A 57,671-nucleotide genomic window follows, 5' to 3' on the forward strand; every position below is an offset into this window, starting at 1 on the left:
GCCTTTTAAAACCCTTAATCCTTTTTGCAGAACAGCTGTATCATCACTGTCTGAAAGGTTTTCAATAGAAATATTTGGAAATTCTGCTTGCAGAATAAGCAATCGGTTCGATTCACTTTTAGAGCCGCAAATATTGATTTTTATATTTTCTGAAGGGAGCTCTCCTTTTTTTAGATTGGCGATCATTGTCCAGAATCATTTTGTTTGAGCTTTGCCCTAAACTTTCCGAAAGTGACAAAAAAACCATAAACAAAACCTGCCAAAAAAAGTGTGAGTATAAACATTACAGGATCTCTTTCAGTAAAATACGCAATTTCAAAACCTTCAATTGCCCATTTAATCAACGTGAACAATAGCGCGAAAGCCACCGCAAGCGAAAACACCGATTTCCAAAAACCTTTTGTATTTATAACTTTTTTGAACATTTATTTAAGTTTTTCATTACTATGGTGCCTATCGTGATCGCGTTTGGTTTTTAGTTCCAATTTTTTTTCAAAAGCCTTTTCAAGATCAACGCCGGTTTGGTTTGCAAGGCAGAGCACTACAAAAACAACGTCCGCTAGCTCTTCCCCCAAATCTTTATGTTTATCACTTTCCTTTTCGCTCTGTTCGCCATAACGGCGGGCAATAATACGCGCCACCTCACCCACTTCTTCGGTGAGTTGTGCCATGTTTGTGAGCTCGTTAAAATAGCGTACACCGTGCTGTTTTATCCACTCATCAACTGCCTCTTGTGCGTTTTTAATATCCATTATGCTTTTGAAAGTACGACTTTTTCGTTTTCTTTTGCGATTAAAAGTTCATAGAACTTTTTCAAATTTCCGTATTCTTCGGCAGCAATGAAAGATTTATTGATAGAAAGTTCAACCGAAAGTTGCAGTTTGTTTCCTATCTGCGAGATCAAGTAACGGAAACTGCCCATATCCTCCCCAAGATTAAACACGGCATTTTCGGGCAGGGATTCTACTTTATATCCTTCAGGCAAATCTATATTTACTATGTAACGATCTTTCATAGGATAGCCAAAATCCACAGGATATAAACGGGTTTCAGGCTTAAAAGGACTTTCTTTGGCCGCCAAGAAAACCAAAGGTGAAAAATATAGTTTTCCAGCAACGTCCTCAACTGCATCAACCACTTCAAAGTCATAGTCTAAAGAAACAGGTTTTCCTAAACTATTGAGGTTTTCAAAACTCAAGTTGGAAAGTTCTGCTTGGTTAGCTTCTTTTTCTACTGCTTTGCGCTGTGCATCTTCATTCAAACTTTTATACTCATTTCTATATTGAAAAGCATAATTACCGGTAAACCTGTTTTGGGCTTTACCTACAACTTTAAGATCTGGCTTTATTTCAGCATTAACCATTGCACTTTTGACAGCTGGAATTTGCGGATTTAATGAGATCCAACTTGAAGATCCATCTTTAGTAATTAAACGACCTTTCCAGTTCATTATACTGGTTCTTAAAAATCCAATTTCCGCATCTTTATTGGTTGCGTCAAGAAGCACGATGCCTTGTGGAAGCTCTACGGCGGCAATTACATAGTTAAATCCGTTACGTGTAGGGAATAGCGGCATACCATGGTTTTTGGTACTCACTAAAACTGGATTGGCATTAAGATTAGCCTTTCGCAACATGGCAATGAGCATTAAATTGATATCGGCCACATTACCAGAACCTTTTTTATAGGCTTCCCTTACACCTTCATTGGTATAATAACCTAAGTAGTTATTCCAAGTCATTTTGTTCAATACAAACGAAAAGATCCTAACTACTTTTTCTTCGGGATTGCTTATCCCACTTAATAGATTGTTCAAATCATCTTCGAAATAATTATCTTTTGACAATTCATTTCCGAATGAATCTACTTCGTATATTCCCTTTGAAACATCTTCCCAGGTAGTTGAAAAAGTCTTTTGGGGAGAGCCCGGAAAATCTACATAACTTAATTCAAACTTGAGCCCGGTAGAATAATTATCTATATTTCCTGCGTATGCTTCTTCTTTTAAAGCCGGAACGTTGCTTAAATTTATAATGTATATATCTTCTTTAAACTTGAAATCTCTTGCACCACCTTTGCTTGTCAGATTACCATACCTATCATACTCAGTACGGGCATTTGCCAAGGCTACAGTCCTATCCCTACCATCTGTTTTAACCTTATAGGGCACCCACCCTTTTTGGTGGGTTTTAAAAACGAAATATTCCGGTGAAGCAAAATGAACATCTACATTCTCAACAGGGATGGTTTCCTGAAAGCGGAATTCGTCAATATTACTTATGAAGGGAGATTTAATACTATACTTATATTCAATCACGCAGCCTTCGCGTATGTCTGGCATAGTAAACTTTAATTTGTGAACATATTTGGTTGTTTTTTCTTCAAAAATACCTTCATTTCTAAGTTTTATCTCCTCAATTTTATCGCTGCCATCCAGATAGTAGGTATATGCTCTTAGGCCTGAAATTTCATCATTTGAACCCGAGTTGCTTTGATATAGGTCAATTTCTTTTGAAGCCCAATCAAAACCTTCCTTAGTATAAATTTTGATGCGCTCAAAAACATCAGTAACCATATAAAACCCTGAATTTGTTGAATATTCAAAATTTGTATGGACTTCCCTGTATAATATTGCAGCCTCTGCCGTTGGGTCATTAGGATGTTCTCTTTGAATTAATTCTTCTTTGGAAACTTTTCCAAATTTATACTCTTGGGCCAATGATGAGTTAAAAAAACACACAACAGCTATTACGGTTAGTAAGATCGATTTCATGTGGGTTAAGGATTTATTGTACATTTTGCTTTAATAGAATTTTAGTTTTGTCCAATCGGGCAATGGATCGCAAAAAATCACGGAAATTTTCATATTCCGAAGGTGGATATTCGCCTTTATTTAGGATCATTTTACGATTATAGACCAAATTGTTATCTGAGGTTATATTGAAATTAATTTGATATTTTCCGAATTTGGTTTCCAAAATTGTTTCATCGGGTAGTCCATCAATGTCAAAATTTTCAGGCACTTCAACAGTAACCGTATCTATGTGAACATATCCATTCCCTATGTAAAGGTTTTGTTTGCGGGTGTCTATTCGCGGCGGAATGTATTGGTTCTGACTAAAAATATTGGCGCAAAAAAGATAATCGTTACTAACAGGGTTTGCGTAATTTGGGATATTGAGGGTCAATTCTTCAGTAAATATTACTTCCTCCCTGTTATTATCCAGTTTTATATCTGTTAGCGAAAAACCATTTATATAATTCCACTTCTTCTTGTAATGTTGATCTATGTCTTCTTGTTTTTCTTTTGGAAGCAGGTATTTATCATCATATTGAAGACCCTTAGAAATACTTTTTAAAGTTGCTGTTACATTTCCACTGGCATCTACCTTAACCTTGGCTATATTTTCTTGGGTGTTTTCTTCAGTTTCATAAACTTTGGTATGTGCTATTTTGCCTCCCTCGGGTGTTATTATCAATACATCCCTATCGTTGGTAAATTTACCAATGTATCCATAAGGCGTATCTTGGCTGGTACATTCCAACCAAGTTATCTCATCATTATCTGGTATTCCTAAAATTACATGGTTACCTTGCAAGGAAGAAAAATCTTCCATAATATCCCACTTCATTTTATCACCATATACAACGGTATAGTAAGAAGGCACGCCAACAGCATCAAGCAGCGTTTTAGTGTAATTCGTCAATGCCTTACAGTCACCATAACTAAGTTTATCCACATCGGAAGCCAGCATAGGTTTCCACCCGCCGATCCCTATTTGAATACTAATGTAACGTACTTTGTCTTGCACAAACTGATATATTTTTCGAGCTTTACCTTCATTTGTTGTTTCATTGGCAACAAGACTTTTTATACGCGCTAAAGTACCCTCAGGCAAATCACTAACACCTGAAAGTAAACTCTTGTTCATCCAACTTCCAAACTGTTGCCAATCCTTGCCTGAACCCAGAGATTCTTTATATTTAAAATTATTGAGAGCCACATAAACATTTGGAAATATCTTACTCATTAAGGGACCATGCTCTTCATACCTTATGGCTTTTAAGTTTGAAGCCGAAAAGATAAGTTCTTCCGGAGTATCAGATATTGTAATATCAAAACCATTTAGATTTTGAGGTTTATACTTGGGTTTATTTGCGGGATTATATTTAATCTTTAATACGCTTTTTTGAGCGCTTTCAGCATGTCCATTTAAAGGAAACCAAGGACTTAAAAATGCAGTATCACCCGTTTCAGTTTCACTATCAAAAACAACAATGTATGGATATGATGTAGGTGTATAATTTAAATAAAAAACACGTGAATCTGCATACATACTACTGCCCGTTCGACTCACATCCATGAAATCCTTCTTTTTAAAGTGTTCAATTTCCTTTCCAAAAGCATTGTAAATTCTAACCTCCACATTCTTGACACGTGAATTTGAATCATAATATTCATAAAGCCGTGCATCGCCATCACCAAGTTTGTTCAATATTGCAATAACACGGTGCGTTTTTTCCTTCATTTTATTGATGTCGGTCACGTCAATTTCAACCAATTCATCAATTAATACACTATTGGAATATTCAGTTAGTTCTTTTGGAATAGATGCTATGGAATAATCCTTTTGTGAATAAATATGGGCCGTGCATATAAGAAATACAAAGCATAAAATCTTTTTCATCTGAATAGAATAATTTGCAAAAAGAAAGACGGGATACCCAATTTTTTCATTTTCAATGACTTAAAAGACATTGCTGGATATTACCTGAATTCAAATTTTTTTTTCGGCAATATATAAAAATTCTGAAAGGTTAAAAAAAAGTTAAAGAGTTTATTCTCTTTTTTTTGAGTCTATCAAAATTGTCACCGGGCCGTCATTGATTAAAGCCACCTCCATCATGGCTCCAAAACTGCCTGTTAGCACTTTTTTATTTGTTTCATTTTCAAGCTGAAACACGAATTTTTCGTAAAGCGGGATAGCTGTTTCAGGCTTTGCTGCATTTATGAATGAAGGTCGGTTCCCTTTTTTTGTATTTGCGTGAAGTGTGAATTGGCTTACAACCAAACAATCGCCGTTAATGTCTTGTACAGATAAATTCATCGCATCGTTTTCATCTGAAAAAATCCGTAAACGAGCAATTTTACCTGCCAACCAGTTAATGTCTTCTTGGGCATCTTCCGCTTCAATTCCCAACAAAATGAGCAATCCTTGGTTTATTTCAGAAAAAATTTCCCCTTCAATAGTTACGGATGCTTTTTTTACTCTTTGGATTAAAACGCGCATTTTGGATTGTTGGAATTTTAGCTTGTTGGACAGTTAGATTATTTGAATTTTGGTATTTGGTGCTTGAGGTTTGGAATTTTACTTCTCATAAATATCTTTTCTGAAATGATCTTCTTCGCCTTCCAAAATCTGAAGATAACTTTTATAGCGGGACCATGCTATTTCTTCGTTTTCCAAAGCTTCTTTCACAGCGCAGTTTGGCTCCTCCAGGTGCAGGCAGTTGTTGAACTTGCAGTTTTCCTTCAGTTCAAAAAACTCCGGAAAGTAATCGCCCAGTTCTTCTTTATCAATTTCAACTACTCCAAAACCTTTAATGCCCGGAGTGTCTATTATTTGTCCGCCAAAGGAAAGATCAAACATTTCAGCGAAAGTTGTGGTGTGTTGCCCTTGCAAATGTTGCTCAGAAATTTCTGAAGTTTTTAGGGCCAACCCTGGTTCTATTGCATTGATCAAAGTAGATTTTCCAACCCCGCTATGACCAGAAAACATGGTCACTTTATCCTGCATCAAGGTTTTAACTTTATCGATATTTTTTCTTGTGATTGCTGAAATCCCAATACATTCATACCCTATTTTTCGGTAAAGCGCAGCAAGAAATTTTATCTCAAGCAACTCATCTTCATTGTAAGTGTCAATTTTATTGAAAAGCAATACAGCCTTGATGTGATAAGCTTCCGCAGTTACCAAAAAACGATCGATGAAAGTAGTAAATGTTGGCGGATTGTTTAAGGTAATCAACAAAAAAGCAACATCAATATTTGCAGCAATAATGTGGGTTTGCTTGGAAAGGTTTACAGATTTTCGAATGATATAGTTTTCGCGCTCATCAATATGTGAGATTACGCCGACAGTTTCATCACCCTTTTTTTCAATTTCAAAATCTACGTGATCGCCCACAGCCACAGGATTGGTACTTTTAATACCGCCAATCCTGAATTTACCTTTTATACGGCAATCGTAAAATGTACCGTTCTCGGCTTTTACGCTGTACCAGCTTCCAGTAGATTTATAAACAAGGCCTTTCATTGCACAAAGTTGCAAAACTTTTCAATCATTAATAACCTTTTTTTGATGATTGATTGATTCTTGGTGAATTGCTTTAAAAATTTTCAGAATAAATTCCTCACTTAACTGGTTCTCTTCGCCTTCCAAAATCATTTTACCCAAAATTTCATTCCATCTTTTTGTTTGAAGAATGGCCACATTATTTTTCTTTTTTAAAGCTCCAATATTATCGGCAATCTTCATACGTTTTCCCAAAGACTCTATTAGCTGATGGTCCAAAACGTCAATCTTTGTTCGCAATGTATTCAGTTTATTTTTAAACTCAACTGCGTCGCCTTCCTGCTTTCGAATTCGCAGATCAATTGTCATTTGTTTTAAGTTTGCGGGGGTAATTTGTTGTGAAGCATCGCTCCACGCGTTGTCTGGATCAAAATGCGTTTCCACCATCAATCCGTCGTAATTCAGATCTAAAGCGGTTTGACAGAGATCAAAAATAATATCGCGACGCCCCGCAATATGCGAAGGATCCAAAATCAGAGGCAAATCCGGAAATTTATTTTGGAGGTCAATCGGTATTTGCCATTCGGGATTATTTCGATAGCGCGTCTTTTCGTATGTTGAAAATCCGCGGTGAATTACGCCCAGGTTTTTCACATCACTTTCATAAAAACGTTCCACAGCTCCGAGCCAAAGCGCCAAATCTGGATTCACTGGATTTTTAATCAACACGATTTTATCCGTTCCCTTTAAAGCATCAGCTATTTCCTGAACAATAAACGGCGAAACAGTCGTACGCGCGCCAACCCAAAGTATATCAACATCGTGTTTCAACGCCAAATCTACGTGGTTTGCGTTTGCAACTTCGGTTGCGGTCATCAAACCCGTTTCCTCTTTCGCTTTTTGAAGCCATTTCAACCCCAAGGCACCAACGCCCTCAAAATTTCCCGGACGGGTTCTGGGTTTCCAGATTCCGGCTCGCAATACTGTTGTATCAGTTTCTTTTAATTGGTGGGCGATTTTCAGTACCTGTTCTTCCGTTTCGGCACTGCACGGACCAGCAATTACAATTGGGTGCGCCAGTTCCATTTTGTTTAACCAATTGCGAAGATTTTTATTATTTTCCATTTAAGATTGCATTTGAAAATTGAGCATGGGCGTGTGTTTCATCTTGTTTGTAAACTCCCAATATTTTTAATTCTTTCACTGTTTTTTTAAGCATTTCCATCACTTCAAAAAAGAAACTTTCATCCATAAAAACCACATCAACAAAAAAAGCATACTGCCAAGGTTTCCCAACTATTGGAAGTGATTGTATCTTGGTCAAATTTATGTTGAAAGTCGTTAAAAGGCTCAGCACATTTCCTAAACTTCCCACATTGTGCTGCAGTACAAATTTAATTGAAGCTTTGTCGGCTTGCTGATTCCTTTGCTTTTCTTTTTTGCCCAAAAGTACGAAGCGCGTATGGTTTTCCTTTATATCTTGAATATTACTATCCAAAATTTTAAGTCCGAATTTTTCAGCAACCTGTTTTCCTGCAATTGCAGCAACGCCCGTTAAGTTTTGATCTTTGATTCCTTTTGCTTCGGAGGCAGTATCTTTTCCTTCAATTACTTTGAATTGCGGCGGAAATTTCTGCAAATAATCCCTGCACTGAAGCAACGCCACGGGATGTGAATGTATTTCCTTTATGTCGTGAATAGATTCACTTTCCAGCGCCATAACGAACATTTGAATGTTTAAAACAGTTTCGTCCAAAATTTCAAAATCGCCTTTGTCAATCAATCCATAATTCGGTAAAATCGAGCCAACGATAGTGTTTTCAATGGCAATCACACCAAAATCGGCATTGCTATTATTTACCGCGCTTGTTACCTTTTCAAAAGAATCACAGCTTAAAAGTGTAACTTCCTCGTTGGGGAAAAGTTTTTGGACGGCTTGGTGGTGGAATGAACTTTCAATTCCCTGCATTGCTACTTTTAGGCTCATAATTTTAAATTTAGGTTAAAAAAAAAGTCCCGGAAAATATTTCCGGGACTTTAAATGTTTTATGGTTCAATTACCTATACAACAATCCCGGTTCTATCGTTAAAATAGAAAAACCAAAAATTGTTGAAAGTAAAAAGTGTGCTCATTGTGTTTTAATAGATTGCTAATGTAGCTAATTCTTAAAAACGAAAAAGGCTTTTTTCATTTTTTTATTTGCTTAACTTTGTTCAACTTCTGAAAATATGTCGATACAAGTAGAAAATATTACCAAAACCTACGGCGAACAAAAAGCGCTGAACAAGGTTTCATTCACTATTGAAAAAGGCGAAATCGTTGGTTTTCTCGGGCCAAACGGCGCGGGAAAATCTACGATGATGAAGATTTTGACTACTTTCCTTCCAGCTTCGGAAGGCGTGGCAATTGTGAATGGCTTTGAAGTAACCAAGGATGATATTTCCGTGAAAAAAAGCGTGGGCTATCTGCCGGAACACAACCCGCTTTATTTGGATATGTACGTTCGCGAATATCTTCTTTTCAATGCTGGGATTTATAATATTTCAAAAACAGAAGTTGAAAATGTTATTGAAAAGACTGGCTTAACGCCCGAAGCGAACAAGAAAATTGGGCAGCTTTCAAAAGGATATCGCCAGCGCGTTGGGCTTGCAAATGCACTTTTGCACAATCCTGAAGTTTTGATTCTTGATGAGCCAACTACCGGTTTGGATCCAAATCAATTAATTGAAATAAGACAACTTATAAAAAGCGTTGGAAAAGAAAAAACGGTTTTGCTTTCCACCCACATTATGCAGGAAGTGGAAGCCATTTGCGACCGTGTAATAATTATAAACAAAGGCGAAATAGTGCTCGATAAAAAACTTTCAGATTTAAAAAACAATCAGCAACAGATTATTGAAGTGGAATTTGATTATCGCGTGGAAGAAGTCGCATTACAACAGCTTCCGAAGATTCAAAAAGTTGAAAATTCCATCGGCTTTGTTTATCAGCTTTACTTTGAAACCGAGCAGGATATGCGCGGAAAGGTTTTTGATTTTGCGCACGACAATGGGTTAAAAATACTTCAGCTACATCAAAAAAACACCACACTTGAAAAATTGTTTTCTGAATTGACTATTCAAAAATAAGCTTGCCTCGATAGAATTCTTCAACCTCAACGATTGAAGGTCTGTTTTTGGAAATAACATTGCCCAAACTCACAATTTTTCCACGAATGGCCAATTGTGGATTCACTACCATTTCGCCTGTACTTCGGTGATAAACATAGAGGTTCTGTACGGTTAAATTTTCAGCAAAAATCCTGCAATCGCCTGCGTACAGACCAAAATTGGTATTTGTCGCACTTCCCTTTAAATAAAACTTGGACAGTCCATTGGCCACGACGCTTAAACTCTGAACATCCAAATTCAATTTAAAATCGCCGTCAATGTGATACTGATCCTCGTTTTGCTGATCTTCCGACAAAAGTGTTAATGACGGGTACCGAAGCACGCCGATACTTTCAATAAGGTAACCAGTGCTACTGCGGATTTCGGTTATATTTGGAGATGTAATATATATTTTGGTTATTTCGTAATCGCGGACCAAATTGCAACTGTTGTTATTGTGAATTTCAAGTCTACCATCGGTTACGGTAACTTCTACATCATTCATAAGGCTTTCTCCTGTTTCAATAACCACTTTTTGCTCTTCACCCTGTTGAATAAATACCTTGGTACGCTCCCAAACCAATATTTTAGTAAAGGGCGGCACTGTAACTTCGTTTTGTACGATAGTTCCAGCATTCTGAATACAATCCCAACTCGACTCTGAATTACAGCCCGTAAAAATCAAAACCAATATGCAGTAAAATATGTTTTTCATAATCTTTTTCTGAAATTTTCAGAATTTTTTACAATCTGTAACCTACACCAAACTCAACTGCTTCCGCTTTTGCCCAATGTGCATGAACGCTTATGGCGGCAAAAATTTTATCGTTGAAAAAATATCGTTTAAGCCCTAAACGGTTATAAATACGGTTTTCAAATTCATAAGGCCAATATACATAATAACCCAACTGCGAAATAAACGCAACTTTATTAAAACGCCATTCGTGGCCCACAAATACCCCAACGCGTTTATAATCTTCATCACCCGAAAGTCCGTCCTCTGGATAGGCAATTGAGCGATAGTTGATCAATTCTTTCAAAAAAGTAGAAAAGAAAACATCTACCCCAGCTGTAAATGTGCTTTTATAGTTAATACGTTTGTCAACAAAAGCTGAAATCACATAAAACGGCTCCTGCCCTAACCCTACTACATCGCTTTCGTTTATTCCAGTTCTAAAAGCAAGGTTGTATTTAAACCTTTCGGCGTGTGTTCTGCTAAGCGAATCCTCTTTTTTGATATACTCGGGAAATTCCTTATAATCCAATTGATAACTTACCCCTGCATTTAACAAAAATGAATTAGTACTGTTGTTCGGAGCTTTAAAATTGGCATTGCTATAGTGGATAACCGTAAAACCTGCGTGAAGGCCCAGCCCCTTCCAAATGTTTTCACGCACAAAATTTCCTTTTAAAATAGTTGTGCTCAATAAATGTGTGCCATAGGCATTGTTGATGTAATTTGTTTCCTGATTATAAGGGATTGAAGAATATGCAATTCCCTGCCCCACGCTCAGCATAAGGTGCCTTTTTAAAAAATACCAGTTCATATGACCATAGGCCCCAATTACATTTCCCAAATACTCGTTGTGCATATTTTGATATGCGAGTGTAAAACCCCAATCGGGATAATTATAACGGCGTTCCCATTCGTTAAACCCATAAGTTTTTCGATTAAAGGAAAGAATAAAACCTGTGGGATGCCCGGTAATTAAGTGCTCAATATCCGGATTGTGCTCCAGAATACTTCCGTAGAAAAAATCTGCCTCCAGTGAAATTGGTTTCAATTCTTCTTCTTGGGAAAAAAGCGAAAGACTTATAAATAGGACTGAAATTACGGAAAGAAAGTGCTTCATATTTTTTTCAACGCCCGTAAAGATAAACTAATCTTCAAATAATAGCCTGCCCGTGAATAATTCTTTTACATCTACCAGCGGAGGGCGGTTGTGGCTGATAATATCGCCCGTAGCCACGATTTTTCCGACGATACTTTGCTGCGGATTTACTATCATTTTGTTCGCACTTCTTTGAAAAACAGTGAGTTCATCAATTATAAAATTTTCTCCCTCAAACCGGGGCATTTCGTCAGCAAAACTAAGATTGGCTTTGCCAGCGGTGCCCGTAATATAAAAAACACTTTGGCCGTTTGCGCTTACGCGGAAATCTTCACAAATAAGGTTCAAATAAAAATCGCCGCTCTTTCTGATTGTTTCTGGGCCGGCCGTGGTGTTGCTAACCAAAGTGAGTTGCGGAAACTGCAAAACTCCCTCGCCAATAACGTCGTAAGCCGAGCTATTTCTGATTTCAGTAATGTTTGGCACGGTTACAAATACTTTCGTAATTCCGTAATCGCGGACCAAATTGCAATCATTATTATCTTTCACCACCAAAGTATTTCCTTCAACACCTACGGAAATATCGCTTAAAAGGTTTTCGCCCGTTTCAAGAATTATTTTTGTTGAATCGCCCTGTTTCAAATACAAAGTCACATCGTCCTCAATCCTGATTTTTGAAAAATCTGAAACTAAGTATTCTTTGGAAACTTTGCTTCCAGCAGCTTGCACACAATCCCAACCGTTTTCGGAATCGCACGAAAACAGCAAAAAAACCAAACAAACAAAAAATAATTTCTTCATAATTTATATTCTAATTCCCACGCCAAATTCCACGCCTTCCACTTTCGCACCGTGCGATTTTAAAGTGATTGCGCTGAAAAGTCTTTCGGTTAAATAATATTTCAAACCTACACGAAAATACGTTCTTCCCTCAAAATCGTAGGGATAATATACATAATAGCCAACTTGTGAAACTACTGCCAATTTATTGATATGAAGTTCGTGCCCCGCAAAAATGCCGACGCGTTTAAAATCCTCATCGCCTTTAATGCCCATATTTGGAAAAGCTATGGAAAGATATTCAATTTCCTTTTTCAGGAATGGTAAGTAGAAAAAATCTGCGCCTAACTGAAGCGTACTTTTATAACTCAGCCGCTTATCTGCAAATGCCGAAACCACAAAAAACGGATGTTGTCCAAGATTTAAATAATCACTTTCATTCAACCCGCCACGAAGCACAAAATTGTATTTGATGGGTTCTGAAATTTTCTTCGGAAGCGAATCGGAAATATATTCCGGAGTTTCATCTGCAATCGAATATTGAACGCCGACATTCAAAGTGAAAGCATTTGTGCTGGAATTTGGCGCCTTAAAATTTCCATTGGAATAATGCACCAACGCAATCCCTGCCTGCACTCCGAAGTTTTTAAAAAAGTTTTGTTTGTTGTAATTCAACATCAAATAGGTAGAACTCAACAAATGGCTACCGTAAGCATTGTTTTTGAAATCGGCTTCCAAATCAAACGGATTGGTATTGTATGCAATGCCCTGCCCTATCCGGAAGAAAAGATTTCGCTTTAAAAAGTAAAAATTGAAATGCCCGTACAGCCCGTAATTTTCACCCAAAACATCATAATTTGCATTTTGGTGCACAAATGAAAAACCCCAATCTGGATAATTATATTCTTGGTGCCAACGCTCGGCTCCGTAAGTTTTTCGGTTAAATCCAACGATGAAACCGTCGGGATGCGCTTTTACCAAATGTGAAATATCCTTATTGTGCCGAAGAATGGTTCCGTAGAAATAATTGGCGTCCACGAAAAAATCATTGTTTTTTTCCTGTGAAAAAACAAAAGAAGTTGTGAGAAAAAACACCAAAAACGCAATTCGGGACATCACCGCAAAATAAAGCAATCTTAAAATATTTGCGAAGCGATTTCCTTAATATTGCTACTTTTTCCCATTGAATAGTAGTGAAGAAATGGCACGCCCGCTTTTACAAGCTCCTTGCTCTGCTTTACGCACCAATCAATCCCAATCTGCCGAACCGCTTTGTTGTCCTTGGCTTTCACCACTTCCATCACCAGCGCATCTGGCAAATCTACTTTGAATCTATGCGGAATTAAATTGAGATGTGATTTCACTGCAATAGGTTTCAGTCCCGGAATAATTGGCACGGTAATACCGTCTGCCCTGCACTTTTCAACAAATTTGAAATACTTTTCGTTATCGAAAAACATTTGTGTTACTATATATTCCGCACCGTTTTTAATTTTCTTTTTTAGGAAATGAATATCGCTTTCACTACTCGGTGCTTCCATATGTTTTTCGGGATAACCAGCCACGCCCACGCAAAAATCTGTTGGAAAAGTATGCTGAAGTTCATCGTCCAAATAGGTTCCTTTATTCAAATCATTTATTTGTGAAACAAGGTCGCAAGCGTATTTGTGACCATTCTTTTCAGGTGTGAAATAGGTTTCACTTTTCACGGCATCGCCCCGTAAGGCCATCACATTGTCAATCCCCAAAAATTGAAGATCTATTAAAAAATTCTCGGTTTCTTCCTTCGTAAATCCACCGCAAAGTATATGGGGTACGGCATCAACGACATATTTATTTTGAATTGCCGCACAAATACCAACCGTTCCGGGACGCTTTCGGACTATTTTCTTTTCAATCAAACCATTCTTCAATTCCTTAAAAACATATTCCTCGCGGTGATAGGTTACATTGATGTAAGGCGGTTGAAACTCCATCAGCGGATCAATATTTTCAAAAATGGAATGTATGTTTTCACCCTTCAAAGGTGGTAAAATTTCGAACGAAAATTGCGTTTTTCCGTTTCCGTTTTTTATATGTTCTGTAACTTTCATAGAGTTAGCCCCCTAACCCCCAAAGGGGGAATTTGCCTCCTGCCCAAATAGAGAAATGGAGGTCGTTAAACAATATAATTCAAAATTTCTTTTCATCATTTCAATCTTTTTATGCTGTTATTAAAAGTCCCCCTTCGGGGGATTTAGGGGGCCAAATTTGTTTTTAGCCAATTTGTGGCTTCCTCCAAATCTATATTCTTCCGTTTTGCAAAATCTTCCACTTGATCCATTTTAATCTTTCCAAGGCCAAAATAACGTGCTTCGGGATTGCCAAAATAATAACCCGAAACCGAAGCTGCTGGCCACATGGCCATATGCTCCGTGAGTTCTACGCCTATATTCTCTTTCACTTTTAAAAGCTCCCAAATAGTCCTTTTCTCCAAATGGTCGGGACAGGCGGGATAACCCGGGGCGGGGCGAATGCCTTTGTATTTTTCGGAAATGAGGTCTTCATTGGAGAGATTTTCTTCGGAAGCGTAGCCCCAATAATTGGTACGCACTTCTTTGTGAAGATATTCCGCAAAAGCCTCTGCCAAGCGGTCTGCCAAAGCTTTTACTATAATCGCATTGTAATCATCGTGCTCCGCCACATATTTTGCGGCCAATTCCGCAGTTCCAAAACCGGTACTCACACAGAAACATCCAATATAATCCTGAATTCCAGTTTCCTTTGGCGCGATAAAATCTGCCAAGGCGAGGTTTGGTTTTCCTTTAGCCTTTTGGGACTGTTGGCGAAGGGTTCGGAATACGGGATTTGGGATTTTGGATTTGAGATTTGGGATTTCCAAAGAAATATCATCATCATTTATAGTATTCGCCTCAAAAATTCCAAAAACGGCTCTTGCATTCAACAATCTTTCTGAAATTATTTTTTGAAGCATTTGTTGCGCATCTTTGAATAATTCCGAAGCTTGTTCGCCCACTACCTCGTCCGTCAAAATATTTGGATATTTACCGTGCAATTCCCAACTTCTGAAAAAGGGTGTCCAATCTATATAATCCAACAACAGATTTAGATCGAAATCTTTTAAAACGTGAACTCCCAATTGTTTCGGTTTGATTATTTCTGAGGTTTTCCAATCAATTTGAAATTTATTTTTTCGCGCTTCGGAAATTGGCAAATAGGTTTTTACTTTTTGGCGTTTTAGAAAATCTTGTCGAAAAGTGTTGTATTCTTGTTTCAAATTCTCCTTATAGGAAGCCGAAGTTTCCTTTTTCAGCAAATCGCCAACAACCGTAACCGCTCGTGAAGCATCGTTTATATGCACCACGGCACATTCGTACTCAGGATCAATTTTTACGGCGGTATGCGCCCGACTCGTGGTTGCGCCGCCAATCAACAAGGGAACCTTGAAATTTTGCCGCTGCATTTCCTTCGCCAAAAAAACCATTTCGTCCAGCGATGGCGTAATCAAGCCGCTCAAACCGATGGCATCCACGTTTTCCTCTTTTGCGGTTGCAATTATTTTTTCTGGTGGAACCATCACACCCAAATCGATTATTTCATAATTATTACACGCCAAAACAACCCCGACAATATTTTTGCCGATGTCATGGACATCACCTTTTACAGTTGCCATTAAAATCCGGCCAGCATTTTTTGAATCATTTATTTGAGGATTTTTTAGTTTTTCCTCTTCGATGTATGGGAGTAAATACGCTACAGCTTTTTTCATCACTCGCGCACTTTTCACTACTTGTGGTAAAAACATTTTTCCACTTCCGAAAAGATCGCCAACCACGTTCATTCCGGTCATTAAATTCCCTTCTATTACTTCAATTGGCTTTTCAGCATTTTGCCTTGCTTCTTCAATGTCTTCTAAAATAAATTCATCAATTCCTTTTACCAACGCTCTGGTAATGCGGTTTTGCAGCGGTTCTTCACGCCACGAAAGATCTATTTTACTTTCCTTTGCGGTTCCTTTAACTGTTTCGGCAAAATCCAATAAACGTTCCGTGGCATCTTCGCGCCGGTCGAGCATTACGTCTTCAACGCGTTCCAAAAGATCTTTTGGAATATCGTCGTAAACTTCCAACATTGCAGGGTTTACAATACCGATGTTCATTCCCGCTTGAATTGCGTGGTACAAAAACACGGAATGCATCGCCTCGCGAACGGGATCATTTCCTCGGAAACTAAAGGAAACATTGCTCACACCACCGCTCACACTCACGTGCGGCAGATTTTCACGAACCCAGCGAGTAGCTTCAATAAAATCGATGGCGTTTTTTCTGTGTTCATCCATTCCCGTTGCAACGGGGAAAATATTTAAGTCGAAAATAATGTCTTCGGGTGCGAACTTTACTTGATTCACCAAAATATCATAAGATCTGCTGGCGATTTCAATTCTTCGATCGTAATTATCGGCTTGGCCAGTTTCGTCAAAAGCCATCACGATTACTGCGGCTCCGTAGCGTTTTATGAGTTTTGCGTGGTGAATAAATTCTACCTCGCCTTCCTTTAAACTAATAGAATTTACAACACATTTTCCTTGCACAACCTGCAAACCGGCTTCAATAATTTCCCATTTGCTGCTATCAATCATAATAGGAACCCGAGAAATATCGGGTTCGGCAATCACAAGATTTAGGAATTTCACCATCGCTTCTTTGCCATCAATCAAACCATCGTCCATATTTATGTCGATGATTTGCGCACCATTTTCAACTTGTTCACGCGCAACGGAAAGGGCTTCCTCAAAATTTCGTTCTTTAATTAATCGAAGAAATTTCTTTGAACCTGCTACATTGGTGCGTTCACCAACGTTTATAAAATTGCTTTCGGGGGTGATTATTAGTGGTTCGAGACCGCTAAGTTTTAAATATTTCTTGTTTTCTGTACTCATTATTTTAATCCTATCTTCAATTGCGCTTCGACTGCGCTCAGCGTGACATCTTGTTAAAAAGGAAGTTTTGAAAGATCCACATTTCCGCCGGAAATAATAATTCCCACTTTTTTATTTTTAAATCTATCATTTTCACGAAGCAAGGCTGCAAGAGCAACCGCACTGCTGGGTTCTATAATTATTTTCATCCGCTCCCAAATCTGTTTCATTGCTGAAATGATTTCGGGTTCCTCAACTCGAATTATTTCTGAAACCAATTCTTTTATTATTGGGAAATTGACATCGCCAAGGAAAGTTTTAAGTCCGTCGGCGATTGTATTTGTAGTTTCGTTGAATTCTATTTTTCCATTTTTTAGGCTTCGGAAAGCGTCGTCAACCTCAAAAGGTTCTCCTCCGATTGTTTTGCAATTAGTTCCAAAATATTTCACCGAAAGTGAAGTGCCGGCAATCAATCCGCCGCCACCAACTGGTGCGAAAACATAGTCTAAATCGGGATGTGCTTTCAACAATTCAGCTGCGGAAGTTGCATTGCCGAGAATTACATTTTTATCGTTTGAGGGATGGATAAACGTTGCGCCAGTTTCTTTTTGGATTCGCTCTGCTTCGGTTTCTCTCGCAATGGGTGTTGATTCCGATTCTGTGATAATTCCGCCGTAACCTTTTACTGCTTCCTTTTTAACTTGCGGCGCATTTTCGGGCATTACGATATATGCTTTTACTCCAAGGTTTTTCGCTGCCAAAGAAAGCGCTTGCGCAAAGTTTCCGGAAGAATGTGTTACAACTCCTGCTTTTTTTTGTGCTTCGGAAAGTTGCAAAATAGCATTTATCGCACCCCTCATTTTGAATGCGCCCATTTTTTGAAAATTCTCACATTTGAAGAAAACCTCAGCACCGGAAAGTTCATTTAAGTATGCAGATTTCAGAACGGGCGAGTTATGAACATACGGTTTTACGCGACTACACGCCTCTTCAACTTCTTGTTTTGTGGGAATCATACAGCAAGGTTTTCATTTGAAAAAACAGGTCGCGGTTTGTATTGCGAAGCGATTTCTGCAATTGCTTTAATATGCTCCGGCGTGGTGCCGCAACAGCCGCCGATGATATTCACCAACTGTTTGTCCAAATATTCCTTTACCTGAGAAGCCATTTGCACTGGACTTTCATCGTAATCGCCGAACGCGTTTGGCAATCCGGCATTTGGATAGGCGCTCACGGCAAGATTGGTGCGGCTGGCAATCACTTCAAGATGGGGCGTGAGTTGTTTGGCACCCAAAGCACAATTGAAACCTACGCTCAAAAGTGGAATATGGGATATTGAAATCAGAAATGCCTCTGCCGTTTGGCCGGAAAGCGTTCTTCCCGAAGCATCGGTAATTGTTCCGCTTATCATTATTGGGATGTCAAGATTCCGTTCTTCTTTTATTTCATCTATTGCGAAAAGTGCTGCTTTTGCGTTCAGCGTATCAAATATGGTTTCTACCAAAAGTAAATCCACGCCGCCGTCAATCAAAGCTTCGCATTGTTGTTTGTAGGCAACGCGCAATTCTTCAAAAGAAATTGCTCGAAACCCGGGATCGTTTACGTCCGGACTCATACTTGCGGTTTTGTTTGTCGGACCAATAGCTCCGGCTACAAAACGTGGTTTGTGCGGTTCTTTTGCGGTGAATTCCTCAGCTACTTTTTTTGCGATTTTTGCGGATTCGTGATTCAATTCATAAACCAAATCCTGCATATCGTAATCTGCCATTGCGATTGTGGTGCTGGAAAAGGTGTTGGTTTCCACAATATCTGCGCCTGCTGCGAAGTATTTGGAATGGATTTCTGCAATTGCTTTTGGCTGCGTAATGGAAAGCAAATCGTTATTTCCCTGTACCGATTTATGAAAATCCTTAAACCGTTCGCCACGGAAATCTTCCTCGGAAAATTTATAGCGTTGAAGCATAGTGCCCATTGCGCCGTCGAGGATCAATATTCTATTTTGGAGTGCTTGTTGTATTTTATTCATTTCTTGATTTTTGATTTAAGTTCAAATTTGCGTGAGGGATTGCAGCGGAAATCCTTTTTTGAGGCACGAAAAAAAGATTGCAGCGGAAAGCCCGACCCGAAGGGGCACGCCATAAAAAAAATTATATCAAGAAAAGGTGAAGGAAAAACCTATTTGTTGTTATCTATTCCGAATCCCGAAGTCTCGGGACGGATAGAATGTAGCACCTTCCCCGAAAGTTCGGGAGGTTGCTAAGGCGTCAAAGGGTCTATTCCCTCGGCCTTTCTTGATAACTTTTAACTATGAATATGAACTGATGCAAAGTAACGTGATAAAAATGTAATACACAAGCCCCCTAACCCCCAAAGGGGGAATTATTCCAATTTCTTTCCATTTAGAATTATGCTGTATGTAATTTTTACCGAAGCCTCCAGCGTGATGGAAACGGAACAGTATTTTTTAAAACTAAGTTGCGCTGCACGAATTGCTTTTGCTTCGTCAATTTTTCCTTCCAAATAAAGGGTAACGTGAATTGCTTCAAACGGTTTGGCGTCGCGCACTTCCTTTCGCTGGCCTTCCACTTCCATTTTATAGGAAGTAATTTCCTGCCGCTGTTTTTTCAGAATCATAACAACATCTATCGCGCTGCAACCGCCAACTCCCATCAACAAAAGTTCCATCGGGCTTGCGCCTTTTGAAGGTTCGTCGGTTTTGTTGTCTATTAAAACGGGAACGCCGGAAGCGCCTTTTGCTTCAAAAAGATAATTGTCGTTTATTCTTTTCAGTGAAACTTTCATTGTTTTATATTTAGTTTTCTTTATCGCTTATCCGCAAAATATCTCCGAAAACACCTCGCGCAGTAACCGCTGCTCCCGCACCAGCGCCTTGGATGACGATTGGATTATCACCGTAATTTTCGGTATAAATTTCAAAAATTGAATCGCTGCCTTTTAGTGCTCCCAACATACTATTTTTGGGAACCGAAACCAAACTTACGTCCAAAAGTGCACCCGTTTCCTTTGACAAATCGCCGTGCAAATCTGCTACGTAACGAAAAACAGAATTTTTCGATTGGTTCTTCTTTTTGATTTGAAACGGAACGTCCAATTCCTGCACTCTCGTCAAAAATTCCTCTTTTGAAACGCTTCGCAAATCCTTTGGAATTAGGTTTTGAATGGAAATATCGGCAAACTCGTTGTGCAAATCCAATTCACGAGCCAAAATAAGCAATTTCCGTCCAACGTCATTACCACAAAGGTCTTCGCGCGGGTCCGGTTCCGTAAATCCTTTGTCGATTGCAGATTTTAAAACCGAACTGAACGATCTGTCCTCTTCAGAAAAAGTATTGAAAATATAACTCAACGAACCTGAAAATACACCTCGAATTCGTGTGATATTTTCGCCCGAAAGATGCAAAAGTTTTATTGTATCAATCAATGGAAGTCCCGCGCCCACATTTGTTTCATATAGATATTGACGTTTTTTTGAAGTCAGTTTTTGTCGAAGTTCTTTATAAAAACCCAAATCCAACGTATTGGCGATTTTGTTTGAGGAAACCAAGTGAAAACCGTTTTCAACAAAGGCTGAATAATTTTGAACAAAGCCAGAATCCGCCGTGTTATCCACCAAAATCAGGTTTTGAAGATTGTTGCTTTTTGCGAAGGAAATCACTTCTTCAGGATTATATTCCTTTCCCGATTCTATTTTTTCTTCAATCCAATTTTTGGTCAATCCATTTTGCTGAAGCAATACGGTTTTTGAATTCGCGATTGCGAAAATATTAAGCTCCAAATCACGTCTTCGAGAGATTTCTTCTTTCGAGGAAATGATTTGATTTACCAAATGGCTACCTACATTTCCGTGGCCAAAAATGGCGATGTTTATCTTTTTCTTTTTAATCTTTTCCAGATTTATCAATTGTTCCAAAGGAATTTCTACTGTTGCTGTACTCATTTTTTTTCGGTTTAATAGTTTAAAATTTCTTTGGATTTTTCAATGATTTTAAAAGCTTCGGCAAGATCGTTTATCAAATCTTCGGCATCCTCAATTCCGCAGGAAAGTCGGATTAGCGAATCATTTATTCCAGCATTCAAACGGATTTCACGCGGAATGGAAGCGTGGGTCATTTGCGCAGGATGGCAAAGCAAACTTTTAACGCCTCCAAGACTTTCAGCCAATTTAAAATATTCTGTACTGGTCACAAATTTCACGGCAGCCTCCTGTGTATCATCTTTTAGACTAAAAGAAATTATTCCGCCAAACAAACCATTTTGCTGTTTTTTGGCGATTTCGTGATTCTTGTGGGTTTTCAAACCTGGGTAATGCACTTTTTCAACTGCATCTTGACTTTCCAAAAACAACGCTACTTTCAAAGCGTTTTCGCATTGTCTTTTATAGCGAATGTCCAAAGTTTCAATTCCGCGAATGGTGAGAAAACAATCCCACGGACCTAGAATTCCACCGGAAGCATTTTGAACAAATTTAATTTTTTCTGAAAGTTCTTGCGTGTTTGTAATTACCAATCCCGCGACCAAATCTGAATGTCCACCGATGTATTTTGTGCCGCTGTGAATTACAATATCAGCTCCCAAATCAATTGGTTTTTGGGCAATTGGCGAAGCAAAAGTATTGTCAACAACCAACAGTGCATTTACACTTTTCGCCACTTTTGAAATTGCTTGAATGTCTGAAATCTTCAACGTTGGATTGGTTGGAGATTCAATCCAAATCAGTTTTGTTTTGTTTGAAACGGCGTTTGCTACGTTTTCAACTTCTGTCGTATCAACGTAGTTTACTTTTATTCCCAGTTTTTCATAAACATGGGTAAAAAGTCTGTACGCACCGCCGTAAATATCGTCAACCGCGACTATTTCGTCTCCTACAGAAAGCAATTTCAAAACTGAATCAATCGCCGCCAAACCTGTAGCAAAAGCAAAACCGGAATGACCGTTTTCAAGTTGGGCAACTACGTCTTCCAACACTTTTCGGGTTGGGTTGTTGCTTCGGGCGTAATCAAAACCTTTGTTTACGCCCGGCGCTTCTTGGATAAAGGTTGAAGTTTGGTAAACCGGAACGGAAATGGCTCCCGTTAACGGATCACTTGGAATGGAATGGATAATTTTTGTTGCACTCATTTTTCTAATTTTTTTGAGTTAATAAATAGATTAAACCAAAAGATCAATCCCGAAGTAAATTCGGGACAATAGAAAAATGTTAAAAAGAATGAAAGCAATTTTTTCGGGAACGAAAAAATTGTCTTGTCGTTATCTATCGTCAATCCCGATTGCAATCGGGATCGTTGTAGAATGTAGCACCTTCTTTCCGGAGAAAGGGTTGCTAAGGCGTCATAGGGTCTATTCCCTCGGCCTTTCTTGATAACATTTCAATAAAGTTTTGAACTTTGTGAGCGCAAATATAGCGTCAGAAAAATTTAATAACCAAATTTTTCGCCAAAAAACTTTAAATAAAATTGCGGTTCATTTAATTTTTTTACTTTTGCCCAAGACAAATTAAGAGGAAAGATTTGACTGATTGCAACCTCATTAAAAAATGCTAAAGGCAGTGAAAACTTCCCTTCGGCGCTCTCGTCAAATCTGCTGAAAAATATAAATTTTTAAAACCATTTTATGGCCTATTTATTTACTTCGGAAAGTGTTTCTGAAGGACACCCAGACAAAGTTGCGGATCAAATTAGCGATGCGCTTTTAGATAATTTTTTGGCTTTCGACCCAGAAAGTAAGGTTGCTTGTGAAACTTTGGTAACCACCGGACAAGTTGTTTTGGCGGGCGAGGTGAAAAGCAATACGTATCTCGATGTTCAAAATATTGCACGCGAAGTGATCAATAAAATTGGTTATACGAAAGGCGCTTATAAATTCAGCGGCGATTCCTGTGGGGTAATTTCTTTGATTCACGAACAATCACAGGATATCAATCAAGGTGTTGATCGTGAAAATAAAGAAGAACAGGGCGCCGGTGACCAAGGAATGATGTTTGGTTATGCTACAAAAGAAACCGAAAATTATATGCCGTTGGCGTTGGATATTTCGCATAAAATCTTGATTGAATTGGCTGCGCTTCGTCGCGAAGAAGATGAAATAAAATACTTGCGCCCAGATGCTAAAAGCCAGGTTACTATTGAATATAGCGATGATAATATTCCCCAAAAAATCGTTGCCATTGTTGTATCTACACAACATGACGAATTTGATGAGGATGAGAAAATGCTCTCAAAAATCAAAAAGGATATTACGGAAATTTTGATTCCGAGAGTGAAAAAACAACTCCCGGAATATGTGCAAAAATTATTCAACGATGATATTGTTTATCACATAAATCCAACTGGGAAATTTGTAATTGGCGGACCTCACGGCGATACTGGTTTAACGGGAAGAAAAATTATCGTTGACACTTACGGCGGAAAAGGTGCCCACGGCGGTGGTGCTTTCAGTGGAAAAGACCCAAGTAAAGTTGACAGAAGCGCTGCATATGCATCGCGACACATTGCGAAAAACCTTGTGGCAGCTGGCGTTGCCGATGAAGTTTTGGTACAGGTTTCTTATGCAATTGGCGTTGTGGAACCTACTTCAATTTTGGTTAATACGTACAATTCTTCAAACGTAAAACTTTCTGACGGCGACATTGCAAAAAAGGTTTCTGAAATCTTCAATATGCGCCCAGCGGCCATTGAAAAAAGATTGAAATTAAGAAACCCAATCTATTCCGAAACCGCTGCTTATGGGCATATGGGACGTGTACCTGAAATGGTATCAAAAGTTTTTGAAAGCCCCTATAATGGAAGGATTGAAAAAGAAGTGGAGCTTTTCACTTGGGAAAAGTTGGATTATGTAGATGCAGTAAAAGTTGCTTTTCAATTGAAATAGGTCTCGACTTAAGTTTTTCCTGAGCGCAATCGAAGGACTCGAACTCACAAAAAGAAAATCCCAAATTCCAAAAGTTATAATTGGAGTTTGGGATTTGTTATTTGGCGCTTCAAATAATATTATGGTTCCGTGCCTTTTGAACCGCTTCAATCTTGCTGTGTACCTGCAATTTTTTGTAGATGTTTTCAATGTGTTTTCTAACGGTGCTGGGCGAAAGGAAAAGATGGTCGGCAATGACTGTATAGCTCAACCCTTTGCTCAGTTGCTCCAACACCTCAACTTCACGGGTGGAAAGTGATATTTCCTCTTGATCACGCAGGTTTTGAATATCAATTGGATTTCTTAATAATTTCAAGGTTTTCATGGCGATTGAAGGATTCATTGCCGCACCACCGTTTAAAGTTTCTAAAATACCTTCGTATAAATCCTTTGGGTTTATTTCCTTCAGCAAATAACCGTCCGCACCCGCTTTTATGGCGTTGAATATATGCTCGTCATTATCAAAGGCGGTAAGCATAATTATTTTGATGTGCGGATATTTCTGCTTTACTATTTGGGTTGTTTCAATGCCGTTGAGCACGGGCATTTCAATATCCATCAAGATGATATCGAGGTTATGGTTTTCCTGCAGTTTTGTCAGCAATTCGGTGCCGTTCATGGAAGTATGTTTCACAGAAACATCATCAAAAAAAGAGAGTTTTTCCTTAATGGCATTTATAAGAAAAGTGTTGTCGTCAACTATTGCAACTTTAAGCATCTCTGGTGGGTTAGTTGTTTTAAAGATACTAAAAATACCTTTTAAGAATAATCAAAAAAATAGGGCAATTGCCGTATTAGTTTTTTCTTAATCATTTCGGCACTTTCAGTAAAACTGATGTTCCCTTTTTTGAAGTCTTTATTTGAAGCGCGCCACCAATTTCCCCAGCACGTTTTTTCATATTGTTTAGTCCGTTGCCGAGTTCTGTATTATCTTGATCAAATCCAATTCCATCATCAGTAATTTCAATATAGTATTTGCTTTCTTTTTCAGAAATATTTACTTCAATTTCATCTGCTGATGCATATTTTAAAGCATTGTTTACAGCCTCTTGAATAATTCTATAAATATTCATTCCTGCAACGGAAGAAAAAATGTGCGACTCATCAACATTTTCTTCAATATTAAATGAAAAATCAGTTTTTTCCGAAGCGCTTTTTGCGTGTTCAATAAAGTTTGCAATACGTGATTGAAGATCTTCAAAGGTTATGTTTTCCTTGTTCATCGCCCAAATGGTATCGCGTAATTCATAAATTGTCTGTTGTGTAAAACTGCTAATGTTACTGAGTTTATTGCCCAATTTCTCACTGATGTCCGTAAATCCAAACTTTAAATTATCAATGCTGGAAATGATAAAAGTGAGCTGTGCACCAATATTATCGTGAAGATCGCGAGATATCCTTAAGCGTTGTTCCTGTAATTTATTTTGGGTTTCAATTTTTGCCAAAGCTGTTTTTAATTCACCTTCTTTTTGAAGCTGACGGTTTCTAAGTTTTTGCTGGTTGTAGAGCAAATACCCGAGCAGGCCGAGAATCAGTGCCAGTCCAAGACTCCCAAAAATAAAAGTGTTTTTTCGGCGGACCTCCAAATCCTTTTCGGCAAGTTGGGCGCGCTGTTGCAGTATTTCGTTCTGCTTTTTTTCAGTTTCAAATTCAACGTTTAAGGCAGCGATTCGTTCCTGCACTTTGAGTCCATGAACACTATCTTTTACCGCAGCATATTGTTCAAAATAATATAAGGCCGAATCTGTATTTTTTAATTTCTTATAGATATCAGAAAGCAGTTTGTAGTTATACTGGGTGAGGTTTTGATATTGTTTCTTTTTTGAAATAGGCAACGACTTATGGACTAGTGGAATGGCGCTGCTCCATTTTTCCTCTGCAACAAAAACTTCACCCAACTGCGTATAATTTTCAGCAATGCCCAACGAATCTGCCCATTGTAATCTTTGATGAAGGGATTTGTTGAAATATTCTCTCGATTTTGAATAATTTCCCTGCAGCCCATAAACACCTGCTAGATTGCTCCAACTATAAGGAACACCAATGGTATCATTTATTTTCAATTTTATTTTCAATCCTTCTTCAAAATAGAAAAGGGCGCTGTCCAACTCTTTATTTATTTCCTTTAAAACTCCGTAATTGTTATAAATATCCTTTAGTTCGTTCTCAAAATTGTTTGCTTCCGCAATTGCCTTCCCTTTCTGCATATAATAAAGGGCTTTATCCAAATCGCGATATTTCATGCTATAGCCCATTTCGGCATAATAATCAGCTACCCTGTCCAGTTGATTTAGCTTTTCATAAATTTTTATCCCATCTATAGAACTTTTGGTGCTTTCCTCATATTTTCCCTGGTAGGCATAAACCAAGCTGAGCTGTGAATGTGCGCCTGCCATTCCTAATTCATAGGAAATCTTTTCGGCATCTTTTAGGTTTTTTTGAAAAAGTGCAACAATGGAGTCTTGAGGTATGTTGAGCCCCTGTACATAAAGTGTGTTTATGGAATCAATTGTTTTCTTGCTCTGTGAATACGTGGCGGTGAAATTCATTAACACCGAAAGAAACAGTAAAATCCTAAACATATACTATAATTTAATTTCAGATTGAACCACCAGAGCCTCGTGTAAATTGTACTGCATAAATTGATAGCTGTTGAGATGCTGTTTTCTAAAGTTTACTTGCCTGTAATTGACGGCTATAACATTTTCCAAAGCAGAAACGTTCTGAGTATGAGCTCTGCCAAGCGCCTTATTTTCAGTATATGCCCAAATGAGTATTCCCAAAATTGAGAAAAGTATTACTATTGTGAAGATTAGCTGCAACATCATAAGTAACTGGTTCTAAACCTTAAATATAAATTTCTTTTTTGATTCTGCACATAGGGCATCTGCCTTATTTGCTTTGTATAAAATAAAAACCCCATAGGTTACCATGGGGTTTCATAAAACCACAAACGCTCCTCACTTCGTTTTTGGCGTGAAAAAATAACCTGGTTAGTTGGCTGTATTTTCTATTACAACAAAAATGCGGCAGATATAAGATTAAATCAATAGGGCAGTTGCCGTATTTCCGAAAGCCCATTGTCAATAAAACTTTGGGAAACAATTAATTCTCTCAACTCCTCAACTCCCAACTACTTGACTTTTCAAAAAAAACCGGAAGAAAAACTTGCGTTCTGCTCCCGGCCCACGTAAAAACCTCAACATAGAGATTTTCTTCAATAAGTTTAATTATTGAAAGTTAAGATCAAAAGATCCGTCTGTAATATTCTTTATGGACTGATCGCCATTTACGTTTTTGGCCATAAAGTTAAACGTACCCTTAATCTTGGTGTCGGTTTTTTCTGATATATTTACTTCACCTACCACTCCACTATTTTGATAAGGTGCAGACCAAGTTTGTGAATCCATAGGGTTATTTATATTTGCTTCCACATAAGTGGCGGTTACAAATACATTTGAGTCGGAAAACTCATAAGTTCCTGTTCCATCAAAATTATTGATGATAATAAAAATCCCCTTACCGTCTGCATCGGAACCCTGAAGCGTTATGGTAGTAGTGCCGCCACCAGAAGATTGACTTGCTGTTGAAGCTATTTCGAGCGATCTAAAATTGCTTCCCCCTACTTTGGCAACCACAGTCCCTGAGCCAGCCGCGCCACCGCCGCCGCCATCATCATCTTTTTTACAAGAAGTTAAACTTACGGCTACAATTGCCATTAATACTAAAATAGATTTTTTAAATGTTTTCATAATGTTTGGTTTAATATTCCGCTATAGGCGAATACGTGATTAATGTTGAAGCAAAACTGGCCTAATTGGGAAGTTTTTACAATAGGGCAATTGACGTATTCTGATATACGAATTACGATTTTAGATTGTAGTTTTCTAAAACTGAATGTGCGGAAACCGTTTTTGAATCTCCCTAATTTTTAATTGAAGTTTTTCCGAAAACCGAAGGTGTTCAGCACTATTTGGGTTGAAGGGCCTGTGGTTTAAACCAGTTTGAACAGCCGCAATTTCTTTTTGAAGCGTTCCGGTTTCAGCAGCAATCCAAACCTTTGAAAATTTCTGCCAAATAATTTCGATAGCGGTTTTATTTGGATGAAGCATATCCTCGTCATAAAAACGGTAATCGCGCAGCTCGTCCATCATTATTTCAAAAGACGGAAAATAGAAGCTTCTCGACTGCGCGCGAAGTGACAATGATTGGTGGATTGCGGAAATAAGATGCGCTTTGCTCAGCGAATTTTCCGCAAAACCATCTTTAATGTGCCGAACCGGCGAAACGGTATTTATAATTGTGGTGGTAGGGTTTATTGCTGAAATTTTATCGAAAATAGTTTGAAAGCTTTTTGAAATGGTTTCGATGGAAAGCAATTCCTTTTTAAAATTCTGCTGCGGAATTTTATGGCAGTTTGCAACTATTTCATCACTTTCCAAGTGTCTGTAAACCCACGAAGTTCCGAAGGTGAAAATAACATGCGTTGAAGAGAAAAGTGCTTCGCGAAGATTTTTTAATGTCGAATTTAGATTATTTAAAAATTCGGTTTTATCCAAAGAAGCAAGCTCGGAATGCACGTCAAAACATTTCCAAACTTCGTTGTGCTGAAAAATATCTTCTTCCGAAAATGAAACACCATCAATTGCACGAACAATCAATTTTTCAATGGAAACGGGGTTGAAGATTACCCCAAACGGATTCTGCAGATTTTGAAATTTGAAATAGTCAAACTTCGCCCCAATATTCTCCGAAAAACAGCTTCCCAATAAAAGTACTTTTGAAGAATAATCTATTTGATTTTCTTCGGGCCTTAGCGGTATTTCAATTTGAAGTTTCATATTTATTGGGAAATCTCTATGTCCGCTGTGCCTTTGCGGTAAAATTAAACCGCAGAGACGCAGAGAACGCAAAGAATTACTTTAGAAAATCTTTCGCTTTTGATAATGCTTCCTCTATTCCAGCAGGATTTTTACCACCTGCAGTTGCGAAGAAAGTCTGTCCGCCGCCACCGCCTTGGATGTATTTTCCTAGTTCGCGAATAATCTTTCCGGCATCCAGATTTTTTTCACTGGCCAATTCCTTTGAAATATAGCAAGCAAGCAACGCTTTTCCGTCGTTTTCAGCACCGAAAACCACAAATAGATTTTCAGTTTCGCCACCCATTTCAAAGGCCAAATCCTTCATTCCGCCAGCGTCCAAATCTATCTTTTTCGCAAGGAAATTGATTCCGTTTATTTGCTGTATTTCAGCTTTTAAATCACCTTTTAAATTCTTGGCTTTATCCTTCAATAATTGCTGAATCTGCTTTTGCAAATTACTGTTTTCTTCCTGCAGACTTTCCACAGCTTTTACCGGATCCTGTGCATTGTTCAACGCTTTTTGGAGTGCGGCAAACGATTCACTTCTATCAATAAAATATTGTTTGGCAGCATCGCCGGTAATCGCTTCAATCCTTCGTATTCCGGAAGCAACGGCACCTTCGGAAGTGATTATAAAATGCCAAATATCATTCGTATTCGGCACGTGGGTTCCGCCGCAAAGCTCCATCGATTTCCCAAATTTAATCGCACGAACGGCATCGCCATATTTTTCACCGAAAAGTGCAATGGCTCCTTCGTCGATGGCTTGTTGGTAGGGAATATTTCTTCGTTCTTCCAAAGCGATTCCTTCGCGGATTCTTGCATTCACAAAATCTTCAACTTGCTTCAACTCCTCATCACTCACTTTTGCAAAATGTGAAAAGTCAAAACGCAAATTTCTGCTGTGGACCATACTTCCTTTTTGCGCCACGTGCTCGCCCAAAATATTGCGCAAACCTTGGTGGAGCAAATGCGTTGCTGTGTGGTTTGAAGCAGTTCGGCTTCGTTGTTTTTCGTCAACCACCGCTTTAAAAGTAGTTTCAGGATTTCGCGGAAGTGTCTTTGTAAAATGGATTATTAAATTGTTCTCCTTTTTGGTATCAACAATATAAGTAACGCCGCCATCGGCAGCTTCCAAATAACCTTTATCGCCCACTTGGCCTCCACCTTCGGGATAAAAAGGCGTTAGGTTGAAAACCAATTGGTACATTTCGCCTTCTTTTCTACTGTCCACTTTTCGGTAACGGGTAATTTTTACTTGGGTTTCCAAAGTATCATAACCCACAAATTCCTCCACGTCATCTTTTTCCAGAACAACCCAGTCGCCAGTTTCCACTTTTGTTGCGGCGCGGGAGCGCTCTTTCTGTTGCTGAAGTTCGGCGTCAAATTCCTTTTCGTTCAACGAATAGCCGCGCTCACGAAGAATCAATGCCGTTAAATCTATCGGGAAACCGAAGGTATCGTACAATTCAAACGCTTTTTTACCGGAAATTTCCTTTGAATCTGCGGTTTCAATTACGTTTTCCAGCAACACCAAACCTTGGTCCAGCGTTCGCAGAAATGATTGTTCCTCTTCGCGAATAACATTCGTGATTAAGTTCTTTTCAGTAATTAATTCCGGAAAAGCGTCGCCCATTTGCGCGCTGAGTGTTTCTACCAATTTATAAATAAAAGGCTCTTTTTTGTCCAAGAACGTAAACCCGTAACGGATGGCCCTTCTCAAAATTCTTCGTATTACATAGCCGGCGCCCGTATTGCTCGGAAGCTGTCCATCCGAGATTGAAAATGCCACGGCGCGAACGTGGTCTGCAATTACCCGTGTCGCAATATCTTTCTTTTCGTCCTTTCCGTATTTTGAATTCGTAATTGCCTCAATCTCGCGAATTAGCGGTGTAAAAACATCGGTATCGTAATTGCTCTGTTTATTTTGCAAAACCATACACAAACGTTCAAAACCCATCCCGGTATCAACGTGCTGTGCAGGTAATTTTTCAAGGCTGCCGTTGGCTTTTCGGTTGAATTGCATAAAAACCAAGTTCCAGATTTCCACTACTTGCGGATGGTCGTTATTCACCAAATCCTTCCCCGGAATTTTAGCCTTCTCTTCCGCCGAACGAATATCTACGTGTATTTCGCTACATGGTCCGCACGGACCTTGGTCGCCCATTTCCCAAAAATTGTCCTTTTTGTTTCCATTTAAAATGCGATCTTCGGGCACGAATTGTTTCCAAAGTTCATAAGCTTCGGTATCGCGCTCCAAACCTTCACTTTCATCGCCTTCAAAAATGGTTACGTAGAGAATTTCCTTATCAATTTTATAGACTTCGGTCAAAAGCTCCCACGCCCATTCGATGGCTTCTTTCTTAAAATAGTCTCCAAAACTCCAGTTCCCCAACATTTCAAACATGGTGTGGTGGTAGGTGTCCATTCCCACTTCTTCGAGATCGTTGTGCTTTCCGCTTACGCGCAGACATTTTTGTGTATCGGCTATGCGGTTGCTTTTCGGCTTACCATTTCCGAGGAAATATTCCTTAAATGGCGCCATCCCACTGTTGATGAACATTAGCGTTGGGTCATTCTTCACCACCATTTGCGCCGAGGGCACAATTGCGTGATGTTTCGACTTGAAAAATTCTAAAAATTTGGAACGGGTTTCCTTCGAGTTCATTTCTTATAAAGTTATGCTAAAATTAAGGGTTGGGCGCAGTGGCAAACAATTTCTATATTTGTAAAAACGTTACCTTTACTTCGCGCGAACAAGCAACGCGCAAAAATAGCAATTTTTTAACGCATGTCTAAGGTTAAATATTACTACGATAGCGAAACGCTCTCGTACCGAAAAATAGAAAAGAAAAAAGGCCGAAAACTGAAGATTTTCGCTCTTAGCCTATTGGGAATGTTTTTAAGTGGCTTTCTGCTGCTTTTGGTCTATATAAATCTCCCGTCAGTACAAACCCCAAAAGAAATGTCTCTTCAGCGTGAGCTGAACCAAATGCAGCTTCAGTTTGAGCTTTTGAATAAAAAAATGGAGCAGGCACAGGCCGTACTTGCAGAGGTTGAGGAGCGGGACAACAATCTTTATCGTGTATATTTCGAGACCAACCCCATTCCCGAAGAGCAGCGGAGAGCTGGTTTTGGAGGTATTAACCGCTATAAGGACCTGGAGGGTTTTGACAATTCAAAATTGATAATAAATACCACCCGCAATCTGGATATTTTAACCAAGCAGATTGTGGTGCAGTCGAAATCGTTGGATGAAATAGCCAAACTTGCCGAGGAAAAAGAAAAACTTTTGGCCGCCATTCCAGCAATTCAACCAGTAAAAAATGAAGACCTAACGCGAATGGCATCAGGTTATGGTTACAGAACCGATCCATTTACAAAGGCTAGAAAGTTTCACTACGGAATGGATTTTACCGCACCACGAGGAACCCCGGTTTATGCAACGGGCGATGGTAAAGTAACCCGCGCCGACAATACGGCCACGGGCTATGGAAACCACGTGGTGATTGACCACGGCTATGGCTATGAAAGTCTGTATGGACATTTATACAAATACAATGTGCGCCCAGGGCAAAAAGTACAGCGCGGCGACATTATAGGTTTTGTGGGAAGCACCGGAAGAAGCGAGGCGCCTCATTGTCATTACGAAGTATTTAAAGATGGCGAACGCATTAACCCGATTAATTTTTACTATGGAAGCTTAACTGCGGAAGAATTTGCCGAAATCTTGAGAAAATCACAGGAAGAAAACCAATCTTTAGATTAAATTCCAAAAAATTGAAATTAATCACTGATAACCCTTAACCCTTAACTCTTAACAAAAACAAATGCACATAGACCTACCCGAAAAACTATATTACGGCATTGGCGAAGTAGCCGAAGCTTTCGGCGTTAATACCTCGCTGATACGTTTTTGGGAAAAGGAATTTGATGTATTGAAGCCAAAAAAAAATGCCAAAGGCAACCGAAAGTTTACCCCGCAGGACATCAAAAATCTGGAATTGATTTACCATTTGGTGAAAGAGCGCGGGTTTACGCTGGAAGGCGCAAAAATCCATTTAAAGGAAAACAAACAAAAAACACTCGACCAGTTTGAGATTATTCGAAAACTGGAATCGGTAAAAGCAGAACTTTTAAAAATCAAAGAACAACTCTAAAATCAACCTTATCATGAAAAAATGGTTACCCATTATTATTATTCTTGGCCTTATTTTAATCATTGGAGGCTATTTGGCCAGTCTTAACAACAAATTGGTCGTTTTGGATGAAAAAGCCACTGCCCAATGGGCAAATGTGGAAAGCTCATATCAACGTCGTGCAGACCTCATTCCTAATATTGTCAGTACTGCAAAAGGCTATGCCGAGTTTGAACAGGAAACATTGGTTGCTGTTACTGAAGCACGCAGTAAAGCCACTTCCATAAATATTGATCCTTCTAACATAACCCCGGAACAACTTGCCCAATATCAACAGGCACAGGCAGGCGTAACTTCCGCGCTTTCACGATTATTGGCTGTTTTTGAGAGATACCCCGATTTAAAGGCGAATGAAAATTTCAAGGAACTGATAAACGAACTGGAACGCACCGAAAACCGCATCAACGTGGAGCGCAACAGGTTCAACGAAGAAGCGCGACTGTTCAATACCGAAATAAATCAATTCCCAACAAAAATATTTGCTGGAATGTTAGGCTTCGACGAAAAAGCGTACTTCAAAGCTGATGAAGGAAGCGAGAAAGCACCCGAAGTGAATTTTGATGACTTAGGAAAAGACAAAGAGTAATGTCTAAAGTTGAAGATTTTCTTACTTCTGAAGAAGAAGCCGCAATAATTGAAGCCATTCGCACTGCCGAAAAAAACACCTCGGGCGAAATACGGGTACATTTGGAACCCTCTTCCATTTCCGCAGAAGAACCAAACGAGCACATTGACGCCTTTGATCGCGCCGCGGAAGTTTTTGATATGCTGAATATGCACAACACCGCAGAACGCAACGGCGTACTTATTTATGTTGCCGTAGATGACCGAACGCTTGTAATTATGGGCGACCAGGGCATCAATGACATTGTGGGCCAGAATTTTTGGGAAAGCACCAAAGACATTATCATCAACCATTTTAAGAATGGAGAAATGAAACAAGGTTTGGTAGAAGGAATTCTAAAAGCTGGCGAACAGTTGAAAAAACATTTCCCACACCAAAAAGATGACAAAAATGAACTGCCGGATGATATTTCCGTAGGATAACTTTAAGTATTCAGTTGGCAGTTGCAGTTAGCAGTAAAAAAATTTAATGAAACAATTTCTTCTGAAATATAATTTCTTATTTGTATTTATTGCAGTCACATTTTTTTATCAAAATGTTTCTGCCCAATATGAAATCCCACCAAAACCTGATAAACAGACTTCACTTTACGATTATATAAATCTGCTTACCCCCACACAGAAAAATGCGCTGGAAAGCAAGTTGGTTCGTTATGCAGATTCCACTTCCACGCAAATTGTTTGCATTATTATTGGTTCCACAAATGGTGAAGACATTTCCATGCTCGGCGCAGAATGGGGCCAAAAATGGGGTATCGGCCAAAGCGGTGAAGACAACGGAATTGTTATAACACTTGCCAAAGACGACCGCAAGGTTGATATAAATACTGGCTACGGCATAGAATACCGAATCACCGATTTAATGTCTGAACGTATCATAAACCGAATAATGATTCCCGAATTTAAAACCGGAAATTATTATGAAGGCCTGGATAAAGGTAGCGATGCCATCTTTGCGGCGCTGAAAGGCGAATTTAAGGAAGACCGCGATTTCGGAAAAAAAGACGGCACGCCTATCCCTTTTTTCATCATATTCATCTTTATCATTATCATCATTGCGCTTATGCGTAAAGGCGGTCGCGGTAGTAAAGGCGGTGGAGGCGGAAGCTTGTTGGACATTATTGTACTGAGCAGCCTTGGTCGCGGTGGTTTTGGCGGCGGCGGTGGAAGCTTTGGCGGCGGTGGAAGTTTCGGTGGAGGCGGAGGCGGCTTTGGCGGCGGTTTCGGCGGCGGTGGCTTTGGCGGTGGTGGCGCTAGCGGGGGTTGGTAGACTAAAATTATATATTTATAAGTATGAAGTTTTCATCTACAGCACTTTTACTTTTTCTATTATTTTTTTCCTGTAAAAGTCAAGTCAATAGTGATTCATCCATTCTTCAAGAAAATTCTAATTCTCTAGCAGTAGTTGATTCTTCAAATATTTTTTCAATTTCAGAAAATTATGACCTGGCCAACAAACTGGTGCAATACGCAGAAAAGACAACTCGGCAAATAGTTGTAGTAACTGTAGATTCTATTTTTCCATATGATGATATTCGAAAATATGCCGGTGATTTAAGAAATTATTGGGGTATTGTACAGAAAGATGTGGACAATGGGTTAGTTTTGGTACTGTCAACTTCCTTAAAAAAAGTAGCAATTTCTACAGGATATGGAACCAAAAAAATACTAACCGATTCTATTTGCAAAAAAGTAATTGACAGTGTAATGGTTCCAGCCTTTAAAAAAGGTAATTATTATATTGGTGTTGATAATGGAGTAGACTCGCTTATTGAGATATGGAATACAAAAAAAACATTTGACTAATCCCACGGATTGTCATCTATTTCTCCTTTCTTCCCAAGTGTATTGAATTTGTAGCTCAACGTAAGCATAAAATATTGCTTTAATACCGTGCTCTGTACATCTTGAATGTAATCTTCATTTGAAACCCTGAGAACATTGTTGTTTTGATTCAATAAGTCATAAACTTTTAACGCAACACTTCCTTTTTCTTTTAAAAAGGTATAAGTCAACGAGGCATTCCAAAAAACATAACTTTGGTCAAAACCATCGGCCACATCGGCATTGTACACATACTTAATATCATTACTCCATTCTAAAAATTTTGGAAAAAATGTCTTTGTTCGAAAGTTAAGTTCGTGGCGTGTATAGTTACGGTCTTCAAAGGCGTCAATATCAAAACTATTGATATTGTAATTAAGAGTGTATCTCGGGCCAAACTCGAAATAATCATCCCAGGTAAATGTTGCTCCCACAGTAGGGAAATAACCAATTGTCCTACTATTATATTTTATATTATTATTAAAATTTACACTCTTAGATGTATTAATATATAAGCTTGCCCCAAGTTTTAAAGTACGTAAACTATCAATTTTTGAACTTTTGTTATACCCTATATTTCCCGAAACGCTATAATTACCATCAACATTTGTATAGGTGGTATTTCGTATGAAATTTTCATCAATAATGGTTTTGGGAACCACCCTATCATTTGTAAATTCAGCATTTAAGTATGAGAAAAAACCTGATTGCGTTTGATAGTCATAGTTATTTGCCCCAAAATATATTCTATTTTCGTTGGAGGGTTTTAAGTCTGGGTTTCCCGTAGTAATATTCAATGGATCGGAAATATCTACATAAGGTGAAAGTTGGTCAATACTAGGGGCATTATTTTGTAAATAATAACCTGAATAAATACTGAATTTTTTGCTGAAACTATACCGAAAATTCGCGCTTAACTCCAAAGCGTTAAAATGGTTTTCAAATTGAATATCACGAAGGGCATCATTACTTTCGAGCGTTCGGAAAACATAGGAAGCATTGATGCGGGCATATATTTTTTCATTTCTATAGTTAACACCAATTTCTGGGGTAGAGCTTTCGTTAGTGTTTACGAAATCTGTGCTTTGCGCCGTATTGAATTCTGAAAAATCTTGTGTTATATCATTAAAGTCAAATACACTGCGTTTATCTACACGCTTCTCGTTTTGGAAAGTATAGCTTAAATTCATAAAAAGGGTATCGGCAATTAAAGGAAAGTTGAACGATGGAGAAATTCTATAACTATTTTTATCTTGATCGCCGTTTATAAATTGATTTCTATCAATAAGCGAGGGCGCATTGCCAAAAATTTGTGTCAATGATTGTTTGAAATCATCATTTTCAGTTCCGTTTACTTCGTTTCTTACAAACATTCTAAAATACCCCCCACCGCTTCCATATTTTTTTGTGGCGATGAAAGTATTCTCAAAATTTCTTCCTTCGCGAAAACTTTGGTTGTTACTGTTGGACTGGTTTATTATTTCATCTAAAAGATTTCGGCTTTCTTCATTTCTTATAAAATTTTCCGAACTTTTATTAAAAGTAAATTGCGGCCGTACTTCAATTAAAAATGTAGAATCTATTTGGGTTTTAAAACGAATGTTTGCGGAATGAGTATCGCTCTCACTATCTGATCGCGAATTGGAAGTGGAAAAATATCTGTTCTCGGGTAAAATATTTTCACGTTCGCGAATTTCCTCGTTAAAGGAATTTGCTGAGGAATAGAAATAATCTGCGCTTATATCGGTGTCTTTCGAAAAATCATCGGCATAGTTTGCACCTATCGTACGCGAATTAGTAATTCCCTCTCCTCCTCCAAAAGATCTACCGTTATAGTTAAAAGAACCATTGCTGTTCATATTTATATAACGTGCACTGCCAAACATTTTTTCAATCTCGCCAAAACTGAATCCGGGTGAATTTATATTGTTCCCACCGGCCAAGGCACTTAGGCGAAGGTCATTATCAAAATAATTTAGAAGTCCGGCATACTCAAAACGTTTATCTGTTCCGCCACCCGCAGCCATCCTGCCAAAAACCCCCTTGTTTTTTTCTTCGTCAATGGTAATATTAATTGTTTTGTTTTGATCGTCGCCTTTTTCACCGGCAAAAGCCTCAGAATCAGTTTTTGTATCGGTCACTTGAATTTTATCTACAATTTCTTTGGTAAGGTTTCTAGTGGCAATTGTAGGATCGTCACCAAAAAATGGTTTCCCATTGACCAGAATTTTATTTACCGGTTTTCCGTTTACGGTAATCTTTCCTTGGGCATCAACTTCAACCCCCGGGAGTTCCTTTAATAAATCCTCAACCGTTGCATTAGCCTTTGTGCTGAAAGAGGCCGCATTAAACTCCAAGGTATCTTTTTTGATAGTAATAGGTGCGCGATTTGCAGTAACAACAACTCCTTCCAGCTCTTCGGCCAGAACCGCCATTTTTATGGTCCCTAAATCTATGGGTTGCCCGTTGAGCGTTACTTTTTTTCGGAAAGGGGTGTAACCATTATAACTTATGTTAACGTTTATCTCTTCGGAAGATGATTTTCCCACCAATTTAAAATCACCTTGTTTTCCAGTAATTGTATAGGTTATTAAAGAACTGTCGGCTATTTTTTCTGCAAACACAGTAGCAGATTCCAACGGATATCCTTCACTTTCGTCTTCAAGTTTACCAGAAATCTCAAATTTTTGAGCATGAAGAAATGTAGATAGCAAGCTGAAAATCAGCAGATAAAAATACTTCTGCATATAGGTAGATTCAATCTTTTTTAAGTTTTACTTTTCTGGGGAGAAAATAAAGCTTAAATATAGAAGAATTACCCTATAGAAAAGGAAAGTTTTTTACTTTTTTCTAAAATAAACCGTAATCGGAACTCCCGAAAAATCGAAGTTTTCACGTAATTTATTTTCAATAAAACGCTTGTACGGATCTTTTACATATTGCGGCAAGTTGCAGAAAAAGGCGAAACTTGGATAAGGAGTTGGCAACTGCGTGCAGAACTTTATTTTTACGTATTTCGCTTTGTAAGCAGGTGGCGGATAGGCTTGAATAATAGGCAGCATCACTTCATTCAGCTCGCTAGTTTTAATCTTTTTACTTCGGTTTTCATAAACCTCAACGGCAGTTTCTATGGCTTTATAAATACGTTGCTTTGTAAGCGCAGAAATAAAAACTATTGGCACATCCACAAAAGGTTCACATTGCTGGCGGATGTATTTTTCATAATCCTTCACGCTGCTGCTTTCTTTGTCTTCAACCAAATCCCATTTGTTGGCAAGTATCACAATCCCTTTATTGTTTCGCTGTGCCAGCCAAAAAATATTTTCAACCTGCCCGTCAAAACCGCGGGTGGCATCAAAAACCAAAATAATTACATCGCAATGTTCAATGGCACGAACGCTTCGCATTACTGAATAAAATTCCAAATCCTCCTTTACCTTGCTTTTTTTGCGGATTCCAGCAGTGTCAACCAAGTTGAACTCAAACCCAAAACGGTTGTATTTTGTATCAATACTATCACGCGTTGTACCCGCAATATCCGTCACAATATATCGCTCTTCCCCAATCAAGGCATTTATAAATGATGACTTTCCAGCATTTGGACGACCAACAACTGCAAAACGCGGAAGCTCGCTGTCATCCGCTTCTTCTCTATCTGGCAATGCTTTTACAAGATCGTCCAATAATTCGCCGGTACCACTACCGTTGATACTAGAAATATTGTATTGATTTTCAAAACCAAGTGAATAAAACTCCAAAGCATCGTTTACGCGGGAAGCTGCATCCACTTTGTTGATTGCTAAAAAGATTGGCTTTTTTGAACGGCGGAGTAGTTTTGCAACCTCTTGATCCATTCCGGTAAGGCCGCTTTCCACGTCAACCATAAAGATAATCGCATCGGCTTCGTCAATTGCCAATTCAACTTGTTTGTCAATTTCGGCTTCAAAAATATCATCGCTGCCCTTTACATATCCTCCAGTGTCAATCAACGAAAAATCTTTCCCGTTCCAATCGCTTTTTCCGTAGTGACGGTCACGCGTAACGCCGCTCACCGCATCTACAATGGCTTCTCTACGCTGAATCAATCTATTGAAAAAAGTGGATTTTCCTACATTCGGTCTTCCTACTACGGCAACAATGCTCATAATCTTAAATTTAGGGTGCAAAAATAGCTTTTAGTTGGCAGAAAAAATATTATTTTAACGGCTTTAAAAATAAATAATAAAGAATGCTTTCTAATGAAATAGTTTTGCGACCTCGTTTCCAAATGGAACTTGAACAACCTTCTTCACAATTGCTTGCAAAATTTTCGGAAACAAAAAAAAACCAAAATAAATTTATAGTTTCCTGTGTGGACGATCACATTTTTATAAAACTTCCAAATAAGGAACAGCATTTTTGGTCGCCGCAATTGCATTTGGAAATTTCTGAAAAAGATGAAAATTCGTGTAGTCTGCACGGATTTTTTGGACCAAACCCAACAGTTTGGACCATGTTTATGTTTCTGCACGTTGCGGTAGGCATTCTTTTTATGGTAAATGCAACTTGGCTGTATTCAAACTACAATATGGAAAACCCGATAACGCTTCAAGTCGGGATTGCAATAGTTTTGGTTTTGGCGTGGATCCTACTGTATTTTGCAGGCGTGATGGGCAAGAAAAAAGGAAAACCCGGAATGCGGGAACTCTACGGGTTTATGACAGAAACCATCGGGTAAAATTCCAAATCACAAATCCCAAATTCCAAAAATTATTCTTTAGTGAATTACGATTTGTGCTTTGGGATTTGTGATTTTACTTTTGGAGTTTTACTTTTGATTGTATCCAAATCTACGAAGTTGCTTTTCATTACTTCGCCAGTCTTTGTTCACCTTCACATAAAGTTCGAGATGGATTTGTTTTCCAAAGAATTTTTCTAAATCCTTTCGAGCTTCAACACCAACACGTTTTAATGCAGAACCTTTGTGACCGATAATGATTCCTTTTTGGGTTTCGCGTTCCACCATTATTACACTGCGGATGCGGATGATGGTTTCGTCCTCAAAAAATTCCTCCGTATCAATTTCTACGGAATAGGGAATCTCCTTTTTGTAGTGCATCAATATTTTTTCGCGAATGGCTTCGTTTACGAAAAACCGTTCGGGTTTATCGGTCAATTGGTCTTTGGGATAAAACGGAGGCGATTCGGGGAGCAATTCAATTATTCGATTGAAAACTTCGGGAACCCCAAAATTTTGCAGCGCCGAAACAGCAAATATTTCAGCGTTCGGAACTTTTTCCTGCCACATTTTTAAAGCTTCGGAAAGTAATTCCTCATTGCCCTTGTCAATTTTATTTATAAGTAGTAAAACAGGGATTTTTGAATTTGTTATTTTATTGAAAAACGCTTCATCCTTCAATTCCTTTTCGCCCAATTCAACCAGATACAGCAGAATATCGGCATCCTCAAAAGCTGATTTCACAAAATCCATCATACTTTCCTGCAGTTGGTACGCAGGTTTTATGATTCCGGGTGTATCACTCAAAAGCACTTGAAAATCATCGCCGTTCACAATTCCCAAAATGCGGTGGCGGGTGGTTTGCGCTTTGGAAGTGATTATAGAAAGCCGCTCGCCCACAAAAGCGTTCATCAGCGTGCTTTTGCCCACGTTTGGGTTTCCAATAATATTTACGAATCCAGCTTTGTGTTTTGTCATTTCTTTGGAATTGATATTGCAAATTTAACGCTTAAATCCCGAAACATCGGATTTGGTTCAATTTTAAAACTTTCAGCCTCGAAATCCTTACTTTTGTGAAATGCTTTTCCCAAAGAAAAAAATAGAGCTCGAAGAAGGTGATTTTTACCTCACACCCGAAGGCTACAAATGTTTTACGGAACAATACCACTTAAAACGCGGATATTGCTGTGAAAGTGGTTGCAGGCATTGTCCCTACGGATTCGACAAGAAAACCGGAAAGCATCAATAAAACATATTTAAAAAATGACTTTTAAAGAACAAATACAACAAGGAATCCCTTCCTTTTTACCCGAAAGGAAATCTTACGATACATCTATAAACCATGCGCCAAAGCGAAAAGACATTCTTTCAAAAGAAGAAAAAGAACTTGCGCTTCGCAATGCGCTTCGCTATTTTGAGCCAAAAAATCACGCCACGCTCCTACCCGAATTTCGCGAGGAATTGGAAAAATATGGACGGATTTATATGTACCGCTTCCGACCAGATTATAAAATTTACGCACGGCCTATTGAAGAATATCCCGGAGAATGTGAACAGGCAAAAGCAATTATGCTGATGATCCAAAACAACTTGGATTATGCTGTTGCCCAACATCCACACGAATTGATTACGTATGGTGGAAATGGTGCCGTTTTTCAAAATTGGGCGCAGTATCTTTTGGTGATGAAATACCTTTCGGAAATGACCGATGAACAGACATTAGTTGTGTATTCCGGTCATCCGTTAGGGTTGTTTCCTTCACACAAAGACGCGCCGCGCGTTGTTGTTACCAATGGAATGATGATTCCGAATTACTCCAAACCGGACGATTGGGAAAAATTCAATGCTTTGGGCGTAACGCAATACGGCCAAATGACGGCGGGGAGCTATATGTACATTGGCCCACAGGGTATTGTTCACGGAACCACAATTACGGTTTTGAATGGTTTCAGAAAAATTAAAAAAGAAACAAAAGGCGGTCTTTTTGTAACATCCGGGCTTGGTGGAATGAGCGGCGCACAACCTAAAGCTGGAAATATTGCAGGTTGCGTAACGGTCTGCGCCGAAGTGAATAAAAAAGCTACTGAAACCAGACACAGCCAAGGCTGGGTGGATGAAGTTATTTCAGATTTGGAAAAACTTTCAAAACGTGTGAAAGAGGCAACTTCAAATAAAGAAACCGTTTCAATCGCTTACGATGGAAATATCGTTGAAGTGTGGGAAAAATTTGCGGAGGAAAATATCCACATCGACCTCGGAAGCGACCAAACCTCACTTCACAATCCGTGGGCTGGTGGTTATTATCCTGTTGGGTTAACGTATGAGGAAGCCAATGAAATGATGGCAAACAATCCAGATCAATTTAAAAAGGAAGTACAAAAAAGTTTGCGCCGCCAAGTTGAGGCAATAAACAAACACACTGCAAAAGGCACTTATTTCTTCGACTACGGAAATGCTTTCCTTTTGGAAGCTTCACGTGCTGGCGCTGATGTTCTTTCCGAAGAAAAAGGCAAAGAATTCAAATATCCATCCTATGTCCAAGATATTATGGGCCCAATGTGCTTTGATTATGGTTTTGGACCTTTCCGTTGGGTTTGTGCTTCGGGCAAACCGGAAGATCTTCAAAAAACCGATGAAATAGCCTGTGAAGTTTTGGAAGAACTGATGAAAAATTCGCCAAAAGAAATTCAGCAGCAAATGCAGGATAACATTACTTGGATAAAAGGGGCGCAGGAAAATAAATTGGTTGTTGGTTCACAGGCACGTATTCTTTATGCAGATTCTGACGGGCGTGTGCAGATTGCTTCCGCATTTAACAAAGCTATTTCCGAAGGGAAAATTGGGCCAGTTGTTTTAGGTCGCGACCATCACGATGTTTCAGGAACGGATTCGCCATATCGCGAAACTTCAAATATTTATGATGGCAGCAGATTTACGGCTGATATGGCAATCCAAAACGTAATTGGCGATAGCTTTCGCGGCGCAACATGGGTAAGCATCCACAACGGTGGTGGCGTAGGCTGGGGAGAAGTGATAAACGGCGGTTTCGGAATGGTTCTTGATGGTAGTGAAGATGCGCAACGACGTTTAGAAAATATGCTTTTCTGGGATGTGAATAACGGAATAGCAAGACGCAGTTGGGCACGAAATGACGAAGCTGTTTTCGCAATAAAACGCGCGATGGAAAACAATCCGAAATTAAAGGTTACGCTTCCCAATTTTGTTGACGATAAATTATTCACCTAAAAAAAACCGACCACGAATTCACTAATTAAAAATATTCGTGCATTCGTGGCTAAAAAAAAGAAAAAGATGAAAGCACTTAAATTTTTACCGCTGTTGTTTCTTTTTGTTTTCGCTTCCTGCGCCACCGTTCGTGTGGCAACGGATTTCGACAAAGAAGCAAATTTTAATCAGTACAATTCCTTCGCCTTTTTTAAACCAGGGATTGACAAAGCCGAGATCAGCGACCTCGACAAAAAACGTATTCTTCGAGCCATTGAAGAAAATCTTACCGTAAAAGGAATGTCAAAATCTGAAACTCCAGATTTACTCGTTAGCATTTTCACCAAAGAGCGGGAACGCATTGACGTTTACAACAACAATTTTGGTATGGGTTGGGGTTGGAGCCCTTGGTATTATGGAGGTTATTATGGCGGAAGCAATGTTTCTCGCTCAACCGAAGGTACCCTTTATATCGATTTGATTGACGCCAAAACAAATAATTTAGTTTGGCAAGGAATGGGTAGCGCAGATTTAGTAACGAGCAATATGGAAAAAAAGGAAGAACGTATTCGTGAAATTGTGATGAAAATTTTAGCGGAATATCCGCCAGGAACGCTCAAGAACTAATTTCAAGAAGGCTTTTATGCAAAATGTATAAAAGCCTTTTTTTTATCTTTATAAATAATTTTTGGAGCTCACTTCCAAAAAAAGTTTAAAATTTATAATTCAATAAAAAAGTTTTTATTATTAAAAAATAAATTCAGTTTACTTTAATCTTTGCTGAAGCAAACCAATGATGTAATTCAACGAATGAAAAACAATACCTGCTAAAAGAAATGATAAAACTTTCAAAATATAACCAGCGATCATTGTATGGGGGTTTAATTGCCGCTATTATTACAGGAGCGGGTGTTTTCCTTTTGGGAAATATTTCAGGCTATGAGGCAAAAAAATTGATAACTTCATCCCTGCCCGGAATCAACATGCTCTGCAATACCATTGTGCTAGCTTCTGCAACTATTTTGGCGCTTTTGCTAACCCTTTTGGGAATAAGCTCTGGATCCAAATCAAAATTGAAAAAAGAACATTATACCCAAGTAATGGCAATTGCTAAATTGGATACTATCCTATTTGTAATAGCGATTATCCTTTTTCAAATATTCAACATTCCCATCACCGAATCTGAAGAATTGCCTACTACCTGGTATTCCAATATTTATTGGGCCACGCTTTTCCTTTCTTCATTGCTCAGCGGCGGTATGGTTTCTGTAATATTGATGCTTTATAACACAGTTATAAATATGATTAAAATTGTGGGATTGGAGGAAAAAGACCATCCGCTTGTTTTTCACGAGGATAATAAAGATAGAGAGTAAGGAATAAAAAAAACCTTCCCAAAAAGAGGAAGGCTTATCAAAAGTTAGAGGTTAAAATTAGTTTAATGTTTAATCAGTAATTTAAAATTTCCAAAATCTTCTTCTTTACTTTTTCCGTGGAAGGAATCATGGTTTCTTCCAATACTGAATTCAAAGGAATCGCGGGCATATTTTCAGAACCAATCAACATCACCGGTGCATCCAATTGCTGAAAACATTCCTCTTGAATCTTTCCCTGAAGCCCTCTGCTGAAACCGTTTTCAGAAGGCTCTTCTGTTACAATTAAACATTTTCCGCATTTTTTTACGCTTTTGAAAACTGTTTCATAATCCAAAGGATGAAGGGTTCGTAAATCCACAATTTCAATTTTATCCTGCATTCCAAGTTCTTCGGAAGCGTTCATCGCCCAATGCACACCCATTCCATAAGTAATGATGGAAAGTGTTTCTTCTTCCTCCTGTTTCCAGATTTCCTGTAATACCCAAGCTTTTCCGAACGGCAAAATATAATCTTCCGAAGGCATTAATGAAGTTGCGCCTTTTGTGCCTTTAACTTTGCTCCAATACAGACCTTTATGCTCAAAGATCACAACCGGATTTGGATCGTAATAGGCAGCTTTCAGCAATCCTTTCAAATCGGCTCCGTTGCTCGGATACGCAATTTTCAACCCGCGAATATTTGTAACCACACTTTCCACGGAAGAGGAATGGTACGGCCCACCGCTGCCATATGCGCCAATCGGCACACGTAAAATCATTGAAACCGGCCATTTTCCGTTTGAAAGATAACAGCTTCGGGAAACTTCGGTAAAAAGTTGGTTAAGTCCGGGCCAAATATAATCTGCAAATTGAACCTCAACGATTGGCTTTAAACCAACAGCGCTCATACCAACGGTACTTCCTACAATAAATGCTTCTTGAATTGGCGTATTAAAAACGCGATTGTCTCCAAATTTTTGAGCCAAAGTTGCCGCTTCGCGGAAAACGCCGCCCAAACGTCCGCCAACATCTTGCCCGTACAATAAACATTCGGGATGTTTAGCCATCAACTCCTCAATTGCGAAAAGCGCGCAATCTACCATCACAACTTTTTCGCCCCCTTTCGGACTTCTTTCGCCTTTTTCTTCGGTAATTTCAGTTGGTGCAAAATCGTGCGTAAAAAGATCTTCAGGCTTTGGATCTTCTGCTTTTAAGGCATTTTCTAGACTTTCCGCAACTTCCTTTTTTGTAATACTTTCAATTTCCGAAAGATCTTTTTCTAAAAAATCATTTTCCAAAAGCAATTTCTTCAACTTTGGATAAGGATCGCGACTTCTGGCTTCATCAAGATCATCGCGGTAAAATTCCATCCGAACCCCAGAAGTGTGATGATTTAAAAGCGGAACTTTTGCATGAACCAAAAACGGTCTTCTTTCCTTTCTAATTTTTGAAATTACATTTTGAATTGTAGTATAACTTTCCTCAAAATCGGTTCCGTCTATTGAAACCGCTTCCAAACCGTGAAAACCTGCAGCGTATTCAAAAGCATTTTGCGCGCGGGTTTCCGCCGCATTTGCCGAAATGTCCCAACCATTATCCTGCACCAAATATAGAATTGGCAACTGTTTTAAAGCTGCCATTTGAAAGGCTTCGGCAATTTCACCTTCGGTTACGGAAGCATCCCCCAAACTGCAAACTACAATTGGAGATTCAGAAGTTTCATTTTTAAATTCTGCCTTAAACGATTCTTTATACCAAAACCCCATTGCAACACCTGTAGCTGGAATGGCCTGCATTCCCGTGGCTGAACTTTGGTGCGGGATTTTTGGCTTGTCGGCATCCTTCAAACTTGGATGGCTGTAATACGTTCTTCCGCCCGAAAATGGGTCGTCTTTTTTTGCCAAAACCTGGAGCATCAGCTCATACGGTTTCATCCCGATAGACAATAACATCGAGTCGTCGCGATAATAGGGAAATGCGTAATCCTGAGGCAAAAGTTGCATCCCAACAGCTATCTGTATTACTTCATGCCCGCGCGAAGTGGCATGCACGTATTTTGAAACGGTTTTAAAATTTTCTTCATAAATCTCAGTCATAGCCTTTGCGGTAACGAGATTTTTGAAGGCTTTTTTTAATATGTCTTTTGAAATATTCACTTATCTATACTTAAGAAGGTCTCGCCTAAGCTCGACCAGATAATTGTTAAATTTTTCTATTGGTATCAAATTTCTCCATATAATCCGCAATTCTTCGTAAGAACGAACCTGCCAAATACCCATCCACAATTCGATGGTCAAAGGAAAGGGAAAGATACATCATCTGCCTAATTTCGATAGTATCGCCACTTTCACGCTCCATTACTTCAGCGCGTTTTTTAATGATGCCTGTAGCTAAAATTGCGGCTTCGGGTTGGTTTATAATTGGTGTCCCCATCAAACTTCCAAAAGTACCTACGTTGCTTATAGTAAAGGTGCTTCCTGAGGTGTCATCGCTTTTTAATTTATTGTCGCGAGATTTTCCAGCCAATTCTCCAGTGGCTTTAGCCAATTCTTTTAAATCTTTTTTATCGGCATTTCTTACAACAGGAACAATCAAATTTCCTGAAGGAAGTGCGGTAGCCATTCCAATATTTATATCTTCTTTTACAATAATATTTTTTCCGTCAAGTGAAGAATTGATCATCGGGAAATCTTTAATTGCCTTTGCCACACACTCAATAAATAATGGCGTGAACGTGAGTTTTTCGTTGTGTTTTTTTTGAAAAGCTTCTTTATTTTTAGTTCGCCAAGTAACCATTTCGGTCAAATCTGCCTCTACGTATGCAGTTACGTGAGGCGAAGTGTGCTTACTGAAAACCATATGGTCTGCAATCATCTGGCGCATCCGGTCCATCTCCACAATTTTGCCTTTTCCTTTATCGAATTTCAAATCGGGAATCTGAAATCCCGAAACTTCTGGAACGGCTTGCGAAAACTGAAATGGACGTCCATTTTCAATATAATTTGAAACATCACTTTTTCGTATACGGCCGTCTTTTCCGGTTCCCGAAATTCGAGCCAATTCTTCGTAACTGATGTGGTTTTTTCGAGCAATGCTATCAACCAAAGGTGAAATAAAAACGTTTTCGTTTACTTTAAAAGAAGCAGGTTTTGAGACTTGCTTTTGCGCTTTAGATTTTTCGGTAGTTTGGCTTTTAGTTACACTTTTTTGAGAAACATCTTTTGAAGATTTTGAAACTCCTTGTTCAACTGAAAGTTCCAAAATAGCAATCACTTCCCCAACGGGAACAATATCTTGCGCCTTAAATTTATGTTCCAACATTTTGCCGGAAGCCGGCGCAGGAACTTCGTTGTCCACTTTATCGGTTGCAACTTCCAATAAAATATCGCCTTCTTCAAAAGAATCGCCTTCGTTTACCAGCCAATTGATAATCGTTCCTTCGGTAATGCTTTCACCCATTTTGGGCATTTTGAATTCTGTTTTCGACATAGTTGTCTTTATTCTTTTTTCTCTTTTCTGAATTCAGAAATAGTTTTATAAAAATCTTCCTGCTTTGGTCGGTTCTTCGGAATTTCCCGCAACGGCTCCACTTCTCGTAAGCTTTCGTGGCAATCCGTTGGCAATTGTTGGTACAATCGGGTTCCCGCAGTTTTCCACACAATCATTTCATCCGAAATATCCTTAATGGCTTTTGCAGGGTTGCCGACAATCAATTTCCGCTTTGGGAATTTTTCCTCAGCCTTCACAAAACTCATTGCGCCAACGATACATTCATCGCCAATTTCGGCATCATCCATTATTACGCTGTTCATTCCGATCAAACAATTTCTTCCCAAATTGGCACCGTGAATTATTGCTCCGTGACCCACATGTGCACTTTCCTTCAAAACAATACTTTTCCCAGGAAACATATGAACAGTACAATTTTCCTGCACATTTACGCCATCTTCCAAAATAATCTCACCCCAATCACCACGAATTGCCGCTCCTGGACCTATGTAGCAGTTTTTCCCAATAATTACATTGCCAGTAACGGCTGCCAATGGATGGACGAAACTGCTTTCGTGGATTACTGGAATATGGCCTTTGAAAGAATAAATCATATTTTATTCAAATCGTTTCAACGTTTCTTTTGTAAAATCACTCAAAACCAATCTTCCAGAAATGACAGCCCTTTCAGCAAGCAATTCATCCCAATCTTCCGTGCCGCTCCAAAATACTTTTTTCATCTCTTTCATTGCTTCTGGATTGTAATTACAAAGATTTTCAGTGAATTTTTGAACGGCTTCGTCCAACTCTTCCACCGAATCATAAACCTGATTGTACAATCCTTTTTGGCGTGCCCATTCAGCTTCGTAAAAAGTATTGGCATCAATTGCAATTTGGCTCATCGCGCTCAGGCCAAGTTTTCTTTCCACGGCGGGGCCAACTACAAAGGGACCAATTCCCACATTCAACTCGCTCAATTTTATTGCCGCAAATTTTGTAGCCATACAATAATCTGTCGCCGAAGCTACGCCTACGCCACCGCCCACGGTTTTCCCCTGAATTCTACCGATGATGAATTTTGGGCATTTGCGCATCGCGTTTATAACGTTTGCAAACCCGCTGAAAAAAACCTTTCCCGTTTCTGGGTCGTTTATGTTTATCAATTCGTTAAAACTTGCACCCGCACAAAAAGTTCTGTCGCCGCCGCTTTTTAGAATAATTACTTTTACTTCTGAATTTTTTCCAGTATCTGTGATTGTATTTGCGAGTTTTGCCAACAAATCTCCCGGCAGGCTATTGTGCGCAGGGTGAAAAAATTCGATTGTCGCGATTCCGTTTTCTATTTTATTATTTACGTAGGGTTGTTCCAAAATTTTTTAAATTTAAATTAGTCCGAATTGCTCAAAATGGTGGTTCAAATGTTTTCGTTCCAACAAATACCATTCATAACGATTCATTTCACCAAAAACAAGATTGTTCAATTTAGCGTCAGGATTTTCTTTGAAATAATTTATATAAGCATCCCTTTCCTCGAGAAATTTCTCCTTAGCCGTTGCTAAATCGGAGTGTTTTAAATCTTCAAGTTTGTCTTTTTCCAATTGGGGGAAATTTGTATTCCGTGGAAATTTGTCATAATTATAAAGGCTGGCGTGTACTTTTTCCAAAATCTTTTCGGGCGTTGCAACTTCAAAATCCTGAATTTTTCCCGAAGCAATTTTATAGGTATATTCCAAATGCTCCAACATATGCTGTGGCGTCATGATGCCCCACTTTGGCTTAGTGTCTTCGGTTAGTCTATTTAAAAATTCCTGAATTTTTTCATCAGTCATTTCAACAAAAGTTTCCTGTTTCTTTTGAACCATCGTAAGAATTGTTGCAACGGCTACCAATTCATCTTCGGTATCAAAAACCTCAACAAACCACTTTACAATTCCGCTGGGATGTTCTGCGGAAGCGACGTCTCTATCAACTTTTTGTTTACACGTCAATCGCACATAAATGGTGTCATTGTGATATAACGGACGTAAAAATCGACAGTCTTCCAAACCGTAATTTGCTGCAACCGGACCTTTGTTTGGATAAACAAACAATCCTGCCGCCGCCGAAATAATAAAGTAACCGTGGGCGGTTCGCTTTTCAAAAATACTGCCGTCAAGCGAAGTAATATCTGTATGCGCATAAAAATGATCCCAAGTAAGATTGGCGAAATTGATAATATCAGTATCCGTAAGAGTACGGTTGTTGGTTTTCAGTGACATTCCGGGCTCGATGTCCTCCCAATGATATTTAAACGGATGTTGTTCAGCTTCCTTATACTTTGCGTTTGCTTGATAAATTCCTGTGATTTCCGTTAAAGTGGTTGGCGAACCTTGAATAGCCGTGCGTTGCAAGTAATGTTTTATTCCACGCATTCCACCCATTTCTTCACCTCCACCAGCACGTCCCGGACCTCCGTGTACTAAACTTGGTAAGGGCGAACCGTGACCCGTACTTTCCTTTGCGCTTTCGCGATTCAATACTAAAATCCGCCCGTGATGGGAAGCGGCGTTAATTACATAATCTTTTGCAATTTTATCGTCATTTGTTGCGATAGAAGAAACCAAAGAACCTTTCCCCATTTTAGCCAATTCAATTGCTTCATCCAAATTCTTATAAGGCATAATAGTACTCACTGGACCGAATGCTTCGGTTTCGTGTACAGACAAATTTCTAAATGGATGATCTTCGCGAAGTAATATTGGAGCCAAGAAAGCACCTTTTTTCGCATCAGCGCCAATGACATCTATTTTGTCCAAATCGCCGTAAACAATACTTGCGGTTTTGGATAATTCTTGAACGCGCTCCCTAACTTCCTTAACCTGATCTAAACTCACTAAAGAGCCCATTCGCACTTCTTTCAAACGGGGATCACCGATGGTTACTGTTGAAAGTGCATTTCCAAGGGCAATTTGTACATCTTCAACTAAATTTTCAGGAACGATCACACGGCGAATTGCGGTACATTTTTGGCCACATTTTACCGTCATTTCATTTCGGACTTCTTTTATAAAAAGATCGAATTCAAGTGTTCCCGGAACAGCATCTTCTCCCAAAACGGAAGCATTTAAACTATCGGCTTCCATCGTAAATGGAACGGCTTCCTCTATAATTCTTTTGTGTGCTTTCAGCATTCGTCCTGTAGTTGCAGAACCTGTAAACGTAACCACATCCTGTGATTCCACGCTATCGAGAATAGTTCTGGCAGAACCTGTAATCAATTGCAATGCGCCTTCGGGCAAAATTTTGGAAGCGATAATTTCACGGACAACGGCTTCAGTTAAAAACGAAGTGTTTGTTGCAGGTTTTACTACTGCTGGAACGCCCGCCATCCAGTTTACCGCACACTTTTCCAACATTCCCCAAACAGGGAAATTGAAAGCGTTTATATGAATAGCAATACCACGTTTTGGAACCATAATATGGTGTGCCATAAAACGTCCGCCACGAGATAAGTCTATTGGATCTCCTTCAACATGATAGGATTGGTTTGGAAATAATTTCCGAAGAGAAGCATTGGCAAATAAGTTTCCGAAACCACCTTCAATATCAATCCAACTGTCAACTTTTGTTGCGCCGGTTCGATAGCTTACTTCATAAAAATCAGCTTTCTTTTTTACTAAATGCAGCGCTAAGGATTTTAACATATTGCCACGTTCTTGAAACGTCATTTTCCGAAGAACCTCACCGCCTTTTGTTCTTCCATATTGAAGAATCTCAGCAAAATCAAGTCCTTCGGTATCAGAAAGCGCAATGACTTCACCAGTTATGGCATCGTGCATCGGCACGCCTGCACCATTTCCTTCAAGCCATTGTCCTGTTATGTAATTATGTAGTTTTTTCATTTTTAAAATTTTTAGTATTCCACATTAAAGTAGAATGGCAATCATTTTTAAACTCGCTCAATAATCGCCGCATAACCTTGCCCAACGCCCACACACATTGTGATCAACGCATATCTTTTGTTTTGAAGCTGAAGTTCCAAAGCAGCGGAATATGCGATTCTTGCGCCAGTAACTCCAAGTGGATGACCTATTGCGATAGAACCACCGTTTGGGTTGATGCGCGGGTCATCATCCTTTAATCCCCATTCGCGGATGCACGCCAAGGCTTGTGAAGCAAAAGCTTCGTTTAATTCAATCACGTCCATATCTTCCATCGTCAAACCTGCTTTTTCCAAAGCTTTGTTGGAAGCTTCCACAGGGCCAATACCCATAATCCGCGGTTCAACACCAACAACAGCGGAACTTACAATTCTTGCAATTGGTTTTAAATTGTATTTTTTCACAGCCTCTTCGGAAGCGATAATGGTTGCGGCTGCACCATCATTCAAACCAGAGGAATTTCCCGCCGTAACACTTCCATCTTTTTTGAAAGCGGGACGCAATTTCGCCAAAACTTCTTTTGTGGTTTCGGGACGGATGAATTCATCATCTTTAAATATAATCAAGTCTTTTTTTCGCTGCGGAATTTCCACGGGAACAATTTCTTTTGCCAATCGTCCGTTCTCTTGCGCTTTTGTGGCTTTCATCTGCGAATGATATGCAAACGCATCTTGATCTTCCCTGTTAATGTTATGTTTGTCAACCAAATTTTCGGCCGTATTTCCCATTCCATCGGTGCCGTACATTTCGGCCATTTTTGGGTTTACGAAGCGCCAACCAAAACTGGAATCACACATTTTGGCATCTGTCCCATAAGCAGAGGATGGTTTTGCAACCACGTATGGTCCTCGTGTCATATTTTCAACCCCGCCCGAAATAAACAGATCACCATCACCAGCTTTAATCGCCCGATTGGCATGGATGATTGCCGAAAGTCCGCTGCTACAAAGTCTGTTTACAGTTTCGCCGGGAACGGTTACCGGCAAACCTGCCAAAAGTGAAGCCATACGGGCAACGTTTCTATTGTCTTCGCCCGCTTGGTTTGCACAACCCAAAATTACATCATCGTAAGCTTCCTTCGGAATATTTGGGTTTCTTTTTACAATTTCGGCAATTACCAATGCCGCCAAATCATCTGTTCTTACAGCGCTCAGCGTTCCTTGATAACTACCGATTGGTGTTCTTATTCCGTCAATTATATATGCTTCTTTCATTCTTTTAATTTAAAATTTCTGAAAAGGTATCTCCTTGGTTTATATCTCCGGTTTTATAGCCTTTCATAAACCATTTCATACGTTGTTCAGAGCTTCCATGAGTGAAACTATCGGGTTGCACATCTCCTTGTGATCTTTTTTGGATAGCGTCATCACCTACTGCATTTGCTGCGCTTAAAGCCTCTTGAATGTCACCTTCTTCTAAATATTCCTGATTGTAATGTGCCCAAAGTCCTGCATAAAAATCTGCTTGAAGCTCCAGCGCAACTGAAAGTTTGTTGGCTTCGGTTTTATTGGTTTGTCGTTGTAATTGACTCACTTTTTGGTTAGTTCCAAGCAGCGTCTGTACGTGATGGCCTATTTCGTGGGCTGTTACATAAGCAATTGCGAAATCACCTCCTTTGGCTCCAAAACGGGTTTTTAATTCATCAAAAAACGCCAAGTCCATATATACCTGTTGGTCGGCAGGACAATAAAACGGACCCGAAGCTGAGCTTGCATTTCCACAGGCAGTACTTACACGATCGGTAAACAAAACCATTTTGGGTTCTTTGTAATCCCCAATATTGTTTTGGCTAAAAATTTGGTTCCAAACATCTTCGGTGTCGGCCAAAACTGTAGCCATAAAGTTTCCCATTTCCTTTTCTTGGGCGGTAAGTTCCCGCTGCTCAGTTTGCTGAACAGTTTGGCTGTTTCCTATTTGTTCCACGATGGGCGCAAGTTGTTTTCCGGTTTCACCTCCAAAAAACTGTAATCCAAGCACAATTAAAGTTACTACTATTCCGCCACCAGCAGCCAACTTGCCTTTGCTCATTCCGCGACGGTCGTCTAAGTTACCGCTTTGTCTTCTTCCTTGCCATTTCATAATTTCTATGTATTCGTTAGTTTTTGATAGATTTTTACATTTATTCCCAATCTTTGCTAGTTCTATAAACGACGCCTTTGAAAAGCGCTACCAATTCATCCCCGCGCTTAACTTCAACAATATTGAAGCCCAATTTATTGCCTACTTTTTCAATGACCGATTCTGCTGTAAGATAATCACCTTCGTTTAAAGCTTCAATGTGGTTTATGCTAGTTTCAATAGAAACCGCATATTTTCCATGCGTATTTGCACAAAAGCCAAATGCGGTATCTGCCAAACTATAACTAATACCACCGTGCGCCTTGTCCATGCTATTCAGCATTTCTTTACGGACGGTCATAGCAACTTTACATCTCCCTTTTTCCACTTCCAATATTTCAATACCAAGCCAAGAACTGAAAGCGTCTTGACTTAGCATCTTTATTGGTATTTTTTCTGCTTCAAGCATTTAAAAGAAGGTTTTGTTTTCACTATTCATTTTTCTTAACAGCGGCGAACAACGGTAACGGTCTTCGTGATATTCATTGTAAAGTTCGTCCATTTTCCTAACACACCAATCTATTCCTTTTTTATCTGCCCAAGATAAAAGACCACAGGGATAATTTACCCCTTTGGTCATTGCATTGTCAATATCTTCTGCGGAAGCGATGTTCCAAAAAAGCGCATCAGCGGCTTCGTTAATTAACATTACAAGGATTCTTTCGAAAATAATTTCAGCAGAAATTTTTTCTTTGGAATTCGTTCTCGACTCCACTCGAGCTGACATTTGTCCGTTTTCGGAATAATCATAATACCCTTTTCCACTTTTTCTACCCAAATAACCTGCTTCGGCAAAACGCTTTTGGGTGAAGGAAGGTTTGTAACGCGGGTCGAAATAAAAGGCTTCAAAAACGGTTTCGGTAACGGTGTAATTCACGTCGTTTCCTATAAAATCCATCAATTCGAAAGGGCCCATTCTGAAACCACCAATATCCTTCATTGCTAAATCTATTTCAGAAAAAGAAGCCATACATTCTTCATAAATGCGAAGGGCTTCGCCATAAAAAGGCCGCGCAACACGATTTACTATAAACCCGGGCGTGTCCTTAGCAACGGCAACGGTTTTTCCCCAATCTTTAATTGTTTTTACTGAAATCTTTAAGGTTTCTTCCGAAGTTTGAATTGAAGGGATAACTTCAACCAATTTCATCAATGGTGCGGGATTAAAAAAGTGAATCCCGATACAGCGTTCCGGTTTTTTAAGCGACGAAGCAATTGAAGCAATCGATAAAGAAGAAGTATTTGAGGCAATGAGGCAATCGTCGCTCACAAACTTTTCAAGCGTTGAAAAAACGTTCTTTTTCACTTCCAAATTTTCAACAATCGCTTCTATTGTTAAGTCGGAATCTTTCAGTTCCTTTAGAGAATTGACATATTTTATATTGTTTTGGATACGTAGTTTTTCTTGGGAATCGATTTTCTCCTTTTCCACCAAACGATCCATTATTTTTTCCAGATCAGCTTTGGCCTTTTCAAGCGCTTCGGTTTTTGTATCGTATAATTTTACGGAGCATCCGGCCTTGGCAGCTACTTGTGCTATGCCGCTTCCCATCGTACCTCCGCCAATTATTCCAACTTTCTTAATCATTTAATTTCCTTTAAAATTCGGTTTTCTTTTGTTCACAAATGCATCGACACCCTCTGCATAATCTTCACTTTGGGCAGATTCTATTTGAAGTTCGCTTTCCAAATTTAATTGTTCCTCCAAAGAATTTTGCATAGAGTTATTCAGCAAACGTTTAGTTAAGCCCAACGCTTTGGTGGGCATATTTGCCAAAATGGAGGCAATATTATTCACCTCTTCAATAAAATTTTCAGAAGAAACTACCTTGTAGATCATCCCCAATTTTTCGGCTTCGGTTGCAGAAACTTTATCGCCCAGCATCATCAATGCCGAAGCTTTTTGAAAACCAACCAACCGTGGCAAAAAGAAAGTTCCTGCACTATCTGGGACCAATCCGATTTTACTAAAAGCCTGAATAAAACTTGCGTATTCCGAAGCGACGACCACATCGCAAGCCAAAGCTATATTAGCCCCGGCACCTGCAGCAACGCCATTGATTGCACCAATGATTGGTTTTTCAATATTTCGGATTCTTTGAATAATCGGGTTATAATGTTCCTCAAGAATTTTTTTGAAACCGGGGTTCAATTCTGGCGAAGTGACTTCTTTTAAATCCTGTCCGGCACAAAATGCTTTTCCGCTACCTGTGATGATAATTGCGCGCACTTCTGAATTTTTTTCGACAGCGTCCAATTCATTCTGAAGCAACAACGCCATTTCGCGGTTGAAGCTATTGAAAACCTCGGGGCGATTTAGTGTTAGGGTTGCTACTTTATTTTCTATTTGGGTGGTTATGCTTTTACTCAATTTTTTAAAGTTTTAAGAGACCCGTTATCACTGTTGAGGACAGGCTGCTCAGGTTGAAATTTTTGAATTTATTTTAAACATTTAAAGTAATCAAACGGTTCGTGGCAATCATCACATTTAAAAAGCGCTTTGCAGGCCGTGGAACCAAATTGGCTCACAAGATGTGTGTTCGTGCTTCCGCATTGCGGACATTTGACCATCTTTTTTTCACCGAGCAAAACGTCTTTGTCGTGCGATTCTGAAAGAGGACGGGCGATACCGTATTCCTCCATTTTTTTCAATCCTTCTTCGCTAATCCAATCTGTGGACCAAGCTGGGGAAATAACCAATTCAACTTCCGCTTTTTTTCCAATTTCTGAAAAGGCTTTTTTTAAATCATCCGCAATCACATCCATTGCTGGGCAACCTGAATACGTAGGCGTGAGTTTTATTTGAACCATTCCATCCCTTTCAATAGCTTCGCGAATAACGCCCAAATCCAAAACAGAAAGCACAGGAATCTCAGGATCTGAAACAGTTTCCAGAACTGGGATCAATTGTGTTTCGATATTTGCGGTTTTGGTCAACAAGTTTTTAATCAAATTAAGAATAAACTTCGATTGAGCTCAGGACAGGCTGCTCAGTGTGGCATTTCTTCACCAAGTCATATTTGGATAGGTGCGTTGCATGTATTGCAAATCGGCCAAAATATAGCCCATATGTTCTGTATGAACCCCTTCTTTTCCACCTTTGGTGAAATATTTGTTCTCGGGAACATTGAGGGTTGCATCTTTTAAAACTTCAGCAACTTCTTCGTAATATTTTTCTTTGAAGGATGAAACATCAATACCAATGCCTTCTTTCACCATAATCTTTTCAGCCTCGGTCATTAAGAAAAGTTCGTCAGTATATCGCCATAGATCATCAATTGCTTCCTGCATTTTTACATTGCTCTCTTCGGTCCCATCACCTAATCGTTTTATCCAATCACTGGAAAAGCGTTTGTGGTAACTCACCTCTTTAATGCTTTTTTTTGCGATTGCCGTCAAAGTTTCATCTTTACTATTTTGAAGTTTTTCCATCAAC

General features: G+C 39.1%; 53 protein-coding genes, 1 pseudogene and 2 riboswitches (2 of these 56 running past the window's edge). Of the genes and pseudogenes, 13 read left to right on the forward strand and 41 right to left on the reverse strand.

Annotated elements, in window-relative coordinates; all coding sequences use genetic code 11:
* From AC58DT_RS09155 to AC58DT_RS09195, 9 genes are all read right to left on the reverse strand, one after another.
* Positions 1–186, reverse strand: partial view of a 3-phosphoshikimate 1-carboxyvinyltransferase gene (locus tag AC58DT_RS09155; protein ID WP_497216550.1) — the 5' end (the start) only. It extends 1,059 nt beyond the left edge of the window; the window shows 186 of its 1,245 coding nt (coding positions 1–186); the start codon lies at positions 184–186; its stop codon lies beyond the left edge, outside the window.
* A complete protein-coding gene (locus AC58DT_RS09160; RefSeq protein WP_497216551.1) occupies positions 183–425 on the reverse strand; it encodes a hypothetical protein in 243 nt (80 codons plus the stop codon). Before AC58DT_RS09160 ends, AC58DT_RS09155 begins: the two co-directional genes overlap by 4 nt.
* Entirely contained in the window at positions 426–752 is a 327-nt protein-coding gene (locus AC58DT_RS09165; RefSeq protein WP_497216552.1) for a nucleotide pyrophosphohydrolase, read from the reverse strand.
* On the reverse strand, positions 752–2,773 hold the full coding sequence (locus AC58DT_RS09170; RefSeq protein WP_497216553.1) for a DUF3858 domain-containing protein: 2,022 nt from the start codon (positions 2,771–2,773) through the stop codon (positions 752–754). The genes AC58DT_RS09165 and AC58DT_RS09170 overlap by 1 nt, the downstream gene beginning before the upstream one ends.
* 13 nt (positions 2,774–2,786) lie before the next feature.
* A complete protein-coding gene (locus AC58DT_RS09175; RefSeq protein ID WP_497216554.1) occupies positions 2,787–4,688 on the reverse strand; it encodes a DUF3858 domain-containing protein in 1,902 nt (633 codons plus the stop codon).
* A 150-nt stretch (positions 4,689–4,838) separates the two neighbouring features.
* A complete protein-coding gene (gene dtd, locus AC58DT_RS09180) occupies positions 4,839–5,291 on the reverse strand; it encodes a D-aminoacyl-tRNA deacylase (RefSeq protein ID WP_497216555.1) in 453 nt (150 codons plus the stop codon).
* A 78-nt stretch (positions 5,292–5,369) separates the two neighbouring features.
* Complete coding sequence (gene rsgA / locus AC58DT_RS09185; RefSeq protein ID WP_497216556.1) at positions 5,370–6,317, reverse strand: ribosome small subunit-dependent GTPase A; 948 nt, start codon at positions 6,315–6,317, stop codon at positions 5,370–5,372.
* A 21-nt stretch (positions 6,318–6,338) separates the two neighbouring features.
* The gene (locus tag AC58DT_RS09190; RefSeq protein WP_497216557.1) at positions 6,339–7,421 is read right to left on the reverse strand and encodes a chorismate mutase; all 1,083 of its coding nucleotides are present in this window, start codon (positions 7,419–7,421) and stop codon (positions 6,339–6,341) included.
* Complete coding sequence (locus tag AC58DT_RS09195) at positions 7,411–8,283, reverse strand: prephenate dehydratase (RefSeq protein WP_497216558.1); 873 nt, start codon at positions 8,281–8,283, stop codon at positions 7,411–7,413. The genes AC58DT_RS09190 and AC58DT_RS09195 overlap by 11 nt, the downstream gene beginning before the upstream one ends.
* 242 nt (positions 8,284–8,525) lie before the next feature.
* Here AC58DT_RS09195 and gldA point away from each other — a divergent pair, with 242 nt between their 5' ends.
* A complete protein-coding gene (gene gldA / locus AC58DT_RS09200; protein ID WP_497216559.1) occupies positions 8,526–9,425 on the forward strand; it encodes a gliding motility-associated ABC transporter ATP-binding subunit GldA in 900 nt (299 codons plus the stop codon).
* Here gldA and AC58DT_RS09205 read toward each other — a convergent pair.
* The 11 genes and pseudogenes from AC58DT_RS09205 to AC58DT_RS09255 all read right to left on the reverse strand — a co-directional run bounded on the left by AC58DT_RS09205 (position 9,412) and on the right by AC58DT_RS09255 (position 22,115).
* Complete coding sequence (locus AC58DT_RS09205) at positions 9,412–10,161, reverse strand: head GIN domain-containing protein (RefSeq protein ID WP_497216560.1); 750 nt, start codon at positions 10,159–10,161, stop codon at positions 9,412–9,414. The two genes, gldA and AC58DT_RS09205, sit on opposite strands and share 14 nt — an antisense overlap.
* Positions 10,162–10,189: 28 nt before the next feature.
* Positions 10,190–11,299 (reverse strand): acyloxyacyl hydrolase, encoded by a 1,110-nt coding sequence (locus AC58DT_RS09210; protein WP_497216561.1) that lies wholly within the window; start codon positions 11,297–11,299, stop codon positions 10,190–10,192.
* A gap of 27 nt (positions 11,300–11,326) precedes the next feature.
* Positions 11,327–12,079, reverse strand: a complete 753-nt coding sequence (locus AC58DT_RS09215) for a head GIN domain-containing protein (RefSeq protein WP_497216562.1) — start codon at positions 12,077–12,079, stop codon at positions 11,327–11,329.
* Positions 12,080–12,082: 3 nt separating this feature from the next.
* Entirely contained in the window at positions 12,083–13,174 is a 1,092-nt protein-coding gene (locus tag AC58DT_RS09220; protein ID WP_497216844.1) for an acyloxyacyl hydrolase, read from the reverse strand.
* 20 nt (positions 13,175–13,194) lie between these two features.
* Positions 13,195–14,151 (reverse strand): methylenetetrahydrofolate reductase [NAD(P)H], encoded by a 957-nt coding sequence (metF, locus tag AC58DT_RS09225; RefSeq protein ID WP_497216563.1) that lies wholly within the window; start codon positions 14,149–14,151, stop codon positions 13,195–13,197.
* A 143-nt stretch (positions 14,152–14,294) separates the two neighbouring features.
* Positions 14,295–16,997, reverse strand: coding sequence for a methionine synthase (gene metH, locus AC58DT_RS09230; RefSeq protein WP_497216564.1), 2,703 nt, complete (start codon positions 16,995–16,997; stop codon positions 14,295–14,297).
* 53 nt (positions 16,998–17,050) lie between these two features.
* Positions 17,051–17,992: a pyridoxal-phosphate dependent enzyme gene (locus AC58DT_RS09235; RefSeq protein WP_497216565.1), complete on the reverse strand. Its 942-nt coding sequence runs from the start codon at positions 17,990–17,992 to the stop codon at positions 17,051–17,053.
* Positions 17,989–19,002, reverse strand: coding sequence for a homocysteine S-methyltransferase family protein (locus AC58DT_RS09240; protein ID WP_497216566.1), 1,014 nt, complete (start codon positions 19,000–19,002; stop codon positions 17,989–17,991). The genes AC58DT_RS09235 and AC58DT_RS09240 overlap by 4 nt, the downstream gene beginning before the upstream one ends.
* A gap of 156 nt (positions 19,003–19,158) precedes the next feature.
* A riboswitch (SAM riboswitch) is annotated at positions 19,159–19,277 on the reverse strand.
* Positions 19,278–19,355: 78 nt separating this feature from the next.
* Positions 19,356–19,778, reverse strand: coding sequence for an OsmC family protein (locus AC58DT_RS09245; RefSeq protein WP_497216567.1), 423 nt, complete (start codon positions 19,776–19,778; stop codon positions 19,356–19,358).
* Between the two features lie 10 nt (positions 19,779–19,788).
* Positions 19,789–20,871: pseudogene (locus tag AC58DT_RS09250) on the reverse strand (homoserine dehydrogenase family protein); the annotation flags it as partial.
* Positions 20,872–20,945: 74 nt separating this feature from the next.
* Positions 20,946–22,115 carry a trans-sulfuration enzyme family protein gene (locus AC58DT_RS09255; RefSeq protein WP_497216568.1) on the reverse strand — a complete coding sequence of 390 codons (1,170 nt, stop codon included), beginning with the start codon at positions 22,113–22,115 and terminating at the stop codon, positions 20,946–20,948.
* A 126-nt stretch (positions 22,116–22,241) separates the two neighbouring features.
* A riboswitch (SAM riboswitch) is annotated at positions 22,242–22,362 on the reverse strand.
* 245 nt (positions 22,363–22,607) lie between these two features.
* Between AC58DT_RS09255 and metK the strand changes: the two genes are divergently transcribed.
* Complete coding sequence (metK, locus tag AC58DT_RS09260) at positions 22,608–23,864, forward strand: methionine adenosyltransferase (protein WP_497216569.1); 1,257 nt, start codon at positions 22,608–22,610, stop codon at positions 23,862–23,864.
* A 109-nt stretch (positions 23,865–23,973) separates the two neighbouring features.
* On the opposite strand, the gene AC58DT_RS09265 is transcribed toward metK, so the two are convergent.
* The 6 genes from AC58DT_RS09265 to alaS all read right to left on the reverse strand — a co-directional run bounded on the left by AC58DT_RS09265 (position 23,974) and on the right by alaS (position 31,433).
* Complete coding sequence (locus AC58DT_RS09265; protein ID WP_497216570.1) at positions 23,974–24,621, reverse strand: response regulator; 648 nt, start codon at positions 24,619–24,621, stop codon at positions 23,974–23,976.
* A gap of 91 nt (positions 24,622–24,712) precedes the next feature.
* Entirely contained in the window at positions 24,713–26,485 is a 1,773-nt protein-coding gene (locus tag AC58DT_RS09270) for a tetratricopeptide repeat-containing sensor histidine kinase (protein ID WP_497216571.1), read from the reverse strand.
* 3 nt (positions 26,486–26,488) lie between these two features.
* Positions 26,489–26,731, reverse strand: coding sequence for a hypothetical protein (locus AC58DT_RS09275; protein ID WP_497216572.1), 243 nt, complete (start codon positions 26,729–26,731; stop codon positions 26,489–26,491).
* A 402-nt stretch (positions 26,732–27,133) separates the two neighbouring features.
* Positions 27,134–27,655 carry a DUF6252 domain-containing protein gene (locus tag AC58DT_RS09280; RefSeq protein ID WP_497216573.1) on the reverse strand — a complete coding sequence of 174 codons (522 nt, stop codon included), beginning with the start codon at positions 27,653–27,655 and terminating at the stop codon, positions 27,134–27,136.
* Positions 27,656–27,790: 135 nt separating this feature from the next.
* A complete protein-coding gene (locus AC58DT_RS09285; RefSeq protein ID WP_497216574.1) occupies positions 27,791–28,744 on the reverse strand; it encodes a GSCFA domain-containing protein in 954 nt (317 codons plus the stop codon).
* A 76-nt stretch (positions 28,745–28,820) separates the two neighbouring features.
* Positions 28,821–31,433: an alanine--tRNA ligase gene (gene alaS / locus AC58DT_RS09290; RefSeq protein WP_497216575.1), complete on the reverse strand. Its 2,613-nt coding sequence runs from the start codon at positions 31,431–31,433 to the stop codon at positions 28,821–28,823.
* A gap of 123 nt (positions 31,434–31,556) precedes the next feature.
* Between alaS and AC58DT_RS09295 the strand changes: the two genes are divergently transcribed.
* The 6 genes from AC58DT_RS09295 to AC58DT_RS09320 all read left to right on the forward strand — a co-directional run bounded on the left by AC58DT_RS09295 (position 31,557) and on the right by AC58DT_RS09320 (position 35,394).
* The gene (locus tag AC58DT_RS09295) at positions 31,557–32,534 is read left to right on the forward strand and encodes a M23 family metallopeptidase (RefSeq protein WP_497216576.1); all 978 of its coding nucleotides are present in this window, start codon (positions 31,557–31,559) and stop codon (positions 32,532–32,534) included.
* 61 nt (positions 32,535–32,595) lie between these two features.
* Positions 32,596–32,925: a MerR family transcriptional regulator gene (locus tag AC58DT_RS09300; RefSeq protein ID WP_497216577.1), complete on the forward strand. Its 330-nt coding sequence runs from the start codon at positions 32,596–32,598 to the stop codon at positions 32,923–32,925.
* Positions 32,926–32,938: 13 nt separating this feature from the next.
* Positions 32,939–33,550, forward strand: a complete 612-nt coding sequence (locus AC58DT_RS09305; protein ID WP_497216578.1) for a LemA family protein — start codon at positions 32,939–32,941, stop codon at positions 33,548–33,550.
* Positions 33,550–34,011 (forward strand): TPM domain-containing protein, encoded by a 462-nt coding sequence (locus tag AC58DT_RS09310; RefSeq protein ID WP_497216579.1) that lies wholly within the window; start codon positions 33,550–33,552, stop codon positions 34,009–34,011. Before AC58DT_RS09305 ends, AC58DT_RS09310 begins: the two co-directional genes overlap by 1 nt.
* A 46-nt stretch (positions 34,012–34,057) precedes the next feature.
* Positions 34,058–34,858: a TPM domain-containing protein gene (locus tag AC58DT_RS09315; protein WP_497216580.1), complete on the forward strand. Its 801-nt coding sequence runs from the start codon at positions 34,058–34,060 to the stop codon at positions 34,856–34,858.
* A gap of 23 nt (positions 34,859–34,881) precedes the next feature.
* Complete coding sequence (locus AC58DT_RS09320) at positions 34,882–35,394, forward strand: TPM domain-containing protein (RefSeq protein WP_497216581.1); 513 nt, start codon at positions 34,882–34,884, stop codon at positions 35,392–35,394.
* Here AC58DT_RS09320 and AC58DT_RS09325 read toward each other — a convergent pair.
* Together AC58DT_RS09325 and der are read right to left on the reverse strand one after the other, a co-directional pair.
* On the reverse strand, positions 35,391–38,159 hold the full coding sequence (locus AC58DT_RS09325; RefSeq protein WP_497216582.1) for an outer membrane beta-barrel protein: 2,769 nt from the start codon (positions 38,157–38,159) through the stop codon (positions 35,391–35,393). The two genes, AC58DT_RS09320 and AC58DT_RS09325, sit on opposite strands and share 4 nt — an antisense overlap.
* A 93-nt stretch (positions 38,160–38,252) precedes the next feature.
* A complete protein-coding gene (gene der / locus AC58DT_RS09330; RefSeq protein WP_497216845.1) occupies positions 38,253–39,560 on the reverse strand; it encodes a ribosome biogenesis GTPase Der in 1,308 nt (435 codons plus the stop codon).
* A gap of 80 nt (positions 39,561–39,640) precedes the next feature.
* On the opposite strand from der, the gene AC58DT_RS09335 reads away from it, so the two are divergent.
* Complete coding sequence (locus AC58DT_RS09335) at positions 39,641–40,129, forward strand: GTP-binding protein (protein WP_497216583.1); 489 nt, start codon at positions 39,641–39,643, stop codon at positions 40,127–40,129.
* 90 nt (positions 40,130–40,219) lie between these two features.
* Here AC58DT_RS09335 and era read toward each other — a convergent pair whose 3' ends face one another.
* Complete coding sequence (gene era, locus AC58DT_RS09340) at positions 40,220–41,107, reverse strand: GTPase Era (protein WP_497216584.1); 888 nt, start codon at positions 41,105–41,107, stop codon at positions 40,220–40,222.
* 100 nt (positions 41,108–41,207) lie between these two features.
* On the opposite strand from era, the gene AC58DT_RS09345 reads away from it, so the two are divergent.
* The 4 genes from AC58DT_RS09345 (at position 41,208) to AC58DT_RS09360 (ending at position 44,730) form a co-directional block, all read left to right on the forward strand.
* A complete protein-coding gene (locus AC58DT_RS09345; protein WP_497216585.1) occupies positions 41,208–41,378 on the forward strand; it encodes a C1orf53 family protein in 171 nt (56 codons plus the stop codon).
* Positions 41,379–41,392: 14 nt separating this feature from the next.
* Positions 41,393–43,375 (forward strand): urocanate hydratase, encoded by a 1,983-nt coding sequence (gene hutU, locus AC58DT_RS09350; protein ID WP_497216586.1) that lies wholly within the window; start codon positions 41,393–41,395, stop codon positions 43,373–43,375.
* Positions 43,376–43,441: 66 nt separating this feature from the next.
* Complete coding sequence (locus AC58DT_RS09355) at positions 43,442–43,981, forward strand: DUF4136 domain-containing protein (protein ID WP_497216587.1); 540 nt, start codon at positions 43,442–43,444, stop codon at positions 43,979–43,981.
* A gap of 209 nt (positions 43,982–44,190) precedes the next feature.
* The gene (locus AC58DT_RS09360; protein ID WP_497216588.1) at positions 44,191–44,730 is read left to right on the forward strand and encodes a hypothetical protein; all 540 of its coding nucleotides are present in this window, start codon (positions 44,191–44,193) and stop codon (positions 44,728–44,730) included.
* 73 nt (positions 44,731–44,803) lie between these two features.
* Here AC58DT_RS09360 and AC58DT_RS09365 read toward each other — a convergent pair whose 3' ends face one another.
* The 12 genes from AC58DT_RS09365 to paaC all read right to left on the reverse strand — a co-directional run.
* On the reverse strand, positions 44,804–46,804 hold the full coding sequence (locus AC58DT_RS09365; protein WP_497216846.1) for an alpha-ketoacid dehydrogenase subunit alpha/beta: 2,001 nt from the start codon (positions 46,802–46,804) through the stop codon (positions 44,804–44,806).
* Between the two features lie 106 nt (positions 46,805–46,910).
* A complete protein-coding gene (locus AC58DT_RS09370) occupies positions 46,911–48,197 on the reverse strand; it encodes a dihydrolipoamide acetyltransferase family protein (protein WP_497216589.1) in 1,287 nt (428 codons plus the stop codon).
* A gap of 8 nt (positions 48,198–48,205) precedes the next feature.
* Positions 48,206–48,811 carry an acyltransferase gene (locus AC58DT_RS09375; RefSeq protein WP_497216590.1) on the reverse strand — a complete coding sequence of 202 codons (606 nt, stop codon included), beginning with the start codon at positions 48,809–48,811 and terminating at the stop codon, positions 48,206–48,208.
* Positions 48,812–48,814: 3 nt separating this feature from the next.
* Positions 48,815–49,567 (reverse strand): enoyl-CoA hydratase/isomerase family protein, encoded by a 753-nt coding sequence (locus AC58DT_RS09380; protein WP_497216591.1) that lies wholly within the window; start codon positions 49,565–49,567, stop codon positions 48,815–48,817.
* 12 nt (positions 49,568–49,579) lie between these two features.
* Positions 49,580–52,078, reverse strand: a complete 2,499-nt coding sequence (paaZ, locus tag AC58DT_RS09385) for a phenylacetic acid degradation bifunctional protein PaaZ (RefSeq protein ID WP_497216592.1) — start codon at positions 52,076–52,078, stop codon at positions 49,580–49,582.
* A 47-nt stretch (positions 52,079–52,125) separates the two neighbouring features.
* Positions 52,126–53,331: a 3-oxoadipyl-CoA thiolase gene (gene pcaF, locus AC58DT_RS09390; RefSeq protein WP_497216593.1), complete on the reverse strand. Its 1,206-nt coding sequence runs from the start codon at positions 53,329–53,331 to the stop codon at positions 52,126–52,128.
* A gap of 4 nt (positions 53,332–53,335) precedes the next feature.
* Positions 53,336–54,196 carry a KPN_02809 family neutral zinc metallopeptidase gene (gene ypfJ, locus AC58DT_RS09395; protein WP_497216594.1) on the reverse strand — a complete coding sequence of 287 codons (861 nt, stop codon included), beginning with the start codon at positions 54,194–54,196 and terminating at the stop codon, positions 53,336–53,338.
* A gap of 40 nt (positions 54,197–54,236) precedes the next feature.
* Complete coding sequence (locus AC58DT_RS09400; protein WP_497216595.1) at positions 54,237–54,644, reverse strand: PaaI family thioesterase; 408 nt, start codon at positions 54,642–54,644, stop codon at positions 54,237–54,239.
* A complete protein-coding gene (locus tag AC58DT_RS09405) occupies positions 54,645–55,823 on the reverse strand; it encodes a 3-hydroxyacyl-CoA dehydrogenase NAD-binding domain-containing protein (protein WP_497216596.1) in 1,179 nt (392 codons plus the stop codon).
* Positions 55,824–56,606 (reverse strand): enoyl-CoA hydratase-related protein, encoded by a 783-nt coding sequence (locus tag AC58DT_RS09410; RefSeq protein WP_497216597.1) that lies wholly within the window; start codon positions 56,604–56,606, stop codon positions 55,824–55,826.
* Between the two features lie 68 nt (positions 56,607–56,674).
* Complete coding sequence (gene paaD, locus AC58DT_RS09415) at positions 56,675–57,175, reverse strand: 1,2-phenylacetyl-CoA epoxidase subunit PaaD (RefSeq protein WP_497216598.1); 501 nt, start codon at positions 57,173–57,175, stop codon at positions 56,675–56,677.
* A 66-nt stretch (positions 57,176–57,241) separates the two neighbouring features.
* On the reverse strand, positions 57,242–57,671 hold the 3' portion of the coding sequence (paaC, locus tag AC58DT_RS09420; RefSeq protein WP_497216599.1) for a 1,2-phenylacetyl-CoA epoxidase subunit PaaC. 326 nt of this gene lie beyond the right edge of the window; 430 of the gene's 756 nt are visible here — the last part of the coding sequence; its start codon lies off the right edge, out of view; the stop codon is at positions 57,242–57,244.

The sequence above is a fragment of the Aequorivita sp. CRS11 genome (assembly GCF_059693805.1).

Bases quoted from the DNA above. Each gene is read 5' to 3' on its own strand.
- AC58DT_RS09160 (WP_497216551.1), bottom strand. From the start codon at position 425: ATGTTCAAAAAAGTTATAAATACAAAAGGTTTTTGGAAATCGGTGTTT.
- AC58DT_RS09165 (WP_497216552.1), bottom strand. From the start codon at position 752: ATGGATATTAAAAACGCACAAGAGGCAGTTGATGAGTGGATAAAACAG.
- AC58DT_RS09170 (WP_497216553.1), bottom strand. From the start codon at position 2,773: ATGAAATCGATCTTACTAACCGTAATAGCTGTTGTGTGTTTTTTTAAC.
- AC58DT_RS09175 (WP_497216554.1), bottom strand. From the start codon at position 4,688: ATGAAAAAGATTTTATGCTTTGTATTTCTTATATGCACGGCCCATATT.
- dtd (WP_497216555.1), bottom strand. From the start codon at position 5,291: ATGCGCGTTTTAATCCAAAGAGTAAAAAAAGCATCCGTAACTATTGAA.
- rsgA (WP_497216556.1), bottom strand. From the start codon at position 6,317: ATGAAAGGCCTTGTTTATAAATCTACTGGAAGCTGGTACAGCGTAAAA.
- AC58DT_RS09190 (WP_497216557.1), bottom strand. From the start codon at position 7,421: ATGGAAAATAATAAAAATCTTCGCAATTGGTTAAACAAAATGGAACTG.
- AC58DT_RS09195 (WP_497216558.1), bottom strand. From the start codon at position 8,283: ATGAGCCTAAAAGTAGCAATGCAGGGAATTGAAAGTTCATTCCACCAC.
- gldA (WP_497216559.1), top strand. From the start codon at position 8,526: ATGTCGATACAAGTAGAAAATATTACCAAAACCTACGGCGAACAAAAA.
- AC58DT_RS09205 (WP_497216560.1), bottom strand. From the start codon at position 10,161: ATGAAAAACATATTTTACTGCATATTGGTTTTGATTTTTACGGGCTGT.
- AC58DT_RS09210 (WP_497216561.1), bottom strand. From the start codon at position 11,299: ATGAAGCACTTTCTTTCCGTAATTTCAGTCCTATTTATAAGTCTTTCG.
- AC58DT_RS09215 (WP_497216562.1), bottom strand. From the start codon at position 12,079: ATGAAGAAATTATTTTTTGTTTGTTTGGTTTTTTTGCTGTTTTCGTGC.
- AC58DT_RS09220 (WP_497216844.1), bottom strand. From the start codon at position 13,174: ATGTCCCGAATTGCGTTTTTGGTGTTTTTTCTCACAACTTCTTTTGTT.
- metF (WP_497216563.1), bottom strand. From the start codon at position 14,151: ATGAAAGTTACAGAACATATAAAAAACGGAAACGGAAAAACGCAATTT.
- metH (WP_497216564.1), bottom strand. From the start codon at position 16,997: ATGAGTACAGAAAACAAGAAATATTTAAAACTTAGCGGTCTCGAACCA.
- AC58DT_RS09235 (WP_497216565.1), bottom strand. From the start codon at position 17,992: ATGATTCCCACAAAACAAGAAGTTGAAGAGGCGTGTAGTCGCGTAAAA.
- AC58DT_RS09240 (WP_497216566.1), bottom strand. From the start codon at position 19,002: ATGAATAAAATACAACAAGCACTCCAAAATAGAATATTGATCCTCGAC.
- AC58DT_RS09245 (WP_497216567.1), bottom strand. From the start codon at position 19,778: ATGAAAGTTTCACTGAAAAGAATAAACGACAATTATCTTTTTGAAGCA.
- AC58DT_RS09255 (WP_497216568.1), bottom strand. From the start codon at position 22,115: ATGAGTGCAACAAAAATTATCCATTCCATTCCAAGTGATCCGTTAACG.
- metK (WP_497216569.1), top strand. From the start codon at position 22,608: ATGGCCTATTTATTTACTTCGGAAAGTGTTTCTGAAGGACACCCAGAC.
- AC58DT_RS09265 (WP_497216570.1), bottom strand. From the start codon at position 24,621: ATGCTTAAAGTTGCAATAGTTGACGACAACACTTTTCTTATAAATGCC.
- AC58DT_RS09270 (WP_497216571.1), bottom strand. From the start codon at position 26,485: ATGTTTAGGATTTTACTGTTTCTTTCGGTGTTAATGAATTTCACCGCC.
- AC58DT_RS09275 (WP_497216572.1), bottom strand. From the start codon at position 26,731: ATGATGTTGCAGCTAATCTTCACAATAGTAATACTTTTCTCAATTTTG.
- AC58DT_RS09280 (WP_497216573.1), bottom strand. From the start codon at position 27,655: ATGAAAACATTTAAAAAATCTATTTTAGTATTAATGGCAATTGTAGCC.
- AC58DT_RS09285 (WP_497216574.1), bottom strand. From the start codon at position 28,744: ATGAAACTTCAAATTGAAATACCGCTAAGGCCCGAAGAAAATCAAATA.
- alaS (WP_497216575.1), bottom strand. From the start codon at position 31,433: ATGAACTCGAAGGAAACCCGTTCCAAATTTTTAGAATTTTTCAAGTCG.
- AC58DT_RS09295 (WP_497216576.1), top strand. From the start codon at position 31,557: ATGTCTAAGGTTAAATATTACTACGATAGCGAAACGCTCTCGTACCGA.
- AC58DT_RS09300 (WP_497216577.1), top strand. From the start codon at position 32,596: ATGCACATAGACCTACCCGAAAAACTATATTACGGCATTGGCGAAGTA.
- AC58DT_RS09305 (WP_497216578.1), top strand. From the start codon at position 32,939: ATGAAAAAATGGTTACCCATTATTATTATTCTTGGCCTTATTTTAATC.
- AC58DT_RS09310 (WP_497216579.1), top strand. From the start codon at position 33,550: ATGTCTAAAGTTGAAGATTTTCTTACTTCTGAAGAAGAAGCCGCAATA.
- AC58DT_RS09315 (WP_497216580.1), top strand. From the start codon at position 34,058: ATGAAACAATTTCTTCTGAAATATAATTTCTTATTTGTATTTATTGCA.
- AC58DT_RS09320 (WP_497216581.1), top strand. From the start codon at position 34,882: ATGAAGTTTTCATCTACAGCACTTTTACTTTTTCTATTATTTTTTTCC.
- AC58DT_RS09325 (WP_497216582.1), bottom strand. From the start codon at position 38,159: ATGCAGAAGTATTTTTATCTGCTGATTTTCAGCTTGCTATCTACATTT.
- AC58DT_RS09335 (WP_497216583.1), top strand. From the start codon at position 39,641: ATGCTTTCTAATGAAATAGTTTTGCGACCTCGTTTCCAAATGGAACTT.
- era (WP_497216584.1), bottom strand. From the start codon at position 41,107: ATGACAAAACACAAAGCTGGATTCGTAAATATTATTGGAAACCCAAAC.
- AC58DT_RS09345 (WP_497216585.1), top strand. From the start codon at position 41,208: ATGCTTTTCCCAAAGAAAAAAATAGAGCTCGAAGAAGGTGATTTTTAC.
- hutU (WP_497216586.1), top strand. From the start codon at position 41,393: ATGACTTTTAAAGAACAAATACAACAAGGAATCCCTTCCTTTTTACCC.
- AC58DT_RS09355 (WP_497216587.1), top strand. From the start codon at position 43,442: ATGAAAGCACTTAAATTTTTACCGCTGTTGTTTCTTTTTGTTTTCGCT.
- AC58DT_RS09360 (WP_497216588.1), top strand. From the start codon at position 44,191: ATGATAAAACTTTCAAAATATAACCAGCGATCATTGTATGGGGGTTTA.
- AC58DT_RS09365 (WP_497216846.1), bottom strand. From the start codon at position 46,804: ATGACTGAGATTTATGAAGAAAATTTTAAAACCGTTTCAAAATACGTG.
- AC58DT_RS09370 (WP_497216589.1), bottom strand. From the start codon at position 48,197: ATGTCGAAAACAGAATTCAAAATGCCCAAAATGGGTGAAAGCATTACC.
- AC58DT_RS09375 (WP_497216590.1), bottom strand. From the start codon at position 48,811: ATGATTTATTCTTTCAAAGGCCATATTCCAGTAATCCACGAAAGCAGT.
- paaZ (WP_497216592.1), bottom strand. From the start codon at position 52,078: ATGAAAAAACTACATAATTACATAACAGGACAATGGCTTGAAGGAAAT.
- pcaF (WP_497216593.1), bottom strand. From the start codon at position 53,331: ATGAAAGAAGCATATATAATTGACGGAATAAGAACACCAATCGGTAGT.
- ypfJ (WP_497216594.1), bottom strand. From the start codon at position 54,196: ATGAAATGGCAAGGAAGAAGACAAAGCGGTAACTTAGACGACCGTCGC.
- AC58DT_RS09400 (WP_497216595.1), bottom strand. From the start codon at position 54,644: ATGCTTGAAGCAGAAAAAATACCAATAAAGATGCTAAGTCAAGACGCT.
- AC58DT_RS09405 (WP_497216596.1), bottom strand. From the start codon at position 55,823: ATGATTAAGAAAGTTGGAATAATTGGCGGAGGTACGATGGGAAGCGGC.